A 41,214-nucleotide genomic window follows, 5' to 3' on the forward strand; every position below is an offset into this window, starting at 1 on the left:
CATCCTCTGCGCGAGCACTCTTCGTTTTTAACATTTTTTTGAAAAGTAAATTATCTGAATATTCTTATTTTATTTACGCACCATTAGTGAATTAAAATATCGTTTGCAATTAGCTTTCTTCTTCGAACCTTTTCACCTGATTCAGTAAAGTACAAAATTGCTAACTTGAAAAATAAACTATGATTATTTACCTTAATTGGTGATATATTTATAGCATCAAAATTGCAATACGGTAATTCTTTCTTTAAATACTCACCCAGTGAAAACAGAGGATAGTGTTGAGGAGCAAGTACACAAATATCTTTTTCATGAATGCCGCTTTCAATCTTTTCCTTTATTATATTTTTTATTATGTTGGGTAAATCCTCCTTAGTAACTTTGCAATCATAACTTATAAAACCACGGTCGTTTTTATTATTCCCTCTGCTTTCAATCTCGTAAGGACAACTCTGAAAATTAGAGTAGAAGTCTACTAATCTCTGATTAGACCTGTAACAGCCATGTAGCGTCTTTGATTGAAAAGTGTGACTAGTTAGCATTTCTAGTTCTTCAACTGATTTAGCTATACCATCTAATGATCCATAAATTGCTTGGTCAATATCTCCAACAAACATTGACTGAATTTGAGGGTTGTTTTGAAGTAATTTAGCTATTACATTGTATTGTAATTCTCTAGTATCTTGAAATTCATCCACATAAATCGCCCTTATATTACTAGCAATATTACGTGCAACGTTACTGTTTACAGTTAAAATTTTATACGCTACTAGTAAAATCATATCAAAATCAATTTCTTTATTTTTTTCCAACATAGTGTGATACATTTCAGAAACTTGAGTATACTGAACTTCATTAATTTTAAAATCATGAGAAAGTGACAAATCAATTTTGTTCAGTTCATACGTTTTGAGATTTAAATTCAGCATATTATTAATTTGGCTGACGTAAGCTCTTTGAGTATAATCATCAATAATTGTAAATCCTTTTGATACTCTTGAGAGATTCATTTTAAAAGGATAAATAATAAATTCAAGACAAAACTGATGTATTGTCCCCACCCAAATATTAATATCATCATCTATACTAAGTAAACTTAGGCGTTCCTTAATTTCTTCAGCAGCTCTATTAGTGTATGTGATAGCAATTATTCTTTTTAGTGATCCATCGTGTTTAATTGCTTGGTAAGCAATTTTCCTTGTAAGTACCCTTGTTTTCCCACTCCCAGGACATGCATTTACATAAAGGTTATCTTCACTTTCCACAACATCTTTTTGTTCTAAATTTAAATCATTTACGATTTTTTCGAAGATATTTGTCATTTTGAAACCTCAGCATAAAGTATTTTTGTGTAATTTTCTATCTGATTGATTAGATACACAACATCCTCATCTTTACCAAAGTACTCTAATAAAGAAATTATTGCTATATTCAAATCAGCTGTATCACTTGTTTTTAAACTAGCTGATAAAGCTGACAATTCTGTAGTTTCCTCGTACAAGTCGATTGTATGGAGTAGAATTTTTTTATAAATTGAGAGATCTACTATTTCCTGACATGCAAAAGCAATAGCATTAAGAATATACTTAGGAATTTTGATTAAAAAGTCAATTTTTTCACCTAACTCAATTGCAAACCACCCCTTACCAACATGATTGGCTAGTTTTAACATCGCTAAATTTCTTTCTAAATATTGTTCACTTTGTATTTCTTCTTTATAAGCAGTTATTGTTTTTTTATCTTTGAATGCGTCATCTATAATTGGACTGACATAAGTTAGAATATTTTCTTTATTCACATCTAAAAACTCAATTTCAAATGTTGTATTAGCATAAAAACAATTAACCCAATTGTTTTCATTAAAAAGGGAGGATAATTTTTCTTTTCTTGCTTGACCTTTCTCTTGTGCAGTGCTTTTATACAATCGATGTTCTGATGGGATTGCCTGTTCATCTAAATCAGTTACAATAGCACACTTTCTCTGTATTCTATCATCGTCAAACAAGCTAGCGATATATTCAAACGAAGTACTACCAACATTAATCAAACCTATTCCAAGTTCGTCTAAGTTTATACCAAATAATTTTTTTACTATTTGAGGAATAAGTATTTCTTCAGCATCTCCTTCAACTAAGATAACACCTTTAGAAAAAAGCAATCCATTTCTTTTAACATCTAAATATCTCTCTACTGCGTTTATTAGATTTAGATTGTTCTTTTTTAACTTTTCTTTAGCAAATGAGTTCAGATTATTTGCTGGATTCATAACGATAGATTTGCCATTAAACGATTTTAATACATTCATCCGAGATATTTCAGACACTTCAGCTAAATGTACAGAATGTGTGGTCATGAGAATCTGAGTATAGTTTTTTTGAAGATTTAATCCTTCGAACAGAGTTTTTTGAATATGATGATGAATATGAGCTTCTGGTTCTTCAATCAACATAATATTAAGTAGTTCTCTTGAACGACACGCTTCAAATTCGACTATTTTCAAAGCTAAATAAATCATATTTAGATGTCCTAACCCTAGTAAGTCTAAGTCGATATTTTGTTCTGGCTTCATTGAAAGAAATTTTGCTAAAGAACCCATATCATCTGACATAGTTGAGGAAAGAAGAAGATTAGGAGAATACACTGAACCAATTATGCTATTTAGTTGCCGATTAATATTTTCGCCAATTTTCCTAATTTCAGGAACACTGGTAATAGTCTCATTTAATTGCTGTATAATTGTTTTTAATGACTCAACATTATCTGATGATATTTTTGATTCAATTGTTTCCATGATTCTTTTGACAGGGTTTCGATTGTTTTTCATTTCTCTAAGAACATCTCGAAGAGCGTCAACATAAACAACCGAAATATGCTTGAAAATATCTGACATGTCAATTCTTGAGCCCAAAAGAGCTTCATCGTCTTCTTCAGGATTACTAGCTATATTGTCATTGAGTCTTCCTACCAATTTATCATAATTTTCATTGATACAGAAATTTAGATTTGATTTAGATGTGTAGTAAAATTCATAGTCGGATAGACGAATAGAATTTCTAAATTCGTTAAATTGATGAGAGTCTAATTCAGTGGAAATATCAAATAATTGCTTTCTAATAGCTTTGTTAGGTCTAATAAATAGAGAAATACTACCTACACCTTTATCTGCATTTGAAATCAATTCTTCTAAGATTGTTTGACTTTCAGAATTTAAAGAAATGGAAGCACAAATCTCATTGTCAAATTCTTCTTCGCTGATTCCTTCAAATGTCGCAGAGATAATAATCCAATGCCCTTGCCACCCATTTTGAATTCCATGAAAAAAATCTGATTCTTTCAGTGTTTTACTACTATAGTAATAACTATCATCTAATAAGATTCTCAATGCAGTAAGAGCATTGGTTTTCCCTGAATCATTCTCACCTATAATAGTATTTGTCTCATTATCGAATCGAAAGATTTCGGATTCATAATTTCTAAAATTTCGAATTTGAAGAGTAGATATAAACATAAGCAGATCTCCTAACTATTTAATTAATATGATTATATAGTAAGTTTATCATAAATTATGTTAGTAAAAGTTCTCATTATAAGGGAGCGTCAATAATTTTGTGTAAATGATTCTTCCCTACTGCAGATTGTTTCTAATTCTCAATCAGTTGGCTTAGCATTTGTTCAAGTTCGCCTTCGGCCTGTTGAAAGCCTTTATGACTGCGACCTAGGAATTTTTGGTTGTAAGTATCAAAAGACGAGACTAAGAAACGTTCCATCGACTCTTCGTTTTGGAACTGTTCCTTGCGGTGGCTGTATTTCTTGATTTGCTTATTAAAGGATTCAATCAAGTTCGTAGAATAAATACTCTTGCGTATGGCCAAGGGGAAATCATAGAAAGTGAGCAAGTGATCGTTCGAAAGAATCGATTCAACCACTTTTGGATAGCTGGTTTTCCTTTTTTCCGCAAAAGCACCACGTGCTTCCAACGCCACCTCTTTAGATGAGGCTTGATACACCATTTTAAAATCATCACAGACTTCCTTACGATCATCGACACGCACTTTGTGACTGATATTACGGGAAACGTGTACACAACAATGTTGAAAACGAGCTTTGGGATAGAACCGACTAATCGCTCCTACCATCCCCTTTAAGCCATCCGTGATGAACAGGAGGACATTTTTCAAACCGCGCTCTTGAAGGTCCAATAAAATTTCCTCCCAAATCGTGATGGATTCAGTCGGTGCAATCGCATAGCTCAATACTTCCTTTGATCCGTCCGGGCGAATGCCAACTGCGATATGAATAGCTTCCTTGGCGACGGTTTTCCGCTTTAACGGAATATACGTTGCGTCCATATAAATAGCAGCATAACGGTCATGAAGCTCCCGCCCTTTAAACGCCGTTACCTCTTCTGTAAATGATTTTGTTATATTGGACATGGTTTGGGGCGTGTAGTAATGCCCATACATTTTCTCAATCAAGTCTGCGATTTCCGACATGGTAATACCTTTTCGGAAGAGGTGAATGACGGTCTCCTCTAACGTGTCATTCGTCCGTCTATAAGCAGGAACAGTCTGTTGCTTGAACTCACCATTGCGGTCGCGCGGAATCTGGAGATGAAGTTCCCCATACTCGGTCTTGACCGTACGGTCATAGGAGCCGTTACGAGAATTACCCGTGTTAAAACCAATGCGATCATACTTTTCGTAATCTAGGAAAGCCGTTAACTCCGTTTTGAGAAGCGTATTGACTGCTTTCTCCAAATGGACACGGAATAATTCATTCAAATCGCCTTTGTTCGCTAGAGTCTTTAGAATTTCTGTAGTAAAATCGTTCATAGGGAAGTCCTCTCTTCTGTGAATGTGTTGTGGTAACTCTATTCTACAGAAGGGACTTCCTTTTTTCTATTTACACAAAATATTTTACACTCTCCATTATAACAATTGGGTTAAAAAGAAAATAGATAGTATTCTACCTCATATTTATTTGAAAGTAATATATAAAAGACGTTCAAATTCGAACGCCTCTCGTTAACCAAATATTGGATTCAGAATCTAGTTTTCATATATAAACAGAGTATGATTAGGTGCAAAAATTGCACTTTTATTGCACTTTTATTTTTATTTATAGTGTTTTACTGTTCTGTATATTGTTTTAACTCCCTTGATAGTATCGCATTCTGTTTTATACACTTTACGTTGAAAACAGAGTGGGAATAAAATAAGAAAAAAGCCTAGAAGTTGTTAAATCAACTTTTCAAGGCTTTTTTTGTATTTCGGTAGTTGTTTTGGTGACTATTATTATAGCAATATTTGTTCATGTTTTTACATGTAACTTTATTCCATAAATTTCTTATCAATCTCTAGCACACTCTGTAAATGATACCTTTAAAAATCCATAAAAATGCGTTTTACTGAGTCAAGTAATCGATAATTAGGGCGCTACTTGCTTTAGTGAAAATAGAGAAAATAAATAAGCATATTTTTGAACACAGTTGTATTCGCATATGGTATAATCCTGACTTTGACACTTTAAAATAAAAAAAGGGGTCTAAACGTTGATTTATTAACGCTTAGACCCTTTTTTCTAGGGAGCTATTTTGTAGTAATTTTTCTTGATTTTGTCTCCTTGAAAATTTTTTTAAATTCTTTTTGTGGAATAATTTGATAGTCCGTCCGAAAACCAGCTTGTTGATGAAGGTCATCGGTTAAGTTTGTCCGTGTATAAGTCGGAATCATTCCTTCCCCGTCAATACGATAAAAAGTCATCTCACGTAATGTTTCAATAATCTCACCATACGTATAATTCTCCGGAAGCCGTTTTTCTAACAGCCTGAATATCATCATAGAGATAAAACAAGTAATAAAGTGAGCGTGAATACGATCTTCTCGACTCAAGTATACGGGACGTGCTTCAAATTCACTTTTCATAATTCGAAACGTCTCTTCAATTTCCCATCGATTATGATTGATTTTAATAATTTCTTCCACGGTATCTTCAAGATTCGTGCAAACACCATAAAAACCATCGTATTGTGCTTCTTTATCAATTACCGTTTCATCGAGGCCAGTCTGCTGTTTATCTGCGACTTCCCCATTTTTTGTCACATGCGTTTGTTTAATGAAACGACGGACGTCATTTGGGTTCTTACTTTTCTTAAGTACTTGACCACTATCAATTAGCCTTTGCGCGCGCGTGACTTGTCTTTCACGAATTTTTTCTTGATAATGCTGATATTTTAAGGAATAAGTGACAATCAGTCGTTGTTCTAATCCATCCTCAAGAATCCAGCGTTCTTTGTAAAAGATCGCTTTATGATTCGCTAGCACCTGAATCTCTTCAAGTGAATATTCTTTTTTTGAAGTACTTCCACTTAATTTCCAACCCGTGGTAGCCAGTGCCCAACTTTTTAAATGTTTTTTTAACTTTTTGATTGATTGAGTCGTAATAAATGCCCGTCCTTGAATATCGTTAAATTTCCGATTTGCAGTAGAAGATAAGCCTGCATCTGTACAAACGATAAATTTAGACATAGAAAAATCATCTAACAGTTTTCTTTCTAACGGTTTTAGCGTTGTTTGTTCATTGGCGCTTCCGCGTGCTAAGTCAAAAGCGAGCGGTAGACCATCACCATCCATAAACAAGCCCATTTGTACAATCGGGTTTGGCCGATTTTCTTTTGATTTTCCGTATTTTCTAAGTTCATCTTCTTCTTCAATTTCAAAGAAAAAATTTGTGCAATCATAATAAAGGATCCGATTATTTCGAGGCCTAACTTTTTGACTATTTTTGTACAACTGCGATTGAATACGGGTACTTTCTTTAGAAAGAACCGCTAACGCACGGTAGAAATGGTGAAGTTCTACTTGGGGCGCTTCTAAGTATTTATGCATCGTATAAAATGCTTCTCGTTTAGATCCTGGATAAAGAACACGTGAAAAAATTAATTGCGAAAGAATACCATTGAGGTCAAATTCAATTTTGTATTTCTCTTGGATTGTTTTACAAATTTTATCTAGTTCCAATTGATAATAGAGTTGTTGTAAAAATAAGTAACCCCCGTTGAAAGAAACTTGATCTCCCATCGAAATTTGTTTGGTAGGAGAATATTGAACAAGGATTTCTTTTTGTTGTTGTTTTTCTTGTTTAGTTAAATCTTTTGCCCGATTTTTAGCCCATTCATAAGGATCTTGTCCATTTGCTTTTTGAATCACTTCCTCTAGTGTTCCTAATTTTTCAACCACTTTTGAAGTGCTTTTTCCATTTTTTCGGTAGGACTTTGTAATAAAAAAAGATTCAGAGTTTTTTGTTTTTGTTATTTGTAATCGCATAATATCACCTTCTTAAGTCTATTATATGATAAAATACTACAAATTACTACAAATAAAATATAAAATTTGACAGAAAAAAATAAGCCACATCAAGGCTTAAAGCGATTTTTTTCAATTACAAGTGTCAAACTCCCGAGGAATTTAAAGAACTTTATAAAGAACAATATAAAATCGAAGCAAAAAATGGCGAACTGAAGAACCAATATGATTATGAGACTGCACAAAGTTGTGGTTTATTAGGCATGACTATTCAAGGAGCGAGTACGCTCTTTTTAGTGAATATGAAACGAATACTGAAGTTAGAAAGAGAAAGGGGAGCGAAATAGCTAGCGATTCCTCCTATTTTTTTAAAAAAAATGAAAATAAACGAGAAACTTTGGCTACTACCAAAATTCCTCGCTCATTTATAGTGACTTTTTCAACAGCTTCGCTTGATGATTGATTTTTTACCAAGTTTCCCCCGACTTATTTTATTCAAATTTGGATAGAACACTATTTAACGTAGAGCCTAAAAAAGCCCAACCTATTCGCAGTAGGGTGGGCTCTTGTGTTGTTATGCAACACAAATCTTATCACTTCGCAAAACAATTATAATCTAGATCCAATAAAAATCAAATTATTAAATACCCGACAAACAAACGTCTATTTATTAAATGCAGATAAATGCTCCAAAAAAAGTTAAATTACGTTCTTCAAAATCTTATTGAATAATCCCATATCTTTTCGACAATCGTTCCGTAATAAAACGCAGTTCGTCTCAACTATTCCATCGGTTTCTTCTAAAATAATAGACACTGTAACTTTTCCACCATAAGAGATTGAATTAGAATCTGTACTAAAATTTTGAAGATACTTTAGTACTGTAAGCTTTTTGTGTCATTTTAGCCATTTCTTATTCCCTTAAATTAAGTAGTTTATTTTTTATAAGGACACTCATCTATGATTCAATACTATTAGATATCTTTGAATAATCAATTTTAGTTAACGTGTACGTCAATTCAATAAAATTTGATTCTCGCATTGAGTCAGTCTTCTTTTTTTCTGTTAAGCTAAAATTCAATTTTTTTAGTAAGCCTATACTGGAAACATTATTTTCATGTACATTTGCAACTATTTTATCGATGTTCAAGTTCAAAAATGCAAAATTGATTATTTCTGAAACACTAGTATATGCAACACCTTTTCTCCAATATTTTTTGTTTACTGTATAACCAATCTGACAAAAATCGCCTTCATCTGATAATCTTAAGCTTAGATTTCCGATAATTTTACCAGTTTTTTTTAGTTCAATTCCATATCTCCCAAGTGGTTGAGAAAGATTCCACACCACGAGCATTTGTAAGCTCTCTTCAAGACTCTCATGTGCAGGATAATCGTACTTTAATGTCTCATCATCACTTGTTATCTCGTGATAATCGATAAGGTCATTAATCTCCAACGGTCTTAAAATAAAATCTTCTAGATAAAGAATCTTATTTTTAGCTAGAGCAACTAGATTATTGTTTTTTCTATCCGTCAAACAAATTCCTCCTTCAAATTATGTTGAAAAAATCAACTTTCTACTATCAATAGCTATTATAAGCCTTTAACTCATTTTAGTAAGTCTCAATAACTTTGCCGTAAAAATATTTTACTACCACTTGTTCTTCTTTTCTCTTCGGTAACAAAACACTTGACGTCAAACCCAAAAAGAATCATTCAGCCAATCCCTAACGCAATACACAAATTTTTAAACGCTCATTTCTTAATTCTCTTTAAAAAAACGCGTGCCGTTTGCTAACATCTTCAAACTTACTTCTCGGTAATCGGTATACAAATTATAAATAGCATCTTCTGATAGGACACCACGCGGAAGGTCTACGGGAATTTCACGTCGATTCTCTGCTTCTAAATCTTCTTGTCGTTGATTAGAATGATAATAATCCATTAATGAGACAAACTCATCGGAATGCTCTTCAAAAAAACGCAATAATTCAGCTAATTCTTGAATTTTTTGATCGAATTGATTTAAAATATTTTCGTACTTGGTGATATGATTATAATTTTTTTCATTTTCCATCGGTTATTCCCCTCGCTTTATTTGCTGTTAACTCATCTTTTTTCAACGTTTCGATGCATGCAAACAATCTTACTAGAAAACATAGCTAAGACTTTATCAAAAACCTTTACGATGCAAGTTGTAAGAATATCCTACTGGTGTACCAACTGTTAGAATCATCACGACTAGAAATAACCATGTTTGTTGAAAATAAATATTACCAACTAAAATAAAGCCGCCAATAAAAAACAACCATGCGGCAAGTCGATGGGTTTTATTCCAGTTTTCCTTGTTATTTAATGTCCAAGGGATACGAATGCCCACTGTGTAATTTTGCTTCACTTGATGAAGGTAATTGCCTAAAAAGATAAACAACACGCCGAGTAAGCCTTGCGCAAGTACGGATGATTTCACCTCATATCCTAGAGCTACTCGATAAATCGCCGTCATCATACCACCTGTTAAAACGGGTGTTATCCACAACAATCCTTTAAAAAGATATTCTTCAATATTTTGCCGTTTCGGGTCTGCCGAAATCCCTAAAAAAGTCAGCCAATGAATCACTAATAGAAAAAGCGGTAAGCCAAAAACGACCATTGGTTTACTCGCCCAGCCATCTGGTTGGTTTTGAGTATTAAAATGGATAGCGATTTCTTCTGGTAATTGTTGCCATAAAAATAGCCCTGCGACACTCGCTAATACGATTACCATTGAGGTTAAAAGCATTGTTTTGATGTATTTGTTTTTATTCATGTTTTTTCCCTTCTTTCAAATTCATTAACCATGACATGATTTCATCGACTAAGGTTGTGTTTAAGTCATAATAGATATAATTTTTTTCTTTTTCTTCCCAAATTAAGTTTGCTTTTTTTAAGATACTCAAGTGATAAGAAATCGTCGCTGCGGTCATGGAAAAATGACTCGCAATCTCACCAGCCGACATTCGACCATTTTTTAAGAGCTGTAAAATTTCTCTTCGTGCAGGGTCTGCCAAGGCTTTAAAACTTTTTTCAAATCCCATTTAATGAACCTCCTCCCTCTATTTAGATATTTTTCTAATTAGATATCTATCTAAATTAGACCATCTTATGCTTAAATTGTCAATCAAAAAAAACGACTATCTGTAAAATGCAGATAGTCGTTTCTTTCAGTTTGTTGAGCGAATGATTTTCTTTCCAAGTAAAAAACGTGACAAATAGCTCTCTTTGCAACTTTCACTTTTAATGATACGAAAAAAACATTTTGCTGTTCCAATCTTGCTAATCTAAAAACAACTGGTCGTTTATTTTTTTTTACGCTACTACTAGTCTCTATGCTAAAAAGCCAAGAACAGCTTTTTTGTTCTTGGCTTTTCGCATAGAGAGCAATTCGAAATCACTTTTTCCTATTCTACCGTGTCACTAAACCATTAAAGCAAACAAAATAGCCAGCAAAATCACCTAGACGTTTTCTCGGTGCATCGCCTTTTACTAATTGTTCGTACCAAGCCACCTCGCGTTCTTTTATGCTCATATAACGATACAGTGGGGTAAGCGTGGCCATATAAGCGTTGTGCAAGCTTCCATGGCATCACTTTTTGCATTTCCACTGTTCATAATCAATCCCATAATTGCTTCTAGGTTTTGTTCTTGCATGAGCTTATTCACCAACTTTTTAAAGTTTATTCATAATTTTTTCTGCTTGTTCAAGAACCTTTTCTCCATCCATCCGACCGTAATCAGTCATATTAATTACATCAATCGGAATTCCTTTTAATCCGTATTTTTCTTCAAACTTCCCTTTCATGAATCGAACCTGTGGGCCTAAGAGAATAACATCAATAATTTTTGAAGCTACTTGTTGATCTGCTTCTGAAGCAGAAACTGCAAATATTTCAGCAACAATTTTTTTATTTTGTGCAGCTTTTTGCATTTTAGTAACCAATAAACTAGTACTCATCCCAGCAGAACAAACCAACATAATTGTGCGTTTAGACATACACTTTTCCTCCCTCTAATCCTCTTCACTTTGATTTTCAAGTTCCAGATTTTTTTTATCTAAGATTCGAACAAAAGGATAATAAATTGCAGCTGAAAGCGGAACCATAAGTAGCTGTATCAGCCCTAACTTCCAACTTCCCTGTAACAAACCAGATAAGAAAATCGGAGCACCAAATGGTACTTGCATTCCAATCGGTATTGGTAAAATGTTAGTAATTGTTAACAGATATCCTAAAACAACACATACTATCGGAGATATAATGAAAGGAATTGCAAGAATTGGATTCATCACGATTGGCAATCCAAAAATTAACGGTTCATGAATACCAAAAATTGATCCTGGTGCACCTAATCGGCCAATAACTTTAAATTATTTACTCTTAGTAAAAAATAATAAAACAATAATTAATCCAAGCATTGGCGACAGATTAGCATACATCCCCCAAAATGATCCCGTCACGATATTGGGCATTGCTTCTCCTGCTTGATAAGCTGCTAAGTTTTCTAAATCTAACGCAGTCATTATTGGTCTAATAACTGCTAAAACAACAATTGCTCCGTGAATACCAAAAACCCATAATACTTGCATAATTAGCAACGCAATACATATTGACCAAATTGACCCACCTAAACTTTGTAGCGGAATTTGTAAGATTGTATAAACAAATTGATGGAAACTACCAAATGTTGTTTGAGCCCAAATTGCTGAAATAACGGTAAATATAATTGCAACAAAAACTGCAGGAACTAATCCAGAAAATGTTTTTGAAATGGTCGGCGGAACACCATCTGGCATTTTAATCGTAAAGTTCTTATCGACAAAGAAAACATATAATCTTGCTGAAACAATTCCTACAATCATTGCAGCAAATAACCCTTTTGCACCCAACCAATCAAATGTTAATGCATTTACATTCAACTCTCCAACTTCAAAACTTGTAATTGGGGTTAAAACTAAAAATGAGAATAATGAGACAAAACCTGGTATCATTCCTTCTTGATCTAACAAGGTCGCCAGTCGATAAGCTATTGAAAAGGCTGCATAGAGCGCTAATGCATTAGTTGTAAAGGTAGCTGGTAAGGCAATAAAAGCTTTTATCGGAGCAATAAACGTTTGATAAGATCCAACTTGCATTGAAGACAGTAAGGTACTGAATGCTCCTATAATCATTATTGGCAATGTCGACATTAATCCATTAGAAATTGCCTGCATATAAATATTTTGTTGAATTTTACTTGCATAGTACTGTCCTTTTTCGGTGAATTTTTCTGCAAATGTCATTTCATTTTCCTCCTTAATTAACTTGGTTTCTTAACCAACAGCAACACATCTTCTTGACCTGAATGAATTTTAAAAATCGTTTCTCCATTTTTAACTACGAATGTTGGTTCCAATAAGTTTTTCGTTTTCAAATCAATTAAATAAATTTCAAAATCACTAAAATCAGCTGATACTCGAATTGTCGTATTACTTGGAATATAGATTAAGTGATGTTTTTGTTGTTTAGAAGATGCTACTCGAATTTGTTCATTCGCTCCAACTAATAATTGATTATTAGGAATTAACTCATCAATCTGATTCATTTGTAAAATTCCTTTTATAAATCCATAGTCAAACGCTCCAGGTAATTGTAATGCTTCTTGCCAATACATCGGTGTATCAAATGCTTCTCCCGTATTTTCCGCAAAATTTGTGTTCATTCCATGCCAGCTCCATACACCATGCGCTCCATAAGTTATACCCGCACATGCTCCTGACAATACTGACTGCCAAGCAGCTTGGCGAACATCTAATTGTTTAAATCGTCCATATTCTCTTCTCGCATACCCCATTTGTTCATAACAAGGTTCAGAATTAACAATTGGTAACTTTCGCTCCATCTTATAAAATTGCTCAGCTAGATAATACGGCATGTTCAAAAACGAACGATTATGGCCAGATTGATACAAGAGTAAATCTAAACGCCTTAAAATTTCTTCTGGAATTTCTTCTTGACGTCCCTTAATATGAACCGTCTTCAATGTATTAGGCGAATGCTTTTCGAAATAATCAAATGCTTCTAAGTAAGTATCAATCGTTTCTTTTTCTGGAAAATCAGTATCTCCTGCTATAAAATAAATTGGCGAAAAAGAATCAAACGTATCGATTACTTTTTTAAAATAATTTTCAAAATATTCCCTTGGAAAAACATTTTTTCTCCTATCTAAATTGCTTGCCCAAGTTCCTTCAACATAGTTCGACCATAAAACAACTAGAGCTAATGTAAAGCCTCTATCATCTGCTATCTTACATAGTTTTTTTGCACGTTCAAAATAACTATCATCTAATTCTTTAAAGTCATAAACACCATTTTTTTTTGAAAAAGGAAGTTTATCAAACGTTCCTCTACTTCGATCCCATTGAGGTAGGATATTAATTTGTAAAGTATTGAATCCTTGAGTTTTCCTTTTTTCCAAATAAGTCATCCACTCTTCTTCACGAATACTTGTAAACGCACTCCAACAAGTGTCTGCTAAATAAAAAAAATGCGTACCATCTCTCAAAAGTGTTCGTTGGTTTTGATTCACTGTGACTCTCATTTTAACACCTCTTTATTATTCTTTTACTTCATCAATGTATGGGCTTAACCATCCTTCACATAAATCAAACCATTTTCCTACGTGTTGGTTGTAATGACTTGGCTTTCTAGCAGTTGTTCGATCACCTAACGCTAATCCGTGTTCTCCTTTTTCAAAAATATGCATTTCAAACGACACTTGATTTTCTTTTAATTTCCTAGCTAACTTCAAGGAATTATCAACATCTACAAGAATATCCTCAAACGTATGCCAGATAAACATTGGGGGTGTTTCTGCATTGACATAATTTAATAAATTCATTTTAGAAATCTCTTGTTTCCCTGGTTTTTTAACTCCAAAGAAACGTTCATTTGCTGTATGAGGTGTCTCAATTAAACTCGAAGCAAAACCTAATTCCCCTTCTGGAAAAGACTCTTCTACATAAACTAATGGATATCCTAAAATACATAAATTAATTTTCATATCCTCTGGTGTTAGCCCCAAACGATTTGATAACATTGGATCATTCCATCTCGTTGCCATGTGTAGCGCTAGATGACCTCCTGCAGAAAAACCACAAATAATAATCTGTTCCTCATTAACAAGCCACTCATTCGCATGCTTTCGTACATAATAAACTGTTTGGGCAGCCTCATCCAATGCATTATCAGGAACACCTATCACCTTATCTTCTGTGGTATACCAGAGAACGACGCTATTCAATCCAATACTATTAAACTTTAACGCAATTACTTCTGCCTCTCGATCACTAGTAAATGCATACCCTCCTCCCGGACATACAATAACCAACGGTCTTTTTTTGCCAATATTGTACTCATTAGAATTGTGTAATAAATACGTATCAAAATAAGCATGGTTATTCAATTGAATTCGTTCATTCCTCATTTAACCCTCTCCTTTTTTATGAAAATCGCTGTATCAAATCATTCCATTTTTTATATTTATTTTTAATAATCGTATCACCATTTATTGGAAAATAGACTTGCTCTCCTACTGTTGTGATTGGTATGTTACCAGTCGCCATTCGTAATGTTCCGATGGCTGAGTATTCCTCGATGTCACTAACTATCACTTTTTTATTTAAAAGTGTGGCTAATTGTGCCATTAGCGCTTTATTTTTAGAAATACCTCCATCGACGAAGACCTGTGGAATCGTTAGTTGAGAAACTTCTTCCATCGTATCAATTACCGACTTAATTTGAAATATTAAACTTTCTAAAACCGCTTTCAATAAATCTGTTTGTGTTGTTGTCCGCTTCATTCCTAAGAAACTAGCGGTCATTTGATTATTCCAGTAAGGTGCACCCATTCCAAGTAATGCAGGAATAAAATATACTTCTTCTTGACTAATGTCGAAACATTTATTACATTGATACGCGATTTCCTCTACTTTAGCAATCTGACTGCCAAACCAATTTAATGCATCGCCGCATGAACGAATGATGCCTTCAAGTGCATAGGTCGTCTCTTGGGTATCCTGCCATGCAAGTGTTGTGAGAATGCGTGGATCACGAATGTTTTTCTTTTCCTTTACTTGCATTAGAATGGAACAGCCAGTTCCCATCGTAATTTTGACGTCACCACAATTGATACAGTCCTCACCGTACAATGCGGCCTGTGAATCAGCGAGTACTCCTTGAATTGGAATTCCCTGATACTTTCCAAAAAGAGCATTCGCATTACGAATTTCTGGAAGATCTTTACGAGAAACATCAAACAATTCAAGTAAATCTTCGTCCCAATCGTTCTCATGAATATTATATAGTAGTGTACGGCAGGCATTGCTAGCGTCCGTCGCAAAAACTTCACCTTCTGTCATTTTCCAAATCAACCACGCATCCATTGTTCCGATAGCTAATTCGCCGGTTCCTGATTTTTCTTTGATTTCTGGATATTCGTCCATTAACCACTTAATTTTACTACCGGAAAAGTATGGATCAATTCGTAATCCCGTTTTTTCAGAAACGAGTGATTCTTTGCCTTCTCCAATTAACGATTCACAGATAGCTGTACTGCGATTACATTGCCAGACCATCGCATTGTAGAGAGGCATACCTGTTGTTTTATCCCAAATAATAACCGTTTCTCTTTGGTTTGTTAACGAAAGCGTTTGTATTCCCTTACTTGAAAGACGGTTTTCCTTTAATGCCGTTACAAATAATTCTTCTACATTTCCCCAGATTTCGAGCGGGTCATGTTCGACCCACCCAATCTGTGGATAAATTTGCTCGTGCTTTCGATCATAGCGTTTTATTATTTTTCCTTCTTGAACAACTAATAATTTCGTTCCCGAGGTGCTCTGATCCAAAACAAGTTGCGTGTGTTGCTGCATGCTAGTCACCGCCTCTTAACAGTTCTTCAGCAGTTTTTGCAAGTGAATCACCATCTAAGCCATAGTGACGAAAAAGCTCTGGACTAGATCCTGTAACCAAGGCCTCATCTGGAAAGGCAATAATTTTTTGGAAAACATTTGTTTCTTCCGCTAAGGTTTCTGCAACTGCTGCTCCAAGCCCATTATGGATACTATGTTCTTCAACAGTAATTACTCGTTTCGTTTTTCGCGCAAGTGTTTTAACTGCGTCTTCATCAAACGGCTTTAAAGTATGAACATTTAAAACACCTGCAGAAATCCCTTTTTCTTTTAGAATTTCAGACGCGTTCATCGCTTGACGAACCGTTTCACCCGTTGCAATAAAGGTTAATTGATCCCCTTCTAACATTTCTACTGCTTTTCCAATTGCAAATGAATACTCACTATTCTCATAGCAATCTTCGACAGGATTTCGTCCAAGTCGGATGTAAGCAGGTTGATCTGAATGTGCGAGAGCTTCAAACATTTTCATCGTTTCAAAACGATCTGCTGGAACGAGAACCTGTAAATTCGGAATGGCACGAGTCACCGCAAAATCTTGAAGTGAGTGGTGGCTCATTCCTAATGCACCGTAACTAACGCCTCCACTAATACCAACAAGTTTTACATTTTTGTTGGAATAGGAAACATCCACTTTAATTTGTTCAATACTCCGCATACTTAAGAAGCACGCAGGAGAAGCAACGAATGGTCGTTTCCCCATATGAGCAAGACCAGCCGCGATACTGACAATGTTTTGTTCCGCAATTCCGACTTCGACTAATTGTTTAGGTAACTCTTTTGCGAACCCAGCCAACGAAGCCGAACCTCGTGAATCACTTGTCAAAACAAGAAGGTCTTGATTTTTCTTTCCTTCTTCAATTAACACTTCGCACATTGCTTGACGATTTGCGATTTTATTTTTCTCCACTGTTCAACACCTCCATCTGTGCATCTAGTTCTACAAAAGCTTGTTCTAATTGTTCTTGTGTCGGAACTTTGTGATGCCAATCAATTTTGTTTTTAGACTGTGAATACCCATTTCCTTTAATTGTATGCGCAATAATCATTTTGGGTTTTCCTTCTTGATGTGGTTGTTCAAACACTTGAATTAACGCATCAAAGTCATGTCCATCAACTTCATGCACATCCCAACCAAATGCGCGCCATTTTCCCGCTAGATTTTCAACAGCCATCACATCTTCTGAAGGGCCACTAATTTGTAGTCCATTTCGGTCAATGATTGCAGTCAAATTATCTAAGCCATAATGAGCAGCTGCCATTGCCCCCTCCCAAACAGACCCTTCTGCTAATTCACCGTCACCAAGTAAGGTGTACGTTTGATAGCTTTGTTGGTTCAATTTTCCAGCCAATGCAATCCCGACTGAAACAGGTAATCCATGTCCGAGAGAACCTGTATTCATTTCAACACCTGCTACTTCATTATTCGGATGTCCGATTAACCGAGAACCATACTGAGAAAACGTCGCCAACTCTTCTTTAGGAAAAAATCCCTTATCTGCTAAAACGGCCCATAGCGCTTCTGCAGCATGCCCTTTACTTTGAATATATTGGTCCCGATTCACCATCTCTGGTTTAGTTGGCGAAATATTCATAATACGATAATACAATGTCACGAGCACATCGATGCATGATAAATCAGATCCTGTATGTCCAGCTTTTCCTTGATATATCATTTGGAAAATTTCTTTTCTCAATTCAATCGACTTTCGTTTTAAATTTATGATTTCCATATTTATTCTCCTCTCAAATATGCTTGAACATCTTCTTCAATCGGATCATAAAAATCAGGGGTAATACCTAAATATTTACAAGCTTCATATAAAATAGGTACCACATTTTTACGTACTGCAGCAACATGATGAATATATGGTCCTTCAACTAATTTGAATTCTAATCGGTTTAAGTTTTCAAATTCTAGATATAGATACGTCCCTTGATTGTATGGTCCTTCAATTGATTTCGCCGTTCCCATTAATAGGGAGTATTCACCATTGTCGCCATCAAAACGACATAAAGTATATTCATCGTCAATCGCTTTAAAAGCAACTGAACCAGGATAATCAAAGACAAAGTGACGTTGTGGTAAAATCGGTTTCGTTTCTGCTGTTGAATAAGCAAATACACCTAAATGCTGTAACAATTCACCATTTTCGTTTTCTGGATGGCGGCAGTTTACATCTGCAAAAATTGCACGATGTTCACCCAATGAGGCTGCTTCAATTAATAATTCTGAAATTGCGCCATGCACATCCGTTTCACAAACAAATGGAATACCCTCATCTTGTAATAGTGATAAGGAAGCATATGGTAAAATACCAATTTCGTCTTGTAGTGCTGTCCAACACTGTAAAACACCTGCGTTACATCCATATTGCTCACATAAACTTTGCAAGGCAACTTTCAATGCAGCAATCATTTCTAAATCACGGTCTGAAATTTGAACTTCAGTATTCTTATGGAAATAATCGATGACACCCGCCACTTCTTGTGCACGGTTTTCTTTCACACGATCGATTTCCTTTACCAGTTCTTGTAACGGCACGGGAGATAGTGAAATATTGAAACGTTCTAATAATTCTCCTTCATTACAAATGACTGACCAAAAATCAAACGGTCTTGGTCCCACTTGTAAAATTCGTGTCGCTTTAAAAGTTTTAACCACGTTACAAACCTTAATAAAATCAAGCAACCCACGAGCAAATTCAGGTGAATCAATATCTGAATTTTTGATATATGTAAATGGAACTTTGAAACGTCGTAATACTTTTCCAATTGCAAATAAGCCACACTGTGTATCGCGTAATCGTGAGCCATCCAGCGCAGGTGTCTCATCTTTTGGCCCCCACAATAAAACTGGAACATCTAACTTCTTAGCTAAGCGTGCACAGGCATACTCTGTTCCGAAGTTTTCATTTGCTAAAAATAAGCCATCAATTTTTGCCGCTTTAAATTTTTCAGCAATTTTTTCAACACCTTCATCGTCATAAAGTAATCCATCTTCATTAATATCTAAAATATCAACGTATTCAATTCCTAATTCATCCATTTTTTCTCTAGTTAAATTTGCATATTCAATCGCTGCATCTGCACTAAACAGATTTCGTCTAGTCGGTGCAAAGCCAATTCTTACTTTATCCATTCTGTTCACCTCATTATTTTCTGTAAGCACTTTCTACACTTGAAGCATAGCATCGAAATTTAAACCGGACAAGATTAAAACTAAATTTATTTTTTATTTTCCTCTTATTTTACTAAACTAAGAGGAAAATATTAGATGGTAACGGTTTATTTTTACTTTTAGGTATTTAAAACTATTATCCCAACTAAACTAATTGATTATTTTATATAAAAATGTTACATTCATTTTGGAGGATGATCATAATGAAATTAGAGGATATCGCTCGTTTAGCAAACGTTTCTAAATCTGCTGCGTCACTTGCTCTAAATGGAAAGAGTGGTGTAAGTGAAAAGACCCGTGCCCATGTATTGGCAGTGGCTAAAGAAAACAATTACGTACCTTTACGTAAACATACGAAATCAGTAAAAAATGAAAAAACATTGAAAATCCGCTTTGTTGCCTGTACAAATGCAGATGTAATTCCAACACATTACCAACAATTACCTTTTTTTAGTGAGTTACTTTCTTGTTTAAGTACAGAAATTACGGCAAAAAACTATACACTCACTACAAATAACTTACCAAAAGAGCAATTATTTGCTACCTTACAAAAACTTGAGGATAAACAACCAAGTGATGGTATCATCTTATTAGGAACCAACTTAACCTCTGCACATCTCGCTAATGGAACTAATTTTAAAAACCTTGTTATTTTAGATACTGAGAGCAGTAGTACAAATTGTACGACAATTACGATGAATAACTACCTTGGTGGTCACAGCGCCGCAGAATACCTGCTAAAAATGAAACATGAAAAAATCGGATATATTAAGGGAACTCCTAGAATCAACAATTTCTATGATCGTCGCCGAGGATTTAAAGATGCACTTAAACGCCATGGTCAAAACCCAGATAAATTACCAAAATATTATCTTCCCGGTATGGAAATTAAGGCTGTCGAAAAAGAAGTTGAAAAATTTCTCGACTTTGTCAAAAGTGTAACAGCCATTTTTTGTGAAGATGACTATATTGCAATTAGTGTTTTAAAAACATTGAATAAGCACGGAATTCGTGTTCCTGAAGATGTTTCGATTATTGGTTTTGATGATATTCCAGAATCTCGTGTGACTTCGCCTGAACTGACCACGGTTCACGTACCCATTGCTGCGATTGCTAAAGAAGCAGTCAGTTTAATTGAACGAACAAATGAAGACCCCACACTTGTCAAACAGCAAATTTTTTTTAATACACAATTAGTAATTCGCGATTCTACCCGAAATCTAAACCACTCATAAAAAAAATCACGCCACTTTCGAAATACGTTTCGAAAAATGGCGTGATTTTTTTTGGATCAATGTCAATATTTGAGACAGTTTATACGAGAGATTTGTCGAATAATTTCATTCATGGAATTTCTCATTGTTTGATTCAAGTGTCAAGCCCAGACCGCTTGACACTCGAATCAAACAATGAGAGGAAAAACCCATGAAATTGTTCGACAAAAAGTGGATAGTGACTGGGTTTTAGGCGGCGTCATTAATCAGCTCCTCAAATCTAACGGGTGTCAAATAGCCGATTGAGCCGTGTATTCTCTTGCGATTATAAAACCGAAAAACATAGTCAAAAATATCAAGTTTTGCTGTTTCAAAATCTGGATAGACCTCTTGTTGATAAACTCGCTCTTTCTTCAGGCTTGCATGGAAAGATTCAATCCCCGCATTATCATAAGGGCATCCTTTTCGAGAGAAAGAATGTTGAATGTTATTTAATTTTAGTGCTTTTTCATAGGCTTTTGATGTATATTGCGATCCTAAATCACTATGTAAAATTAGTTTTGAATTGATTTCCCTGTTGTTCAGCGCATCTTCTAATGTCCGAAGAACTAAATCTGTATCCATTTTTTTGCCAAATGAATAACCGATTATTCTCTTTGAGTGTAAATCCAAGATTGTTGATAAATAACACCAACCATCTTTTTTTGTTTCAATATATGTGATATCAGTCACCCACTTTTGGTTTAATGCGGTTGTTGAAAAATCTTGATTTAACAGGTTTTCTCTGTCTTCAACCTTACCTTTTGATGTGATGGTTGGCTTCCATTTTTTTCGAGTAATGGATCTTAAGTTTAACTTGCGCATGATTCTTTGAACTCTTTTGATACTGCAAATTCGCCCGATTTTTTCTAACTCTTTTTTTAAAGAAGAATGAATTTTACAAGCACCGTAGACACGCTCACCTTCATTGTGATAAATATTTGAAATTCTTTCCTCAAGGTCTTCGTTTTCGATTGAACGTTTACTTATTTTTGGAGATAACCAACGATAATAAGATGCCCGATTCACCTTTAAAACACGGCAGAGTGTTGAAACGTTATGATTCTTAGCCTTGCTTTGATCGCGGATAAATTGATAGAGGGAGCTTATCTCCGCGCGAATAGCCCCAACGCTTTTTTTAATATTTCTACTTCTTCTTCCAACTCTTTCATCCGCTTCAATTCAGTCATGGGCTGTTCGGGTGTCACATTGGTAATCGGATGTGGCGTCGTTGCTCGTACCCATTTGTGAATTGTAGAGTAACCCACACCGTTTTCGTTAGATAGTTCTCTAGCTGTTTTTATTCCTTTTTGGTGTCACTCAAGAATATTTTGTTTAAATTCATCTGTATATCTTTTAGACATTTGACAACAACCTTTCTTCTTCTAGTGTATTTTACACTCTCTCAAAAGTTGTCTCAAGTTTTATACTAGCATTATATCGCCTATTTATTGTGATTTGTTATCTTTACTTTAGAGCATACAAAGAGATGTAATTTAGGAGGTGGTATATTGAACGATATTGTAATAGAAAACCTATGTAAGAAGCACCGGAACAAGAATATTTTAAATGATGTTTCTTTTAAAGCAACACAGGGAGAAATCATCGCTTTTCTTGGTCCGAATGGAGCAGGAAAAAGTTCAACGCTAAGGATTTTACTTGGACTTGACTATCCTCTCTCTGGTATTGCTACATTTGGCGGAAAAAGATATATGGAGTTTGACAGACCTTTGCGTGACGTAGGTGCTGTATTTGATGGTCTTGGTGGTGTTCCATCTCGAACTATCAATACACATCTAAAAATAGTCGCATTAAGTAATCAAATTACGAAGAGCCGCATAGATGAAGTTTTAAAAATGACTGAGCTATATGAAAAAAGATTTTCAAAGCTCGGTACGTTATCGCTCGGAGAAGGGCAGCGTCTTGGACTTGCTAGTGCATTACTTGGTGACCCACAGTATCTTGTTCTTGATGAGCCAACAAACGGACTTGATCCACTATGCTAAAAAGCCAAGAACAGTTTTTTTGTTCTTGGCTTTTTGCATAGAGAGCAATTCGAAATTACTTTTTCTCTATTCTAGCGCGTCACTAAACCATTAAAGCAGACAAAATAGCCGGCAAAATCACCTAGACGTTTTCTCGGTGCATCGCCTTTTACTAATTGTTCGTACCAAGCCACCTCGCGTTCTTTTATGCCCATATAACGATACAGTGGGGTAAGCGTGGCCATATAAGCGTTGTGCAAGCTTGTCCGACTTGGATCTTTTTCCTTTTTTTCTTCGTTTGAAAAAGTCAACCAAGCATTGCGCATCGTAACGTATTTCATCGCCGCTTCCACGACGTCTTGAAACAATTCAGCCATATCCTCATCCTCAAAATCCATTTGATTGAGTAATTGGGTATAAATTTCTAAGGCTTCCTCAAAACTTAAATGATCTTTTTCTAACAAGTAATTCTCATATTGAAACATGCGCGTCCTCCTAGAAATCGTTTTTTATATTATGATTCATTGTAACATTCTTTGTTATAGGCTACCTGCTGATTAAATAAAAAACATTAAATAATGGTATTTGAGCTCGATATTTTATATAACAAGTACAAGACTTTTAACGGTAGAACACGGAAAACCGTGCACTTTTATCAATATTGGATGCTTCTAATGTATAAACCACAAATTTACCAGCAACTTCCTTGTGCAGATTTTGATCAACTTGTTAGTTTAAAAAATACCCCTGAAAATCGCTGGATTAAAAAAATGGCTCGTATTACTTGGATAGAGCTAGAAAAAAATAGGCTGAAAAATCTCTTAATAAAAAAGACAATATTGCGTAATTTTTACGAATGGCTTTGGGTGCCTTACTAATTCAAGAAGAATATGGCTTTAGTGCTGAAAAAGCCGTTATGCAAATTCAAAAAATCCTTATTTGCAATCCTTTTCTTTTGTTAAATAAAGTTTTTTATGCATCTGTTGTTAGGTCCATCCAGACTAGCGAACAGAAGAGATATTAGAGCCGTTCGACCAAAGGGAGTTACGGATATATTACTAGGTTCACGTAGCTCATTGGCGCCGGAGCCGTGTCAAAAGATTCGATGTGAATTACGGAAGCTTGGTGCTTTAGCAACTAGCTTTCCGTTTGAAGCTCGAAAGCTGAGAGACTTCAGGAAAAATGAACAACGTTTCGCTGACGCTCAACCTTGTCCCGCATCCGTAACTCACTAACGTTCGAACGGCTACGTCAAAGCCAATGAATTCTCGTAGGTGAGCGGCGCTTAGAAATGAAATTGGGTACGTTATGAATATTTGGCAATTGTTCAGTAGGCATTACTTAAAGACTAATTTTTTGTAAGCGTGATTCAAAATAGCTATTATTTATTTGATTTCTATCGGCACTTATAAAGATATTTATTTAGCAAATCAAATCATTAACGTTTTTTCACCAAAAATCATTTTAAAACTTCTTTACGATATGCACTTGGCGTCAGGCCCATTGCTTTTTTAAACACACGCGAAAAATAATTATAATCAGAAAACCCAACGGCTGCGGCAATTTCTTTAATCGTCATCTCTTCTTTTAAGTAGCGCAGAGATTGGATAATTCGGTAATTGTTCAAATAATTAATTGGCGTCTGCTGGTACTCTTTTTCAAATTGACGAATCATTTTATATTTGGAAAGTTGGAAATAATCACTTACTTCATCTAGCGTTGGGCTTTTTTTGTAGTGATTTTCTAAGTAGTCTTTGATTTGCTCATTCATTGACGGTTTGGTTTCCAATGCCTCTTTGATCGTCAAAAAGAAATCATAAGCCAAACGCGAATTCGTATACACATCCGGGGGCGCTTGTGCCAATTGCTTCAACTTGGTAAACATTGCTTCGACTTTTTCTTTTGGACAATGACCGATTTGAAGTGGTGAGGGCAGCCATTGGAAAAACTCTTTGGAAAATTCGATGTAAATAAAACTCCACTCTTCTTCGCCACGATAATAAGTGAAGGCATTCGGTAGTTCCGCTAAAAAAAAGATGCCTTCTTTTAACTCATAGATTTTTTGATTGGTTGCCAAATAACCGGTACCACTTAAAGTATACTGAAAAACAATATAGGAACCTTGTCTTTTTTCGGCGTCCCAGTAATATTCTTTGGGTGATTGATCAAAGCCGAAACCTTTAATCGTTGGTAGTTGCTCCGTACTTTCAAACGTAAAAACATGGGACAAAAGTGCGCGCAATTTTATCCTATTTCTATCAATAATTTCGTCTTGTTTCATCGCTTTTCCTCCCCTATGCTTAGTATAACGAATTTTTTAAAAAAAGGAGCGATTTTTTATGCCAATCCAATTTGACCCGATTCAGCAATGTTTTCATTTACGTAACCAAACGATGAGTTATATCATCGGAATTGAAAAAGAAGCGTACCTCACTCACCGTTATTGGGGAGAAAAACTGCCTACTTACCATGGTAGCAATGCTCTGCAAATGGTTGACCGAGGGTTTGCGACGAATCCTTTTCCAGAAGAACGAACTTTTTCTTTAAATGCTTTGCCGCTAGAAACAAGTACGCAAGGCAATGGCGATCACCGAGTGGCAAATTATCAAATTCGCAATAGTAAAAATCATACCGTGACAAATTTTTTATATGATTCTTACCAAATAAAAAAAGGCAAAGAAGCGATTCCTGGACTGCCAAGTTTACGTGCGACAACGGATGACGCTGAAACGCTTGAAATCGTCTTAAAAGATACCATTCAACAACTGGAAATGCGTTTAATTTACACGTTGTTTGAAAATTATCCGATGATTACACGCCGGGTGGTTTATACAAATAACGGGAGCCAAACCGTTGCATTAGAAAATGCTGGTTCGATGTTGCTTGACTTGTCTGATTGCGAATTTGACTTTTTAACGTTAGATGGCTCACATACCAACGAAGCCAATTTGAATCGACAAAAAATCCGACCAGGCATTCAAAAAATTGAAAGCACCCGTGGGACGAGTAGCCCGCAGCATCAACCTTTTTTAGCGCTAGTTGAGCCGACCACTTCTGAATTTCAAGGAAGTGTCTATGCGTTTCATTTTGTTTATAGCGGAAATTTCATTGCGCAAGTAGAGCTTGAACAATACGGTACGACACGTGTACAAATGGGGATTCATCCTGATCACTTTGAGTGGCAATTAGCACCGAATACGCATTTTTACACACCTGAAGTCGTCTTAAATTATTCGAATGCCGGTTTTAATGGGCTATCACAAACTTTTCACCAAGTGTATCAACAACATTTAATTGCGCCTACTTGGCAAAAAGAAGCGCGCCCGATTTTATTAAATACATGGGAAGGCAATTATTTTGATTTATCTGAAGAAAAGCTCATTGCTCAAGCCAAAAAAGCCGCTTCTTTAGGCATTGAATTATTCGTCTTAGATGATGGTTGGTTTGGCAAACGCAATCACGATGATTCTTCTTTAGGAGACTGGTTTGTCAATCAAGAAAAATTACCACACGGGATTGAAGGCCTTGCCAAAGAAGTGCATCGTTTAGGAATGAAATTTGGTTTATGGTTTGAACCTGAAATGGTTTCAAAGCAAAGTGACCTTTTCAAAGCCCATCCTGATTGGGCCTTGCAAGTACCGAATTACCCTTTAACCGAAGGCCGACGCCAACTTGTCCTTGATTTAAGCCAACCAGCTGTCCAAGATTACTTAATTGCGGTCCTCGGTGATCACTTAGCCACCGGGCAAATCGACTACATTAAATGGGATATGAATCGCCACTTAACCGAAGTCGGCAATTTATTTTTCAACACACCACAGCAAAAAGAAATTAGCCATCGTTATGTGCTAGGCTTGTACCGTATACTCGAAACATTAACTACACAATACCCACACTGTTTATTTGAAAACTGCTCGAGTGGGGGCGGACGTTTTGACCCTGGTATGATGTATTACATGCCCCAAACATGGACCAGCGATAACTCTGACGCGCTTTGTCGCAGCGTTATTCAGTATGGTTACAGTTACTTATATCCGCCAATTATGATGGGCGCCCACGTCTCAAGTGCGCCGAATCATCAAGTTGGTCGCTTAACCCCACTAGAGACGCGAGGATGGATGGCGATGAGCGGAAACTTTGGCTATGAACTTGATTTTGAGACGTTATCGCCTGAAGAATTAGCGGAAGTGCAACAACAAATTGCTTTTTATCAAAAACACCGCCAACTCTTCCAATTTGGGCAATTTTATCGTTTGCAAGCGCCCGATGCTTACTTTGCGAGTGCCTGGTTATTTACCAACGAAGAAGAAGCCATTGCCATTTATTTTAACGGCCTTTCCCGACCAGCGATGCCAACGAAATATTTAAAAATGCGTTACCTGGATCCGGCAGCAACTTATCTTGACTTAGCAACAAATGAAGCTTTTAGCGGTGCCGAATTAAATCAAGCCGGTGTTTTAATCCCACGAGTGAAAAGAGATTTTCATACACAAGTTTTTCATTGGAAAAAACAATAACCCACCCTTTTCAAAAAGAACGATCTGCCGGATAAAAAAGCGGGTCGTTCTTTTTGCCATCTTATGCCCCGTTGCTTTTAACAAAGTCATTATTGCTACTTTTTTTGTTTAATCAGCTGCTTTTATTTTAGCGATTTTGAGTCAGCGATGGTTATTTGTTTTTGTAAAGAAAATCACGATTTCTACATTTTGCAACAGCCTGCTGAAAACGCATTTCTTTGTTCAATTACTCTTTTTTAGTAATCGCTCTCAAATTTTTTCGATTGAATTTATCCTTTCAAAGAAATAAATAAAAAAACAAACATCATTTTAAATGAATAAAGCCTCTTATTGTTACGCGTTTTTTCAAAGGTATCTCTTTATCTTTAAAACGTTTCCAAAAGACAGTTGGTTTCACATTAAATAACAAGTCATTATTTAAAAAAAGGAGGCTCTTTTATTCGTAATAAATTGATGAATTCCTTCACATTCCTATTCCATATTTTTTTTAATCAGGTATACTAAGGCGGTGAGGAGTAACAATAAAGGAGAGAATTCAATGGAAAACGTTTCACAACAAAGCGTAAAAATTAAGAACAGATGGTTAATCGCCCTGACTGGGGTTATTTTTCACTTGTCAATTGGTTCCGCTTACGCTTGGAGTATTTACACAAACCCAATTCAAGCACTCGTGAATTGGTCTGATAGCCAAATTTCATTCGCTTTTAGCTTAGCAATTTTTTGTTTAGGCTTTTCAGCAGCTTTTATGGGGCACTTGACGGACAAATATGGGCCGCGCATTACTGGAACTATTTCTTCCATTTTCTTTGGTTCAGGAATTGCTTTAACCGGACTGGCAATTAGCATGGAATCTTTACCAATGCTTTACTTGAGCTATGGTTTAATTGGGGGAATTGGACTTGGAACGGGTTATGTGACACCTGTTTCTACTATGATGGCTTGGTTCCCTGACCGCCGTGGACTCGCAACTGGGATGGCGATTATGGGCTTTGGTTTTGCGACTTTAGTCATTACACCAATTGCAGAAGCATTAATGGCAACAGTCGGTTTATCAAAAACCTTTTATATCTTAGGAGCAGCCTTCTTTACAATCATGTTCTTATCCGCTCAATATTTAGAAAAACCGCCTGTAGGTTGGACACCTGATGGCTTTAAAGAAAAACAGCCAACAAACGAAGAATTTGCGGTGGATGAACCTGAGTTTTCAGCAAATGAAGCCGTTAAGACCAAACGTTTTTGGATGCTTTGGATTATGTTATTTATTAACATCACTTGTGGAATCGCTTTAATTTCTGCTGCTTCCCCACTGGCGCAAAAATCAACAGGGATATCCGCAGCAGCAGCGGCAACAATGGTCGCAATCATGGGTCTTTTCAATGGTGGCGGACGCTTTGTTTGGGCAACGATTTCAGATTATATTGGACGTCCAAATGTCTTTACGACGTTTTTTACAGTGAATGTCGCAGCGTTTATTGGTCTATACTTTACCAGTTCTCCGCTTTTATTTAATGTCTTGCTGTTTTTAATTATCACTTGTTATGGTGGTGGTTTCTCAGCCGTTCCTGCTTATATTAGTGATATTTTTGGTAGCAAAGCAGTGGCAGCCATTCATGGTTACGTTTTAACTGCCTGGGCACTTGCTGGGATGGTCGGTCCGGTATTACTTTCAACCATTACGGACGCTTCTGGTTCTTATGCCACCGCAATGCTTGTTTTCTCTGGGTTATCTGCGGTAGCGTTCGTGTTATCATTGGCAATTCGCCGAGAGATTGGGAAGAATGGGTAAAAAAAATAAAGAAAAAACCTCGATAAAAATTCGAGGTTTTTCTTTATCTTTCTTCTGCTTTTCCGAAATAATGATCGACGAGTTTTGATAACGTACCAGTTTTTGCATACGGAACGGTATCTTCTTGAACAAAATTCGTTCGACGTACACTTGAATCAACTTTACCAAAAATAAAGTTCATCGCAATTTTGTAAATGATTTCAGTTGGGGCAAAACCATAAACTTGATTTTCTAAAATATGCTTAATTCGTTGATTCTTGTCCGGAAATTCTTGTTGAATTACTGGACTATTATAAAGTTTTTTAACAATTTCAGTAATGTATAAGCCCGATTTCATATAGAGGTCCGCAAATGTTTTACTAGAATCATCATAGATACCTGGATTTTCACGTTCTAAATCATCGACCATTTTTTTGACTACCCATTTTGGCGTATAAATTTGGTTGGTTTTTTGAGGTGGAATATAGTCAAATATATCTTCGGTTTGTTCTTCAAAATAATCTGCTAACGCTTCTTTTTTTCGAAGAAACTCTTGAACGGATTCATTAAAAACCACTTCATCAAAAAGTTGCCCTTTAAAGTGGCGCGTCTCCCCATTTTCTTCATAATCCCCACCATCGCGTAAAAATAAAAACTGCTCAACAGTGATTTTTGTCACTTCTAAAAAAACATCCGCTGGCGTGTATTCCTCAAAATTTGCTAAGGTTAAACTTCCATCACCATAAGCCATAATAAAACTTGGAATAGCACGCGCAAAATAACGTAGGCGACCACGGATTTCTTCTTCGACTTGATTTTTATTACGGGTTATTTTTTTACGTTCTTGTTCTTCAATGATGTCTTTTTGAGCGATTGCAATCATCTCATCTACTTGTTTATGAATTTCTTTGGTATACGTTTGAGTCGCCTGTGCAACTTGCTCATGAAAATCTGCTTCAACCGTTTGACGCATTTCTTCAGTTGTTGCTTTCGCCAGATTTTCTTGCTGTTTATTTTCTAAATGGGCTTTTGCAATTAGAAACTCTGCATTGGCTTTTGCAACGGTGGTTTGGATTTTCGCTTCCGTTTGTTTCTCAACTCGATTTAAAGCCGTTGTCGTCATCTCATAATCATTTTTCAATCTTTGGAGTTGCGGTTGCATCCCTTCCACGACTGTTTGACCAATATTTTTAGCCAGTCTATTTAGTGCCGGCTGACTAGTTACTCCCTCTTCGTCAAAGGTTTCTTCAAGTATTGAATCAATCACTGAGGATTCAAATTGTTTCTCCCCAAAAACAGCTGCTGAACGATTGATAATAATTTCATTTTCAACCATTACCTGCCCTGCTTCATCTACCTCAATCCCTTGGGTATCAATTGAAGCTTTGTCTTTAGCTTTCGTTATTTTTCCTTGAGCGACATAATCGAGATTGTCTAAAATATCTAATGCCGCTTGTGGTGCACGAAAAATACCAGCAATATTGGCAAATAAAAAATTGCTCATGAACCCTCGTTTTACCACTTCACTGGCTTTAATCGTCCGAGGAATACTTAGGACTTGTGCCGCATCGAGAGCTACCATCTGCCCAGCGGAATCTTCCCCGATGACTGGGAAAAAATTCAATAATTCTTTGATATTTGCTTCACGGTCACTCGTTGTCCCTCCACCGGCTGCGGTTTTCGTGGATAAATTATTCGCGAATTCATCAAAAATAATTAACGTTCGTTCTGGTGCAAAATCAAAAACATAGGCATTTTGCTTTTGATAACGAACTTCTTCGCTAGCAACTTGCTCCGTCCAAACATAAGGATTTTGAGCCCGAAAAGCCGCTTGCATGTAAAGTGCTGGCGATTGAACGTTACTTAACATCATCACAGCCGTCCATTCAGGAATCGTAACGCCCGTCGTCAACTGACCAACTGAAAGGGTAATGGTTTTCTCATGCTCTTTAATCGCTGCTCGTACCCTTTTGAGCGAACTCTCATTGGCTGCAACATCATCAATTTCTGATTTGCCGTCACCTGCTGCTAAAATAATCTCATAATTTTCAAAGACCGGGTGATTTTTTAAAAGTCGTTGTAGCGCCTTGGCACTCGCAACTCGATTTAATAACCAGAAGGTATGTTTTAATTCATTTCGTAATGCTGGTGTTGAAAAAGGATATTTTTCATTTCTTGTGAGCGTATCTAACCATTTGCGGACTTCTTTTTCATGGATAAATTCTCCCGCCTCATTGGTCGCAAAAAATTCATTTAAGTCAAAAGCAAATTCTAAATAATTATCTTCTGTTAATAATAGTCCATGATTGATTTCATCAGCAATCATCGAAGACATCTGATAGGTAAAGAGGTTTAGTTTCGGGAGACTCTCATATGGATTATTTTCTTCCCCACACCACTCTTCTTTCACCAGTTGCTCATCGGCATAAGACCAGTTAAAAATTTGCGCTTCATTAAACTGCCCTTTCGCAAGCGCCTTAAATGGTGTACCAGAAAGATGGAGCGTAAATTGACGTTTCACTTGCTCAAAAGCGACGTCCGTTTTCAACGTATCGACTCCTTCGTGCGCTTCATCGATAATCAAAATATCCCAAGAGGTTTTGGCTACCCAATCTAACTTCTCGTAGCCACCGCCAAAGTACTTCGAGCCTTTTAAATCTTGTAAACTGACAAAAGCAATTTGCCTGATTTCGTCATTCGTTCCAATCAAGTCTAGGTATTGCGCTCTGGTCAATGGTGAACGATCTTTTAAAGAATCCGATTCGCTAATAAATTTAAAATCTGTTTGCCAAGCAATAAACTGGGCGAAATCGTCATACCAAGAATTGGCAATCGCTGGCCGATTCGTGACTACTAACACATTAAACGCATCCATTTTCCGCACTAAATCATACGCTGTTAATGTTTTTCCAAAACGGGGTTTCGCATTCCATAAGAATTCGCCACTTGGATTCCCCTCTAAATAGGCGAGTGTTTTTTCAACTGCTTTGGCTTGTTCTTCACGTAATTGATAAGAATTTTTTTGCTCTTTTTGAATTTTCCTATAATCTTTAAAGACATATTCCCGATACAATGCTTGTGCACGATCTGGGTCGCCATTAAAGAAAAACCACTCCGTACCTTTATTACGACGCACCCCATTCTTAGTTAAAAATTGATGGAAATCTCGGTCAGAAAAATAGCCGCCACCGTTATAACGCGCTTCATAGGCCCATAGCTTTTTCGCTTCAATCCCAGCGGTATGCGTCTGCTCGTGAATCCGTGTATCTGCGTCACGGTCGGTGTAACCAATTTTAATCCAACCTTCTTTTGCGGTATTGGTTGGTGTAACATAAGCATAAATCGTGGGTTTAATCACGCGTTTTGGATTAATGGTAATCGCCATATTTTATTCCATCTCCTTCACTTTGGATTCGATGAACGTAATTTCTGCTTCATCTAACCCATATTTCGCATAGAGTTGTTGGTCAATTTCAGCAATCGATTGTGACCAATCAATGTCAGAATTCGTAGTGAAATCTTGGAGAGGGACTTTCGCCCAAGTTGCTTTAGTGTTATCCTGTGTAATTTTCAAAATTCCTAACATCGCTCTAGCAAACTTTGATTTCAGATATTTTAAAGCCGCACTCGCTTCTAATTCGGTATCGAATGTTCCAATTCCGATAAACGTTTCAGTATAACCGATTAAGGGGGTACCGATTAAGGGGGTACCGATTAAGGGGGTAGAAAGGACTTCTCCTATCGCCCCTGATCCGTTTGCTTTCGGGAGGATAATTTTAAATTTATAAAAATTATCAGGCTCATTCATGAAGTCCTTTCTAAACCATTTATACACACGTTCATTATTGTATCGACCATAAATTTGAATATATTCGTGTTCATCGTTTGGAATTTCATCATGAAACAAATCAGGCAATTTCCGAAAAGCATTAGAAGCTAATCGTCTATCAGATACTTTTTTCATGTCTTCTGGATATTCTATATAAATACTATCTGAATATCTATACGCTCCTCGGTTAGTTACAATATCGGAAAATGATTGGAAATTATTCACAGACATGACTTTACGAAGAATAGAATGTAGCTCTAAAAATGGTGTAAACACTTCAATTGCTCCAAAATTTTTTTCTTCATCATGGTATGTAACAGCAAGACCGCCTTTTATATCCGTACCTGGAAAAATCTTCGAACTGTCTTGTTCAAAATAAGTAATTTTTAAATGTTCATCATTCAACATTTTTTCATTCCAATTTTTAGGAGTAGCTCCAGCATTTGACAAATACCGCGCAGGAGTAATTAACAAAACCTTTCCTCCAATTTTGTATGATTCATCTATAAACTTATGATAAACAGGCATATCTTTTGAACTATCACCTTTTGCTTCCTCCTGATAAGGTGGATTCCCAATCACAACATCAAACTTCATTCCAGTTCCTCCTAACATTTGAAATTCCCAAACTTTTTTTGTCTGCCAATTCTTTATCTTTACAGGTGTACCTGGTGTAGCGAGTGTCAACTGTTCTTCTGGGGAGCTTTCGCCAAATAAATCTAATTGCTCAACCACATTTAATTCAAAATCGACTTCGGTATATGGAACCGTTTTTTGTAAGCCATCCATTTGAAAAACATTATGGCTAATAATCGTTGCGATGTTTTTTTGTAATTTTAATTCCGGCCGTTTCCCAAATTTTTCTTGGTAGTAATCAATAAAGGTATAAAGCAAATTCTCACGAGCGATGAGTAGCGAATCCCCTTGAAATTCGTACCCATAACTCGCTTGATACGCTTTATCGACCATTTTCAGCCAAGTTTTCTCATCAACAATTTCAGCATTAATTCTTTGTAATTTTCGATCGACAAAACCAACTCGTTCCTTTATTGGTACCCCCTCACCCGTCACTGCATCATAACGATTAACCATATACGGCGCTTCGCCACAAGTAAGTTCTAACCAAGTTTTGGCGATATATTCTTCTAACGGCAATTCTTGAAACTCTTGCTCAATTACTTGATTTTGTAACGCCACAATCCAAGTTGGCGTAAAGACTTCTGCCCGTCCTTTGGTGCGCTCTTTTTGTTGATAAGTTCGTTTGCCAGTGCGCGGTTTAACAAAGCTCGCATTTTTATCCATGATGGATTGGAGCTTAATGGGATCCTTTACGCCATAGCCTTTGCCATAGCGTTCATAAGTGCTTGTGGCCCAGATGATATTTTTATTCGTTGTACGGTCACGTAGTAAAATTTTTAGTAGTTCAGGGGTATTTCGCAACAGCTTGTCTTCCGTATCATTTACTTGTTCTTCAAAGACAGACTCATTCATGATTTAATACTCCTTATTCTTTTATTCACTAGAAAAAATAAACAGTCTTAAAGTGATCCTTCTAGGTTTATAGTTCAATTTTACCATATTTACTTGGAATAAAAACAAACAATACCAAGCAAAAAAATTAAAATAACAATTGTGTATATTCTGTAAAATAATAGCAAGTATCGCTCATCCTTTTTTTTGCTAACGCAGCTGTAGATCCGTTGGTTTTTTATTTATACTTAAATAGAAAATGCGTGATTCAATCCTAACAAGGATGATTGAATCACGCATTTTTCTCATTTATTCTTCTACTCAATCGCCTGATAATCCGCGGCTAATGCTCGAATCACCGCGGGACGCTTTGCCACACGATTGGCCCAAGCAATCACATGTGGGTATTCTTGCACACTTAAAAACTCAGCGGAACCGCCATATAACTCTCCTTGCACTAAACGACCATACCAAGGCCAAAGCGCCATGTCAACAATCGAATAGTCATCTCCTGTGACGTATGATTTATCAGCCAGTTGTTGATTTAACACGTCTAGTTGACGCTTTGTTTCCATGGTGTAACGGTTAATTGGGTATTCTTGTGCTTCAGGAGCGTAATGGTAAAAGTGGCCAAAACCACCACCAACAAAAGGAGCGGCACCTGTTTGCCAAAAAAGCCAATTCATCGCTTCAGTCCGTTTCGCAAAGTCGGTTGGTAAAAATTGATGAAATTTATCCGCTAAATAAACCAAAATTGAAACCGATTCAAAGACACGCACCGGTTCTTCACCAGAGTAATCCATTAACGCGGGAATTTTTGAATTTGGATTAATCGCAACAAAATCACTGCCAAATTGATCGCCTTTGCCAATATCAATTTTATATAAATCGTAAGCTGCTTCATTCACACCAGCTTCTTTTAATTCTTCCAATAGAATAGTGACTTTCATACCATTGGGCGTGCCTAGTGAATAAACTTGTAAGGGCGCCGTCCCAACCGGTAATCTTTGTTCAAAACGACTGCCGGCATCCGGACGATTGCCGGTGCGTTTCACTGCTTCGTGCCATTCCCAAACTTTTGGAATTTTGTATTCTGACATGTAACCCTCTCCTTACTTCTTGATTTATTACACTTTTTAGTATAACCCTTTCCCAACAAATTCACAAAGATATGGTGTTTTTAAGTCAGCGTTCCATTGTCTCGGTTCGCTAACGTTTCTTTGACTTCTTCAATAAATTTTTTAGCAATCGGAGTTAATTTTCGCTTTTTATTTGTAATAATGCCTAACGTATGAGTGGTGGCGTCTGCTAATGGTCTTAGCACAATATGTTCATTGATAAAACTATCCACAATCCCTAAGCCAGAAGCATAGGCATCGGATTCGCACAACAGATTCATTAAGGTCCCGCGGTCATTGGTATACATTACCGGTTGATGATCAAAGGCTTCAATTGGGTCTTCATTAAAAACGGCGGCCGTTTGATCTTCTTGGCTAAAACGAACTTGGGGATAGTTGAGTAATTCTTGGGGATAAATAATTTTTTTAAATGCCAGCGGATGATCTTTCTTTAAAAAAATTTGCGTTTGAAATTGCCCGAGTGGTTCAAAGTCCAACTCTTCTTGTTGAAAATAACGTTCTAAAACACGACGGTTATCTTTGTTTAAATATAAGATCCCTAACTCACTTTTAAAATCACGTACGCTTTCGATATTTTTTAGTGTGGTTGTTTCCACTAAATGAAAATTCTGATATTCTTCTTTAAATTGATGCATCACTTTTAAAAAAGGTTGAGATAAAAAATCATACCGTTGAGTCGTAATCGTAAAATCTTTTTTATAATTGGCTTGAAAATGAGTTTCTAATAAATCGACTTGATCTAAAATACGATTGGCATAAACTAAAAAATCCACGCCTTCTTCCGTTAAGTTTACGCCCGATTTTGAGCGGATAAACAATTGAACGGCTAACTCTTCTTCGAGATCTTTTACTGCACTTGATAAACTTGGTTGCGTAACGTAAAGTTGCTTGGCCGCTTCACTAAAACTACCAGCCTTAGCAATCGCAACGACATAACGACATTGTTGGATATTCATGTAAGCCCCTCCTCTTATTTCGTAAAAAAAAAGAAAGGTCCCGATAAAAAAAGCATCGAGTCCTTTCGCAAAAATCAGATTTTGTCTTTATCTAATCGGTTGCCAAAGAACATGATGACACATCGCCATCATGTTGCACATGTGATTAAATTGTTTGACATTTTTGCGCTTGGTCATCGTTTTCACCTCTTTAGCCTTCATTGCATGTTTATTGATTGGTTGCATTGGTTGCTTCTAACCATACCACGAAATAAAAAAAACAGATAATTAATAATTTTTATATCTCATAATTGTTTTTGTTTATAGCTATGATACCATAAAACATTCTGTCAGAGGGAGAGTTTTCAATGTCGGCTAAAATGTTACTTCGTATACAGTACATCGGGTTATTAATTATGTTACTTAGTCTATTCTATGAACTGTATTTTACCGCTTTTTGTTTTGCGCTTGTCTCTATCATTTCTTTTGTCTATCGCAAACTGTAAATCATGCGTTTGCTTAATTTTAATTTGTTTGCTTTTAGCAATCGGAGTTTCAGCGCGCAAATCACTCATGCAAATTTTGTGTGCAAGCTTGAGCTTCTATTTCTTACTAAACACCATGACTCATTTTTTTCTTTCATTACACAAAAAAAACACCACTCATTGAATGAATGACGTTTTTTTCTTTTATAACAAATCTTACAGTAGTGGCATAATCCAATTCACCCACACCCAACTAAAAGGCATGGCCAAAATCATCGCTGGAATCATATCGGCTACTGGGAACATTTTTACTTGGATGATACGAAAACCCGTCGCTAACATCAGTACACCACCACAAGCTTTAAAATCTAAAATCATCGCCGGTGTCGTCAAAGGGAAAATCATTTTTGCTCCTAGAAACAACAAGAAGAAAATCATAAATTGCGGAATGGCGATTACCGAAACAACATAGCCTAATTGAGCCGCAAAAATCATCGCCGTAAAGAAATCTAAAATAGATTTCGCAATGAGTACCGAGCTATCACCGGTCATTCCTAAATCAAGACTCCCGTAAATTCCCGTCCCACTCGCACAAAACAACACAATAATTGTTACGAGTTGATTTAAGAAATCTTCCTGTGAAAGCGTCGTTTGTTCACCTGAAAACAACTTCGCAATTGGCTTTTGCATCCATAAGGCCCCTTGATTCATTTTATTTCCTAAACGAAAAACCAAACCAAGGGCTGTTCCAACCACCACCGAAAAAATCACAGCGGGCATGTTTTTCATCGGCGCAATGGCATAAACCCCCATCGTCATTGAAGCAACACCTAAAATGAGGTTCATCTCGGTCTTGATTCGATTCGGGAGGATATGTCCGATATTCCCTCCAACGATTCCTCCGATAAAGATTGCTAAGCTGTTAATGATAATTCCAATTGGCATAGTGGGACTCCTTATTCTGATTAAATATATTTAAAAATAACGGTAATCAATTAATTCGATTTCTTGTTCAATTAACTCTTGTTTTATTTTTGGATCAATCAACATTTCTACTTCTTGTGTTCGTGGAATTAGTAATGAAGAATGATTTAAAATATAAGCATCCAAATAGCCAGGATGGCAAACAAAGATATTTACACCATCTTCGTGCAGGTGAGTACTTAAATTTCTTAATGTTTGATAAGGGTCATAATCAGGCTTCATACTTTCCATAATTAGATAGGATTTCGTCTGATTAATATAAGTAAAAGAACCCGTTTCGATTGCATTCGGATTGGTATTTTCAGGAAGCCCTGAATAAGTTAAACCTTCTTGGATCGAAAATTGTTTTAAAGCTGTAAAAAAATTATCACTTGCAATCGCGTGTCCTTCAAAATAATCAGGTTTTCTTCCAAATAATTCGATAAAGCGATTATATTGGTTTTGTATTTCTAGCAACGCTTCTTCAACCACCACAAAATCTTTTTCAGCAGTACGGTACGTCTTTGATGATTTAAAAAAGCCTGCTTCATCAACCAGCGATGGAATCAATAATGGATCCGTTAAAGGTTGGCCTACACAAATATTCGTATGCTGACCAAAAGCGATCTTCTCATTTTTCAATAAGGAAACACCATGTTCAGTAGCAGCCATATTTAACATGACACCCACGCTACCAATCAGTCCTTCTTTGACTGATTTTTCAATTCCATAATTTACTCCTTCAGAATACCCTAAATCATCTGCTCGAAACAGTATTTTTCTCAACTAATTCCACCTCTTTTTTTGTTTCTTTTACACCTAAGACATATGTGACACCTGCACTAATTATAAAACCTATACCACAAGCGATTAGCCCGTTTATGGTATTCGCCGTTGTTCCACCAAAAAATGCCGTCATTGCGATAAAACTTGCAACTGGAATCATCGCATAAGTGGTCACACCCGTAATTCCTGCATAGACTCCTCCAGCAAGACCACCAATAATTAATCCAATAAATGGTTTTTTATAACGAGCACCTAAACCATATAGTGCTGGTTCAGTCACGCCACCAATAAACGAAGCCACTAAGAAAGAAAAAGCCAGCGCTCGTTCGTCTTTTTTACGTAAACTAAGAAAAGAGCCTAGACTCATACCTGCAACACAAATACTTGCGACAATAGCTGCTGGCGAGACTAATGCTTCTTGTCCATTTTGTGCAAATACTGTAATCATCGTTGTAATTAACAATAAATGCATACCGGTCATAACTAAGAATTGCCATAAAGCAGCAATAACAGCGACGGCTAAGAACCCTGCAACTGAATCTAAGGATAATAGGAAACGGCTTAAATACTCACCTAATCGAAAGCCAATCGGACCCAAAACAATTAACATAATCGGTAACATTGTCGCAATAGCTAATGCTGGTGAAAAAACGGTTGCTAAGGTTGTTGGGACAATTTTTTTATAAAATTTTTCTACATATACCATTACCCAAACAGATAGAATAATTGGAATAACTGTATTCGAATAGTTTTGAGCACTTGCTGAAATTCCATAGACAGAAAACACCTGACCTTCTGTCGCAATTTGAATTAACGTTGGGTGAACCAAAATAGCACCTAACAACATCCCTAAAACAGGGGTGGTTCCTAATTTTTTACTTGCTGTATAACCTAGCAAAATTGGGAAGAAATAAAATCCTGCATCGCCAACCATGGTTAATAGTTGGTAGAGTTGGCTCCCATCAGCTATAACTCCTAACATTGATGGTCCAAATACCGCTATCACCATTTTAAACATTGAAACGGCGACGAGTGCTGGAATTAATGGTGTTAAGCTACCCGCTAAACCATCTAAAATCGCATTCCCTAATTTTTTTAACGAAAACGGTTCTTTTTCAACTTGTTTTTGCTCGCTTTCGTCCTGACTAACTGTAATACCACTTTTTTCAAGTTGTCCCATAAATGCATCATACACATGAGGAACCGTTTGACCAATAATAATTTGGTATTGTCCCCCCTTTTGACTTACACCCAAGACACCAGGGATTTTCTTCACTTCATTTGTATCAACAATACTATCATCTACTAAATTTAACCGTAGACGTGTCATGCAGTGCGTGACTTGCGAAACGTTCGTTTGCCCCCCAACACTTTCTAAAATGCGCTGTGCTAATTCTTGATTTTTATCCATCTCTTTTCCCTCCATATTTTATTCATTTTAAATAAAATAAAAGGTCTAGCCGAATATTACTCCGTCACTATCCAGTAAAAAAAGTGGCCTCCTTTGTTTAGTTATTTATTGTCATCCGATTGTCTTTGGTAGTCAACCGAACAATATGTATTAATAAAAATAGTCGTTCGCCTTCGATTTCTTTCTGATATTTCTTCGTTAACAAGTCAATGATTTGCGAAACAACTTCTGCTTGCTTCGGGTATTCTTTTAAAAGCAAAGCAACCATGTGTGAACTTTTATCATAATGAAGTGTGCCATTTTGAATCATTCTTTGTAATAAGAAACGTAGATGTAGTACAAAGCGAGCATAATCTAAACTACCACTCTCTAAAGCAATTATCGGAAATTTTGCTTCAATTAATTGCATCATTTCGGTAATTGTATTGGTGATACCTACTGTTTCTTGAAATTCAACATCCATTTCTGAATTAACAATATGCACCGCAATAAAATTGGCTTCTTCTCTTGGCACTTTTAGATCAAAATGATGTGCAATCGTGTTTACTGCTTCTGTTGCTAATTGATATTCTTCTGGATACAACGCTTGAACATTCCATAAAAGCGAGCTATCAAATTGAATCCCTAATGCCGTTCTTTCTAAAAAATTTGAAATGTGATCGGTTAATGTGATGTAGATTTTATCATTGATTTTTTTATTCGTTTTCTTTTTTAAATCTTCGATAATTCGTTCTGTTACTTCAATAATATCATCTGGAATATCCATAATGATTTCTTGGTATTGACGAATGGTTTCTTTTGTATCGAGTCGAAAAATTTTCTCAACTTTCTCTTCATCAACTGGATCGCCGGATTTCTTTCCAAAAGCAATCCCTTTGCCTTTAATAACAATTTCTTCACCTGACTGATCTAAACTAACGATGGTATTATTATTCAATACACGTGTAATAATCATTTTATCTCCTAACGAATGGTTAACAAGTCATCTTTGATTGCAACTGGACCAAAACTCAATGGTTTTTCTAATTCTTTCCCTCGAGCTTCGGTTACAATTAAGATCACTAGTGGTGCAAAGATTTTTTCACACTAAAAATTGCTATTATTACTATTCAGACGCAAAAAAGTCCTTTATACTGAATCAAGGATGACTTATCCAAGACCAATAAAAAAGGACTAACGCATGGATAAGTATAACAAAAAAACAG

The 41,214-nt window shown here is 36.1% G+C and carries 33 protein-coding genes and 3 pseudogenes; 5 read left to right on the top strand and 31 right to left on the bottom strand.

The features are described 5' to 3' along the window. Positions 1 to 89: 89 nt before the first annotated feature. From JOD14_RS09340 to JOD14_RS09420, 19 genes and pseudogenes are all read right to left on the bottom strand, one after another. Positions 90 to 1,319: pseudogene (locus JOD14_RS09340) on the bottom strand (UvrD-helicase domain-containing protein); the annotation flags it as partial. Continuing rightward, positions 1,316 to 3,505: an ATP-dependent nuclease gene (locus JOD14_RS09345; RefSeq protein WP_000470931.1), complete on the bottom strand. Its 2,190-nt coding sequence runs from the start codon at positions 3,503 to 3,505 to the stop codon at positions 1,316 to 1,318. The pseudogene JOD14_RS09340 and the gene JOD14_RS09345, both read right to left, overlap by 4 nt. A gap of 133 nt (positions 3,506 to 3,638) precedes the next feature. After that, positions 3,639 to 4,829 (bottom strand): IS256-like element ISLgar5 family transposase, encoded by a 1,191-nt coding sequence (locus JOD14_RS09350; protein ID WP_000997693.1) that lies wholly within the window; start codon positions 4,827 to 4,829, stop codon positions 3,639 to 3,641. Between the two features lie 756 nt (positions 4,830 to 5,585). Further along, positions 5,586 to 7,322 carry an IS1634 family transposase gene (locus tag JOD14_RS09355; RefSeq protein WP_204654565.1) on the bottom strand — a complete coding sequence of 579 codons (1,737 nt, stop codon included), beginning with the start codon at positions 7,320 to 7,322 and terminating at the stop codon, positions 5,586 to 5,588. A 937-nt stretch (positions 7,323 to 8,259) separates the two neighbouring features. Beyond that, the gene (locus tag JOD14_RS09360) at positions 8,260 to 8,841 is read right to left on the bottom strand and encodes a GNAT family N-acetyltransferase (RefSeq protein WP_204654566.1); all 582 of its coding nucleotides are present in this window, start codon (positions 8,839 to 8,841) and stop codon (positions 8,260 to 8,262) included. A gap of 225 nt (positions 8,842 to 9,066) precedes the next feature. Next, the gene (locus JOD14_RS09365; protein ID WP_204654567.1) at positions 9,067 to 9,381 is read right to left on the bottom strand and encodes a DUF4298 domain-containing protein; all 315 of its coding nucleotides are present in this window, start codon (positions 9,379 to 9,381) and stop codon (positions 9,067 to 9,069) included. 96 nt (positions 9,382 to 9,477) lie between these two features. Next, complete coding sequence (locus tag JOD14_RS09370; protein WP_204654568.1) at positions 9,478 to 10,113, bottom strand: SdpI family protein; 636 nt, start codon at positions 10,111 to 10,113, stop codon at positions 9,478 to 9,480. After that, positions 10,106 to 10,381, bottom strand: a complete 276-nt coding sequence (locus JOD14_RS09375) for an autorepressor SdpR family transcription factor (RefSeq protein WP_204654569.1) — start codon at positions 10,379 to 10,381, stop codon at positions 10,106 to 10,108. The genes JOD14_RS09370 and JOD14_RS09375 overlap by 8 nt, the downstream gene beginning before the upstream one ends. A gap of 368 nt (positions 10,382 to 10,749) precedes the next feature. Then, positions 10,750 to 10,917 (bottom strand): hypothetical protein, encoded by a 168-nt coding sequence (locus JOD14_RS09380; protein ID WP_204654570.1) that lies wholly within the window; start codon positions 10,915 to 10,917, stop codon positions 10,750 to 10,752. Beyond that, positions 10,917 to 10,994: pseudogene (locus tag JOD14_RS13255) on the bottom strand (PTS lactose/cellobiose transporter subunit IIA); the annotation flags it as partial. The gene JOD14_RS09380 and the pseudogene JOD14_RS13255, both read right to left, overlap by 1 nt. A gap of 19 nt (positions 10,995 to 11,013) precedes the next feature. Continuing rightward, complete coding sequence (locus JOD14_RS09385) at positions 11,014 to 11,337, bottom strand: PTS sugar transporter subunit IIB (protein ID WP_204654571.1); 324 nt, start codon at positions 11,335 to 11,337, stop codon at positions 11,014 to 11,016. Between the two features lie 15 nt (positions 11,338 to 11,352). After that, a complete protein-coding gene (locus JOD14_RS13260) occupies positions 11,353 to 11,631 on the bottom strand; it encodes a hypothetical protein (protein ID WP_239576158.1) in 279 nt (92 codons plus the stop codon). Between the two features lie 78 nt (positions 11,632 to 11,709). Beyond that, on the bottom strand, positions 11,710 to 12,621 hold the full coding sequence (locus tag JOD14_RS09390) for a PTS sugar transporter subunit IIC (RefSeq protein WP_239576159.1): 912 nt from the start codon (positions 12,619 to 12,621) through the stop codon (positions 11,710 to 11,712). A 17-nt stretch (positions 12,622 to 12,638) separates the two neighbouring features. Then, positions 12,639 to 13,919 (bottom strand): glycoside hydrolase family 140 protein, encoded by a 1,281-nt coding sequence (locus JOD14_RS09395; RefSeq protein ID WP_204654572.1) that lies wholly within the window; start codon positions 13,917 to 13,919, stop codon positions 12,639 to 12,641. A gap of 15 nt (positions 13,920 to 13,934) precedes the next feature. After that, the gene (locus tag JOD14_RS09400) at positions 13,935 to 14,804 is read right to left on the bottom strand and encodes an alpha/beta hydrolase (RefSeq protein WP_204654573.1); all 870 of its coding nucleotides are present in this window, start codon (positions 14,802 to 14,804) and stop codon (positions 13,935 to 13,937) included. A 16-nt stretch (positions 14,805 to 14,820) separates the two neighbouring features. Further along, positions 14,821 to 16,251 (bottom strand): FGGY-family carbohydrate kinase, encoded by a 1,431-nt coding sequence (locus JOD14_RS09405; protein ID WP_204654574.1) that lies wholly within the window; start codon positions 16,249 to 16,251, stop codon positions 14,821 to 14,823. A gap of 1 nt (position 16,252) precedes the next feature. Then, on the bottom strand, positions 16,253 to 17,200 hold the full coding sequence (locus JOD14_RS09410) for a transketolase C-terminal domain-containing protein (RefSeq protein ID WP_204654575.1): 948 nt from the start codon (positions 17,198 to 17,200) through the stop codon (positions 16,253 to 16,255). Beyond that, a complete protein-coding gene (locus tag JOD14_RS09415; RefSeq protein ID WP_204654576.1) occupies positions 17,187 to 18,023 on the bottom strand; it encodes a transketolase in 837 nt (278 codons plus the stop codon). Before JOD14_RS09415 ends, JOD14_RS09410 begins: the two co-directional genes overlap by 14 nt. A 2-nt stretch (positions 18,024 to 18,025) precedes the next feature. Further along, a complete protein-coding gene (locus JOD14_RS09420; RefSeq protein ID WP_204654577.1) occupies positions 18,026 to 19,432 on the bottom strand; it encodes an L-fucose/L-arabinose isomerase family protein in 1,407 nt (468 codons plus the stop codon). A gap of 242 nt (positions 19,433 to 19,674) precedes the next feature. Here JOD14_RS09420 and JOD14_RS09425 point away from each other — a divergent pair, with 242 nt between their 5' ends. Continuing rightward, complete coding sequence (locus JOD14_RS09425) at positions 19,675 to 20,706, top strand: LacI family DNA-binding transcriptional regulator (RefSeq protein WP_204654578.1); 1,032 nt, start codon at positions 19,675 to 19,677, stop codon at positions 20,704 to 20,706. A 228-nt stretch (positions 20,707 to 20,934) separates the two neighbouring features. Here the strand turns inward: JOD14_RS09425 and JOD14_RS09430 are convergent, their stop codons facing one another. Then, entirely contained in the window at positions 20,935 to 21,906 is a 972-nt protein-coding gene (locus JOD14_RS09430; protein ID WP_420827553.1) for an IS3 family transposase, read from the bottom strand. Further along, on the bottom strand, positions 21,831 to 21,992 hold the full coding sequence (locus JOD14_RS13630) for a hypothetical protein (RefSeq protein ID WP_379962500.1): 162 nt from the start codon (positions 21,990 to 21,992) through the stop codon (positions 21,831 to 21,833). The genes JOD14_RS09430 and JOD14_RS13630 overlap by 76 nt, the downstream gene beginning before the upstream one ends. Before the next feature lie 240 nt (positions 21,993 to 22,232). Between JOD14_RS13630 and JOD14_RS09435 the strand changes: the two are divergent. Continuing rightward, positions 22,233 to 22,721: pseudogene (locus JOD14_RS09435) on the top strand (ATP-binding cassette domain-containing protein); the annotation flags it as partial. Between the two features lie 80 nt (positions 22,722 to 22,801). Here the strand turns inward: JOD14_RS09435 and JOD14_RS09440 are convergent. Continuing rightward, positions 22,802 to 23,194: a hypothetical protein gene (locus JOD14_RS09440; protein ID WP_204654579.1), complete on the bottom strand. Its 393-nt coding sequence runs from the start codon at positions 23,192 to 23,194 to the stop codon at positions 22,802 to 22,804. Between the two features lie 189 nt (positions 23,195 to 23,383). Here JOD14_RS09440 and JOD14_RS09445 point away from each other — a divergent pair, with 189 nt between their 5' ends. After that, complete coding sequence (locus JOD14_RS09445; RefSeq protein ID WP_204654580.1) at positions 23,384 to 23,587, top strand: hypothetical protein; 204 nt, start codon at positions 23,384 to 23,386, stop codon at positions 23,585 to 23,587. Positions 23,588 to 24,168: 581 nt separating this feature from the next. Here the strand turns inward: JOD14_RS09445 and JOD14_RS09450 are convergent. Then, complete coding sequence (locus JOD14_RS09450; protein WP_204654581.1) at positions 24,169 to 24,990, bottom strand: AraC family transcriptional regulator; 822 nt, start codon at positions 24,988 to 24,990, stop codon at positions 24,169 to 24,171. 58 nt (positions 24,991 to 25,048) lie between these two features. Here JOD14_RS09450 and JOD14_RS09455 point away from each other — a divergent pair, with 58 nt between their 5' ends. Together JOD14_RS09455 and JOD14_RS09460 are read left to right on the top strand one after the other, a co-directional pair. Next, positions 25,049 to 27,226: an alpha-galactosidase gene (locus tag JOD14_RS09455; RefSeq protein WP_204654582.1), complete on the top strand. Its 2,178-nt coding sequence runs from the start codon at positions 25,049 to 25,051 to the stop codon at positions 27,224 to 27,226. Positions 27,227 to 27,764: 538 nt separating this feature from the next. Further along, complete coding sequence (locus tag JOD14_RS09460) at positions 27,765 to 29,012, top strand: L-lactate MFS transporter (protein WP_204654583.1); 1,248 nt, start codon at positions 27,765 to 27,767, stop codon at positions 29,010 to 29,012. Between the two features lie 43 nt (positions 29,013 to 29,055). On the opposite strand, the gene JOD14_RS09465 is transcribed toward JOD14_RS09460, so the two are convergent. The 8 genes from JOD14_RS09465 to JOD14_RS09500 form a co-directional block, all read right to left on the bottom strand. Beyond that, positions 29,056 to 32,376, bottom strand: a complete 3,321-nt coding sequence (locus tag JOD14_RS09465; protein ID WP_204654584.1) for a DEAD/DEAH box helicase family protein — start codon at positions 32,374 to 32,376, stop codon at positions 29,056 to 29,058. Positions 32,377 to 32,379: 3 nt separating this feature from the next. After that, complete coding sequence (locus JOD14_RS09470; RefSeq protein WP_204654585.1) at positions 32,380 to 34,311, bottom strand: Eco57I restriction-modification methylase domain-containing protein; 1,932 nt, start codon at positions 34,309 to 34,311, stop codon at positions 32,380 to 32,382. A gap of 296 nt (positions 34,312 to 34,607) precedes the next feature. Continuing rightward, positions 34,608 to 35,390 (bottom strand): glutathione-dependent disulfide-bond oxidoreductase, encoded by a 783-nt coding sequence (gene yghU, locus JOD14_RS09475; protein WP_204654586.1) that lies wholly within the window; start codon positions 35,388 to 35,390, stop codon positions 34,608 to 34,610. 80 nt (positions 35,391 to 35,470) lie between these two features. Beyond that, positions 35,471 to 36,385: a LysR family transcriptional regulator gene (locus tag JOD14_RS09480; protein ID WP_204654587.1), complete on the bottom strand. Its 915-nt coding sequence runs from the start codon at positions 36,383 to 36,385 to the stop codon at positions 35,471 to 35,473. A 680-nt stretch (positions 36,386 to 37,065) separates the two neighbouring features. After that, positions 37,066 to 37,794 (bottom strand): DUF554 domain-containing protein, encoded by a 729-nt coding sequence (locus JOD14_RS09485; RefSeq protein WP_204654588.1) that lies wholly within the window; start codon positions 37,792 to 37,794, stop codon positions 37,066 to 37,068. A gap of 30 nt (positions 37,795 to 37,824) precedes the next feature. Continuing rightward, on the bottom strand, positions 37,825 to 38,598 hold the full coding sequence (locus JOD14_RS09490) for a ChbG/HpnK family deacetylase (protein ID WP_204654589.1): 774 nt from the start codon (positions 38,596 to 38,598) through the stop codon (positions 37,825 to 37,827). Then, on the bottom strand, positions 38,570 to 40,009 hold the full coding sequence (locus tag JOD14_RS09495) for a PTS transporter subunit EIIC (RefSeq protein ID WP_204654590.1): 1,440 nt from the start codon (positions 40,007 to 40,009) through the stop codon (positions 38,570 to 38,572). Before JOD14_RS09495 ends, JOD14_RS09490 begins: the two co-directional genes overlap by 29 nt. Before the next feature lie 97 nt (positions 40,010 to 40,106). Beyond that, positions 40,107 to 40,964 (bottom strand): PRD domain-containing protein, encoded by an 858-nt coding sequence (locus tag JOD14_RS09500; protein ID WP_204654591.1) that lies wholly within the window; start codon positions 40,962 to 40,964, stop codon positions 40,107 to 40,109. Positions 40,965 to 41,214 lie beyond the last annotated feature (250 nt).

Origin of the sequence: Enterococcus lemanii (genome assembly GCF_016909125.1) — a bacterium.
GTDB classification, from domain to species: domain Bacteria; phylum Bacillota; class Bacilli; order Lactobacillales; family Enterococcaceae; genus Enterococcus_I; species Enterococcus_I lemanii.

Bases quoted from the DNA above. Each gene is read 5' to 3' on its own strand.
- JOD14_RS09345 (WP_000470931.1), bottom strand. From the start codon at position 3,505: ATGTTTATATCTACTCTTCAAATTCGAAATTTTAGAAATTATGAATCC.
- JOD14_RS09350 (WP_000997693.1), bottom strand. From the start codon at position 4,829: ATGAACGATTTTACTACAGAAATTCTAAAGACTCTAGCGAACAAAGGC.
- JOD14_RS09355 (WP_204654565.1), bottom strand. From the start codon at position 7,322: ATGCGATTACAAATAACAAAAACAAAAAACTCTGAATCTTTTTTTATT.
- JOD14_RS09365 (WP_204654567.1), bottom strand. From the start codon at position 9,381: ATGGAAAATGAAAAAAATTATAATCATATCACCAAGTACGAAAATATT.
- JOD14_RS09370 (WP_204654568.1), bottom strand. From the start codon at position 10,113: ATGAATAAAAACAAATACATCAAAACAATGCTTTTAACCTCAATGGTA.
- JOD14_RS09375 (WP_204654569.1), bottom strand. From the start codon at position 10,381: ATGGGATTTGAAAAAAGTTTTAAAGCCTTGGCAGACCCTGCACGAAGA.
- JOD14_RS09385 (WP_204654571.1), bottom strand. From the start codon at position 11,337: ATGTCTAAACGCACAATTATGTTGGTTTGTTCTGCTGGGATGAGTACT.
- JOD14_RS09390 (WP_239576159.1), bottom strand. From the start codon at position 12,621: ATGACATTTGCAGAAAAATTCACCGAAAAAGGACAGTACTATGCAAGT.
- JOD14_RS09395 (WP_204654572.1), bottom strand. From the start codon at position 13,919: ATGAGAGTCACAGTGAATCAAAACCAACGAACACTTTTGAGAGATGGT.
- JOD14_RS09400 (WP_204654573.1), bottom strand. From the start codon at position 14,804: ATGAGGAATGAACGAATTCAATTGAATAACCATGCTTATTTTGATACG.
- JOD14_RS09405 (WP_204654574.1), bottom strand. From the start codon at position 16,251: ATGCAGCAACACACGCAACTTGTTTTGGATCAGAGCACCTCGGGAACG.
- JOD14_RS09415 (WP_204654576.1), bottom strand. From the start codon at position 18,023: ATGGAAATCATAAATTTAAAACGAAAGTCGATTGAATTGAGAAAAGAA.
- JOD14_RS09420 (WP_204654577.1), bottom strand. From the start codon at position 19,432: ATGGATAAAGTAAGAATTGGCTTTGCACCGACTAGACGAAATCTGTTT.
- JOD14_RS09425 (WP_204654578.1), top strand. From the start codon at position 19,675: ATGAAATTAGAGGATATCGCTCGTTTAGCAAACGTTTCTAAATCTGCT.
- JOD14_RS09440 (WP_204654579.1), bottom strand. From the start codon at position 23,194: ATGTTTCAATATGAGAATTACTTGTTAGAAAAAGATCATTTAAGTTTT.
- JOD14_RS09445 (WP_204654580.1), top strand. From the start codon at position 23,384: ATGTATAAACCACAAATTTACCAGCAACTTCCTTGTGCAGATTTTGAT.
- JOD14_RS09450 (WP_204654581.1), bottom strand. From the start codon at position 24,990: ATGAAACAAGACGAAATTATTGATAGAAATAGGATAAAATTGCGCGCA.
- JOD14_RS09455 (WP_204654582.1), top strand. From the start codon at position 25,049: ATGCCAATCCAATTTGACCCGATTCAGCAATGTTTTCATTTACGTAAC.
- JOD14_RS09460 (WP_204654583.1), top strand. From the start codon at position 27,765: ATGGAAAACGTTTCACAACAAAGCGTAAAAATTAAGAACAGATGGTTA.
- JOD14_RS09465 (WP_204654584.1), bottom strand. From the start codon at position 32,376: ATGGCGATTACCATTAATCCAAAACGCGTGATTAAACCCACGATTTAT.
- JOD14_RS09470 (WP_204654585.1), bottom strand. From the start codon at position 34,311: ATGAATGAGTCTGTCTTTGAAGAACAAGTAAATGATACGGAAGACAAG.
- yghU (WP_204654586.1), bottom strand. From the start codon at position 35,390: ATGTCAGAATACAAAATTCCAAAAGTTTGGGAATGGCACGAAGCAGTG.
- JOD14_RS09480 (WP_204654587.1), bottom strand. From the start codon at position 36,385: ATGAATATCCAACAATGTCGTTATGTCGTTGCGATTGCTAAGGCTGGT.
- JOD14_RS09485 (WP_204654588.1), bottom strand. From the start codon at position 37,794: ATGCCAATTGGAATTATCATTAACAGCTTAGCAATCTTTATCGGAGGA.
- JOD14_RS09495 (WP_204654590.1), bottom strand. From the start codon at position 40,009: ATGGATAAAAATCAAGAATTAGCACAGCGCATTTTAGAAAGTGTTGGG.
- JOD14_RS09500 (WP_204654591.1), bottom strand. From the start codon at position 40,964: ATGATTATTACACGTGTATTGAATAATAATACCATCGTTAGTTTAGAT.